Annotated in this window: 48 protein-coding genes (2 of these 48 only partly in view); 28 read left to right on the forward strand and 20 right to left on the reverse strand. The window is 46.2% G+C overall.

The window, feature by feature from the left end; genetic code table 11:
• A protein-coding gene (gene asnS / locus PQQ36_RS09335; protein ID WP_011080125.1) for an asparagine--tRNA ligase crosses the window boundary here: on the reverse strand, window positions 1-1238 show its 5' portion. 163 nt of this gene lie to the left of the window's left edge; 1238 of the gene's 1401 nt are visible here — the first part of the coding sequence; the start codon lies at window positions 1236-1238; the stop codon falls past the left edge of the window.
• Between the two features lie 175 nt (window positions 1239-1413).
• Window positions 1414-3039, reverse strand: coding sequence for a methyl-accepting chemotaxis protein (locus PQQ36_RS09340; protein ID WP_273660985.1), 1626 nt, complete (start codon window positions 3037-3039; stop codon window positions 1414-1416).
• A gap of 299 nt (window positions 3040-3338) precedes the next feature.
• Between PQQ36_RS09340 and queD the strand changes: the two genes are divergently transcribed.
• Window positions 3339-3701, forward strand: a complete 363-nt coding sequence (queD, locus tag PQQ36_RS09345; protein ID WP_026050647.1) for a 6-carboxytetrahydropterin synthase QueD — start codon at window positions 3339-3341, stop codon at window positions 3699-3701.
• A 72-nt stretch (window positions 3702-3773) separates the two neighbouring features.
• Here queD and PQQ36_RS09350 read toward each other — a convergent pair whose 3' ends face one another.
• The 5 genes from PQQ36_RS09350 to PQQ36_RS09370 form a co-directional block, all read right to left on the reverse strand.
• Window positions 3774-4241 carry a GNAT family N-acetyltransferase gene (locus PQQ36_RS09350; RefSeq protein WP_011080128.1) on the reverse strand — a complete coding sequence of 156 codons (468 nt, stop codon included), beginning with the start codon at window positions 4239-4241 and terminating at the stop codon, window positions 3774-3776.
• Window positions 4242-4421: 180 nt separating this feature from the next.
• Window positions 4422-6137, reverse strand: a complete 1716-nt coding sequence (gene tpdA, locus PQQ36_RS09355; protein WP_273660987.1) for a cyclic di-GMP phosphodiesterase TpdA — start codon at window positions 6135-6137, stop codon at window positions 4422-4424.
• Between the two features lie 273 nt (window positions 6138-6410).
• Complete coding sequence (locus PQQ36_RS09360; RefSeq protein WP_011080130.1) at window positions 6411-7772, reverse strand: L-serine ammonia-lyase; 1362 nt, start codon at window positions 7770-7772, stop codon at window positions 6411-6413.
• Between the two features lie 96 nt (window positions 7773-7868).
• The gene (locus tag PQQ36_RS09365; RefSeq protein WP_013571484.1) at window positions 7869-9122 is read right to left on the reverse strand and encodes an aromatic amino acid transport family protein; all 1254 of its coding nucleotides are present in this window, start codon (window positions 9120-9122) and stop codon (window positions 7869-7871) included.
• A 290-nt stretch (window positions 9123-9412) separates the two neighbouring features.
• Complete coding sequence (locus PQQ36_RS09370) at window positions 9413-10039, reverse strand: CoA pyrophosphatase (RefSeq protein ID WP_273660989.1); 627 nt, start codon at window positions 10037-10039, stop codon at window positions 9413-9415.
• A gap of 67 nt (window positions 10040-10106) precedes the next feature.
• Here PQQ36_RS09370 and PQQ36_RS09375 point away from each other — a divergent pair, with 67 nt between their 5' ends.
• Genes PQQ36_RS09375 through PQQ36_RS09385 form a run of 3 tightly spaced genes read left to right on the forward strand, consistent with a single transcriptional unit; the run spans window position 10107 to window position 12578 of the window.
• Complete coding sequence (locus PQQ36_RS09375; protein ID WP_039554073.1) at window positions 10107-10664, forward strand: heme NO-binding domain-containing protein; 558 nt, start codon at window positions 10107-10109, stop codon at window positions 10662-10664.
• Window positions 10657-12372, forward strand: a complete 1716-nt coding sequence (locus PQQ36_RS09380) for an ATP-binding protein (protein ID WP_273660992.1) — start codon at window positions 10657-10659, stop codon at window positions 12370-12372. Before PQQ36_RS09375 ends, PQQ36_RS09380 begins: the two co-directional genes overlap by 8 nt.
• Before the next feature lie 11 nt (window positions 12373-12383).
• Window positions 12384-12578 carry a hypothetical protein gene (locus PQQ36_RS09385; protein ID WP_061058729.1) on the forward strand — a complete coding sequence of 65 codons (195 nt, stop codon included), beginning with the start codon at window positions 12384-12386 and terminating at the stop codon, window positions 12576-12578.
• Window positions 12579-12602: 24 nt separating this feature from the next.
• Here PQQ36_RS09385 and pabB read toward each other — a convergent pair whose 3' ends face one another.
• Window positions 12603-13967, reverse strand: a complete 1365-nt coding sequence (gene pabB, locus PQQ36_RS09390; protein WP_373043150.1) for an aminodeoxychorismate synthase component 1 — start codon at window positions 13965-13967, stop codon at window positions 12603-12605.
• A gap of 196 nt (window positions 13968-14163) precedes the next feature.
• Between pabB and PQQ36_RS09395 the strand changes: the two genes are divergently transcribed.
• The 11 genes from PQQ36_RS09395 to PQQ36_RS09445 all read left to right on the forward strand — a co-directional run bounded on the left by PQQ36_RS09395 (window position 14164) and on the right by PQQ36_RS09445 (window position 25391).
• Complete coding sequence (locus PQQ36_RS09395; RefSeq protein ID WP_108694422.1) at window positions 14164-15687, forward strand: fumarate hydratase; 1524 nt, start codon at window positions 14164-14166, stop codon at window positions 15685-15687.
• A 146-nt stretch (window positions 15688-15833) separates the two neighbouring features.
• A complete protein-coding gene (locus PQQ36_RS09400; protein WP_011080137.1) occupies window positions 15834-16019 on the forward strand; it encodes a hypothetical protein in 186 nt (61 codons plus the stop codon).
• Between the two features lie 227 nt (window positions 16020-16246).
• On the forward strand, window positions 16247-17623 hold the full coding sequence (locus tag PQQ36_RS09405; RefSeq protein WP_013571488.1) for a YcjX family protein: 1377 nt from the start codon (window positions 16247-16249) through the stop codon (window positions 17621-17623).
• Window positions 17620-18645, forward strand: a complete 1026-nt coding sequence (locus PQQ36_RS09410) for a YcjF family protein (RefSeq protein WP_273660993.1) — start codon at window positions 17620-17622, stop codon at window positions 18643-18645. Before PQQ36_RS09405 ends, PQQ36_RS09410 begins: the two co-directional genes overlap by 4 nt.
• Window positions 18646-18731: 86 nt before the next feature.
• The gene (gene tyrR / locus PQQ36_RS09415; protein WP_011150608.1) at window positions 18732-20276 is read left to right on the forward strand and encodes a transcriptional regulator TyrR; all 1545 of its coding nucleotides are present in this window, start codon (window positions 18732-18734) and stop codon (window positions 20274-20276) included.
• Window position 20277: 1 nt separating this feature from the next.
• The gene (gene rimJ / locus PQQ36_RS09420; RefSeq protein WP_011080141.1) at window positions 20278-20853 is read left to right on the forward strand and encodes a ribosomal protein S5-alanine N-acetyltransferase; all 576 of its coding nucleotides are present in this window, start codon (window positions 20278-20280) and stop codon (window positions 20851-20853) included.
• Window positions 20853-21440, forward strand: a complete 588-nt coding sequence (locus PQQ36_RS09425) for an HD domain-containing protein (protein WP_080609012.1) — start codon at window positions 20853-20855, stop codon at window positions 21438-21440. The genes rimJ and PQQ36_RS09425 overlap by 1 nt, the downstream gene beginning before the upstream one ends.
• 9 nt (window positions 21441-21449) lie before the next feature.
• Complete coding sequence (locus PQQ36_RS09430; RefSeq protein ID WP_011150605.1) at window positions 21450-21923, forward strand: DUF2947 domain-containing protein; 474 nt, start codon at window positions 21450-21452, stop codon at window positions 21921-21923.
• A gap of 244 nt (window positions 21924-22167) precedes the next feature.
• A complete protein-coding gene (locus PQQ36_RS09435) occupies window positions 22168-23586 on the forward strand; it encodes an SLC13 family permease (RefSeq protein ID WP_080609011.1) in 1419 nt (472 codons plus the stop codon).
• A 4-nt stretch (window positions 23587-23590) separates the two neighbouring features.
• Window positions 23591-24946: an ATP-binding protein gene (locus PQQ36_RS09440; RefSeq protein ID WP_130246950.1), complete on the forward strand. Its 1356-nt coding sequence runs from the start codon at window positions 23591-23593 to the stop codon at window positions 24944-24946.
• Window positions 24915-25391 carry a response regulator gene (locus PQQ36_RS09445; protein WP_011080146.1) on the forward strand — a complete coding sequence of 159 codons (477 nt, stop codon included), beginning with the start codon at window positions 24915-24917 and terminating at the stop codon, window positions 25389-25391. The genes PQQ36_RS09440 and PQQ36_RS09445 overlap by 32 nt, the downstream gene beginning before the upstream one ends.
• Window positions 25392-25442: 51 nt before the next feature.
• On the opposite strand, the gene PQQ36_RS09450 is transcribed toward PQQ36_RS09445, so the two are convergent.
• The 3 genes from PQQ36_RS09450 to PQQ36_RS09460 form a co-directional block, all read right to left on the reverse strand.
• Window positions 25443-26762 carry a GGDEF domain-containing protein gene (locus PQQ36_RS09450; protein WP_273660997.1) on the reverse strand — a complete coding sequence of 440 codons (1320 nt, stop codon included), beginning with the start codon at window positions 26760-26762 and terminating at the stop codon, window positions 25443-25445.
• 253 nt (window positions 26763-27015) lie between these two features.
• Complete coding sequence (locus PQQ36_RS09455) at window positions 27016-28731, reverse strand: EAL domain-containing protein (protein WP_045618867.1); 1716 nt, start codon at window positions 28729-28731, stop codon at window positions 27016-27018.
• 376 nt (window positions 28732-29107) lie between these two features.
• Complete coding sequence (locus PQQ36_RS09460) at window positions 29108-29986, reverse strand: AEC family transporter (protein ID WP_263179388.1); 879 nt, start codon at window positions 29984-29986, stop codon at window positions 29108-29110.
• 309 nt (window positions 29987-30295) lie between these two features.
• Between PQQ36_RS09460 and PQQ36_RS09465 the strand changes: the two genes are divergently transcribed.
• The 4 genes from PQQ36_RS09465 to PQQ36_RS09480 all read left to right on the forward strand — a co-directional run bounded on the left by PQQ36_RS09465 (window position 30296) and on the right by PQQ36_RS09480 (window position 37047).
• Window positions 30296-31507, forward strand: coding sequence for an HD-GYP domain-containing protein (locus tag PQQ36_RS09465; protein WP_039548569.1), 1212 nt, complete (start codon window positions 30296-30298; stop codon window positions 31505-31507).
• A 184-nt stretch (window positions 31508-31691) separates the two neighbouring features.
• Entirely contained in the window at window positions 31692-34427 is a 2736-nt protein-coding gene (locus tag PQQ36_RS09470; RefSeq protein WP_273660999.1) for a bifunctional diguanylate cyclase/phosphodiesterase, read from the forward strand.
• A gap of 158 nt (window positions 34428-34585) precedes the next feature.
• Entirely contained in the window at window positions 34586-36145 is a 1560-nt protein-coding gene (locus PQQ36_RS09475) for a YjjI family glycine radical enzyme (protein ID WP_273661000.1), read from the forward strand.
• Between the two features lie 8 nt (window positions 36146-36153).
• Complete coding sequence (locus PQQ36_RS09480) at window positions 36154-37047, forward strand: YjjW family glycine radical enzyme activase (RefSeq protein ID WP_273661002.1); 894 nt, start codon at window positions 36154-36156, stop codon at window positions 37045-37047.
• A 12-nt stretch (window positions 37048-37059) separates the two neighbouring features.
• Here the strand turns inward: PQQ36_RS09480 and PQQ36_RS09485 are convergent, their stop codons facing one another.
• Window positions 37060-37977: a LysR family transcriptional regulator gene (locus PQQ36_RS09485; protein WP_011080154.1), complete on the reverse strand. Its 918-nt coding sequence runs from the start codon at window positions 37975-37977 to the stop codon at window positions 37060-37062.
• A gap of 143 nt (window positions 37978-38120) precedes the next feature.
• The gene (locus tag PQQ36_RS09490) at window positions 38121-39080 is read right to left on the reverse strand and encodes a DUF4382 domain-containing protein (RefSeq protein WP_047109686.1); all 960 of its coding nucleotides are present in this window, start codon (window positions 39078-39080) and stop codon (window positions 38121-38123) included.
• 225 nt (window positions 39081-39305) lie between these two features.
• Between PQQ36_RS09490 and PQQ36_RS09495 the strand changes: the two genes are divergently transcribed.
• Complete coding sequence (locus PQQ36_RS09495) at window positions 39306-39908, forward strand: 2OG-Fe(II) oxygenase (RefSeq protein ID WP_061058716.1); 603 nt, start codon at window positions 39306-39308, stop codon at window positions 39906-39908.
• A gap of 118 nt (window positions 39909-40026) precedes the next feature.
• Here PQQ36_RS09495 and PQQ36_RS09500 read toward each other — a convergent pair whose 3' ends face one another.
• The 3 genes from PQQ36_RS09500 to PQQ36_RS09510 all read right to left on the reverse strand — a co-directional run bounded on the left by PQQ36_RS09500 (window position 40027) and on the right by PQQ36_RS09510 (window position 43295).
• A complete protein-coding gene (locus PQQ36_RS09500) occupies window positions 40027-41295 on the reverse strand; it encodes an HD-GYP domain-containing protein (RefSeq protein WP_061058715.1) in 1269 nt (422 codons plus the stop codon).
• A gap of 274 nt (window positions 41296-41569) precedes the next feature.
• Window positions 41570-42436: a patatin-like phospholipase family protein gene (locus tag PQQ36_RS09505; RefSeq protein ID WP_039554046.1), complete on the reverse strand. Its 867-nt coding sequence runs from the start codon at window positions 42434-42436 to the stop codon at window positions 41570-41572.
• Window positions 42437-42587: 151 nt separating this feature from the next.
• Complete coding sequence (locus PQQ36_RS09510; RefSeq protein ID WP_336620555.1) at window positions 42588-43295, reverse strand: substrate-binding periplasmic protein; 708 nt, start codon at window positions 43293-43295, stop codon at window positions 42588-42590.
• A 312-nt stretch (window positions 43296-43607) separates the two neighbouring features.
• Here PQQ36_RS09510 and PQQ36_RS09515 point away from each other — a divergent pair, with 312 nt between their 5' ends.
• The 6 genes from PQQ36_RS09515 (at window position 43608) to PQQ36_RS09540 (ending at window position 48713) form a co-directional block, all read left to right on the forward strand.
• Window positions 43608-44522, forward strand: coding sequence for a diacylglycerol/lipid kinase family protein (locus PQQ36_RS09515; protein WP_043877227.1), 915 nt, complete (start codon window positions 43608-43610; stop codon window positions 44520-44522).
• A gap of 175 nt (window positions 44523-44697) precedes the next feature.
• On the forward strand, window positions 44698-45903 hold the full coding sequence (locus PQQ36_RS09520) for an aromatic amino acid transport family protein (protein ID WP_013571505.1): 1206 nt from the start codon (window positions 44698-44700) through the stop codon (window positions 45901-45903).
• A 68-nt stretch (window positions 45904-45971) separates the two neighbouring features.
• Window positions 45972-46355 carry a VOC family protein gene (locus tag PQQ36_RS09525; protein WP_039554041.1) on the forward strand — a complete coding sequence of 128 codons (384 nt, stop codon included), beginning with the start codon at window positions 45972-45974 and terminating at the stop codon, window positions 46353-46355.
• A gap of 249 nt (window positions 46356-46604) precedes the next feature.
• Window positions 46605-47747 carry an HD-GYP domain-containing protein gene (locus PQQ36_RS09530; RefSeq protein WP_045618859.1) on the forward strand — a complete coding sequence of 381 codons (1143 nt, stop codon included), beginning with the start codon at window positions 46605-46607 and terminating at the stop codon, window positions 47745-47747.
• 134 nt (window positions 47748-47881) lie between these two features.
• Entirely contained in the window at window positions 47882-48355 is a 474-nt protein-coding gene (locus tag PQQ36_RS09535; RefSeq protein ID WP_011080164.1) for a Dps family protein, read from the forward strand.
• Between the two features lie 139 nt (window positions 48356-48494).
• A complete protein-coding gene (locus PQQ36_RS09540) occupies window positions 48495-48713 on the forward strand; it encodes a hypothetical protein (RefSeq protein ID WP_011080165.1) in 219 nt (72 codons plus the stop codon).
• Between the two features lie 79 nt (window positions 48714-48792).
• Here PQQ36_RS09540 and PQQ36_RS09545 read toward each other — a convergent pair whose 3' ends face one another.
• From PQQ36_RS09545 to PQQ36_RS09560, 4 genes are all read right to left on the reverse strand, one after another.
• Window positions 48793-49341 (reverse strand): MSHA operon transcriptional regulator, encoded by a 549-nt coding sequence (locus tag PQQ36_RS09545; protein WP_013571506.1) that lies wholly within the window; start codon window positions 49339-49341, stop codon window positions 48793-48795.
• A 314-nt stretch (window positions 49342-49655) separates the two neighbouring features.
• A complete protein-coding gene (locus PQQ36_RS09550) occupies window positions 49656-51431 on the reverse strand; it encodes an ABC transporter transmembrane domain-containing protein (RefSeq protein WP_103194552.1) in 1776 nt (591 codons plus the stop codon).
• On the reverse strand, window positions 51431-53176 hold the full coding sequence (locus PQQ36_RS09555; protein WP_273661007.1) for an ABC transporter transmembrane domain-containing protein: 1746 nt from the start codon (window positions 53174-53176) through the stop codon (window positions 51431-51433). The genes PQQ36_RS09550 and PQQ36_RS09555 overlap by 1 nt, the downstream gene beginning before the upstream one ends.
• Window positions 53177-53710: 534 nt before the next feature.
• A complete protein-coding gene (locus PQQ36_RS09560; protein ID WP_011080169.1) occupies window positions 53711-55258 on the reverse strand; it encodes an alanine/glycine:cation symporter family protein in 1548 nt (515 codons plus the stop codon).
• A gap of 612 nt (window positions 55259-55870) precedes the next feature.
• On the opposite strand from PQQ36_RS09560, the gene PQQ36_RS09565 reads away from it, so the two are divergent.
• Window positions 55871-57286, forward strand: a complete 1416-nt coding sequence (locus PQQ36_RS09565) for an undecaprenyl-phosphate glucose phosphotransferase (RefSeq protein WP_273661008.1) — start codon at window positions 55871-55873, stop codon at window positions 57284-57286.
• A protein-coding gene (locus PQQ36_RS09570) for a capsular biosynthesis protein (RefSeq protein WP_045596512.1) crosses the window boundary here: on the forward strand, window positions 57264-57671 show its start. The gene runs 891 nt beyond the window's last position; only the first 408 of its 1299 coding nucleotides appear in the window; its start codon is at window positions 57264-57266; the stop codon falls past the right edge of the window. The genes PQQ36_RS09565 and PQQ36_RS09570 overlap by 23 nt, the downstream gene beginning before the upstream one ends.

The following is a 57671-nucleotide window of genomic DNA, read 5'->3' on the forward strand; positions in this document are numbered from 1 at the left end:
TCGATGCCCATTTCAACCATACGAGCATCCAGTACGTCTAAACGCTCTTCACGTTGTGAACCACCGATGATTTCGCCGATGCCCGGTGCGAGCACGTCCATCGCCGCAACCGTTTTGCCATCTTCATTCATACGCATGTAGAACGCTTTGATGTCTTTCGGGTAGTTTTTCACGATAACCGGAGCTTTAAAGTGCTCTTCTGCCAAGAAACGCTCGTGCTCAGAAGACATGTCGATACCCCATTCAACTGGGAACTCGAACTCACGGCCAGAATCCAACAGGATTTGAATCGCGTCTGTGTAATCCACTTGTGCGAAATCAGAACTCACAAACTGTTCTAAGCGATTGATGACATCTTTGTCGATGCGGCTAGCAAAGAACTCGAGATCATCACGACGCTCTTCAAGTACGGCGGCGAACACGTATTTCAGCATGTCTTCAGCCAACTTCGCGATGTCGTTCAGATCAGCAAACGCGACTTCTGGCTCAACCATCCAGAACTCCGCTAGGTGGCGGCTGGTGTTTGAGTTTTCTGCACGGAAAGTCGGGCCGAATGTGTAGATTTTGCTTAATGCACACGCGTACGCTTCGCCGTTTAGCTGACCAGAAACGGTTAGGAATGTCTCTTTACCGAAGAAATCTTCGTTGAAATCAACGTCACCGCTCTCAGTACGAGGTAGGTTCGCAAGATCCAGTGTTGACACACGGAACATCTCACCAGCGCCTTCACAGTCAGAAGCGGTGATAAGTGGAGCCGATAGCCAGTAGTAGCCTTGCTCGTGGTAGAAACGGTGGATAGCTTGAGACAACGAGTGACGAACACGTGCAACTGCACCGATCACGTTAGTACGTGGGCGTAGGTGAGCCACTTCGCGTAGGTACTCGATAGAATGACGTGTTTTCGCCATTGGGTAGGTATCTGCATCTTCAACCCAACCCACCACTTTCACGTCAGTCGCTGCAAGCTCAAACGCTTGACCAGCGGCAGGCGAAGCCACAATCTTACCCGTTACTTCAACAGAGCAGCCAGTCGTTAGCTTGAGTACTTCGTCGTTGTAATTATTAAGATTATTTGGGACCACGGCCTGAATCGGGTCGAAACAAGAGCCGTCGTAGATGGCAAGGAAAGAGATTCCAGCTTTGGAATCACGACGTGTACGGATCCAGCCGCGTACAGTGACTTCACTGTCCACTGCCAGCTTACCGCTTAATACGTCTTTTACAGGCGCGTAAGTCATGTTTTAAATAATCTCCATTGAGGTAAACATACAACCCAATGTTTGCCAAAAACGTAAGCGTTCAAAAATTAAGCGAAACATTGGGTTGGATAGAATTTTACAGATTCATCGGAACATATTACCTGTCAATTCGCCAGCTTCAACCTTTAATGTTCATTCCAGCCAAGAAATTCTTTCATTTCGACTGAAACGAACGGTTGTTGAGGGTGAATTGGTTGATTAATTGCTCTAGATGCTCTGAAAGCTGTTCTAACTCGACGGAGATATCACGTGTATGGCTCGCGGAATGCGAGGTGTCATCGGCGTGTTGGGTGATGGTGCCAATCTTGGCTTGTATCGCAAGGCTGGATTGGCTGGTTGCTTGCGTTTGCGATTGAATGTGCTTGGTGTGCGAGAGGACTTGATGCATCTCCTCAACCACTTTGCGCATGGTGTCAGACAAGGCTTCTACTTCAAGAGAGCGCTGGTGGGCATGCTCGGAGACTTGCGCTGCCGCGCGCAGAGAGTCGGAACTGCCTTGTTGGAATTGAGCGATGATCGAGCCGATATCACCTGTGGCGACGGCAGTGCGGGAGGCTAGACTGCGTACTTCATCGGCAACCACGGCAAAGCCTCGGCCTTGTTCTCCGGCGCGAGCGGCTTCAATGGCAGCATTCAATGCCAGCAGGTTCGTTTGATCGGCAATGGCGTGAATCACACTTAAAATTGACGAAACCTCGTCGGTTTGCGCATTCAACTGTGAAATCCGGTCTCGCACTTTATCAATATCGCCGACGAGATTTTTGATCTCTTCACTGGCATTGTGCGCTTGGTTGGAGCTGGTGGTTGCCACTTCCACGGTGTGATTCACCAACTCGGTTGCATTGACGGTGGCTTGTTCGACTTCAAGCTGCTGATGTTGCATCGCTTCGATGGCGTTTTGTACATCACTGGTTTCTTGTTGTTGGTTGTTTGCCGCAGAGTCGGTGCGTTGGGCCACATGTGTTAGGCGGGTCGCTGAGTTAGCGAGCGAGTGAGAGGTCGATTGCACTTGATTAAGGCTCTCTGTGACCGTGTCCATAAAGGAGTTAATTGATGTGGCAAGCACACCCACCTCGTCATTTTGAGCGATGGTAACGCGTTGGGCGAGATCCTTGCTTTTACTGACTTTGGTCATAAAGTGCGATGTGGCTTGAATAGGGCGTACAATGATCTTGCGGATCAGCGTCATGGTGATCAAAAAGCCCACAAAAGCAATCGAAGACATAATCGCAATGGCAAACATCGCTTGCTTATTAATCATCGAATTGACATGGCTTAAGTTGTATTCCAAACGAATTGCACCCAAGACTTCGCCTTCTGCAGCTATATGACAGGCTACACAGTTGGTGCCTCGGTAATTCTCGCTGGATTTCATTGGCAGAGCGACGACCAAACCTTTGCCCCAATCGGCTTCCACAGGTTCGATCACCAACTCACCATTCAACGCTCTCTGATCGATGTCATCTTGTGGGGCTTGATTCGCTTGGCCTGGACCATACAACTTACTCACCAACTCACTGCGTAATACACGGACTTGCTCAATACCATCTTGGGCGAGGGCTTTTTGTCGCAATGTCTCTTTCTGGGCCATAGTGCCCGTGAGCATCATCATATTTAGGCTGTCGAAATAGTTACTGGCCTTGTCGTGCAGTTGTTCACTTAAAACAGAGTTAATAAGCTGTTTTTGTTGATAATATTGATACGCTGTCGATACCGCTAGGACAAAGGTAAAGACGGTGATAAGGGCAACAAGTAATTTGAACGTAATGGTTGAGCGCATAGTTTTTATAATTGAGTTTTGGAATAGACCTCAATATTTTAAGCTGACGTTTAAAGTGTCGCGATCATGAGATTTCTGCAGTGTGACCATAGACAAAATAAGGTTTTTGTAAATGTGATGTGAGTACGTTGTGAACGTATTATTGACGTAATGGTCATTATTCCGACATGCGACTTAGGTCTAATCCACAGAGCGAAACGTTTGGCTGGAGATTATTGTTCGATATTCACAGCCAACGCTTGTCACTCCTATAATTAATCCTTAGTATTGCCACTCTTTGAAAAAGCCTGAGTATCGTGATGAGAACCGAATTGTATAAAGAGTTCATGTTTGAAGCTGCCCATCATCTTCCACATGTTCCTGAAGGTCATAAATGTGGTCGCCTACATGGCCATTCATTCTTAGTTCGTTTATATGTTGAAGGTGAAGTGGATCCGCATACGGGCTGGGTAGTGGACTTTGCTGAAATCAAAGCGGCGTTTAAACCGATTTATAACCGCTTAGATCACTATTACTTAAATGATATTGAAGGCCTAGAAAACCCAACCAGCGAAGTACTGGCAAAATGGATTTGGCAACAACTTAAGCCAAATTTGCCGCTACTGAGCAAAGTGGAAATCAAGGAAACCTGCACCGCAGGCTGCATCTACAAAGGTGAGTAATCTCCCTTAGCAAATTGAAACAAAGGCAAGCATCAATCTTGCCTTTGTTGTTTCTGAGCTGGGTTAAAACGTTTATCCCAGTGGGTGGCGTAAAATCCACTCTTTTTCTACTTCGCCATAGATGACTTTATCGGTATTGGTAAAGCCAGCAGAGAGGAAAAACTGATTGGCCGTTTTGTGGCTGTTTGGCACAGTCAGGCAAAGAGAATTACTCTCTGGATCAATGGTGTACGCATACACAAACAGCTTTTTCAGTGCCTCAGTCCCTATACCTTGACGTTGGTATTGACGATCAATCATCAGGTAGTTCAGCCCCAGTTCATGGCGTTTGGCAAATGGCGCGTGCTGAGAAAACCCTTTATCAATGACCAAATAACCAACCGTCGAACTGTCCGAATAAATCGTAAAAAACGCTTCGGACTTATGGCGTTTTTGATAAGCCTGCTCAAAAGGCTTAAAAAATCCTTTTTGTTCTTCATGCACATCCAATTGCATCAAGCTGGCGAAATCTCGTAGCTTAGTAGGCTTTATTGCAATCATGACAGTAAATAGCGAAACGATAAGTGCGAGGCTGCATTATAAATTCCAATCAATGCTATCGTCTAGGTATTTGATTGTATTCATAATTGGCTTCATTACTGCTGGCTTTCATTTCGTGCAAAGTTTGTTCACGGTGATTGTACTGTTGACTAAATGACACTCACCGTGACAAGCAAAGTACTAATAGTGAAGCGGATAGTAGTAACCCTGATGCACATAGGCTCCAAGGGTGGTGAGCAAATGGGCGCTGTCGGCCGTCTCAACACCTTCAACAATCACAGTGCAGTGGTAGGTTTTACCCATGGCAATTAATTGTCTTAGTGTTTCAATTTTCTTGTCATCACTTTTTACCCCAATCACAAACTCGCGGTCGATTTTGAGATAGTCAGGATTAATCTTGCTGATCAAGGCGACGTTATTGTTGCCAGTTCCAAAGTCATCAATGCTGATTTTGCAATCGAGCTGCTTTAACTTGGCCACATTTTGGTAAATTTCGGCAGTGTAATACATAGAGGCATTCTCGGTTATCTCAATGGTCAGCAAACGACAATCGAGGCTGGCGAGTTCACGATAGAGTGCGGAGAAATTATGCCCTTGCAGTAATGTGGGGCAGACATTGATGCTAATCGGTACTTTAAGTGATGGTTGGTTGGCATAAATGGCCCGAATAACCAGAATGGTATGAGTAAGCAACAAGCCATTACCAATCAGGGTTTCAATGAACTTTTGTGTGTTTTTGACCTTAAATCGGGATAAGGCTTCAAAATGGATGGTTTTCTGTGTCGAAGTGTTATAAATCGGCTCTAGGCGGATACTAAAATGTCGAATAGCGAGAAGATAGAACAGAAAAGCTTGGATCGACTTGTATCGAAGCACACACAAAAAGAACGTACTTAAAGCCAAGATGCTCTGAAACGGGCCAGAGACATAAAACACTTCCTTGTAGCCGTTGTTGTCGGTTTTAAAATGAAAAAAGCGCTCTTTGGTATTGCCGATCTCAAGGGACGTACCGGTATTGGTGGAGAGTTTCATTCCCGCGAGGAAAAAGCGTGAGATATGATTTTCGACACTGTTTGACAGATTGATGTTTTTGACTCGCACCAGCACTACAGCATCATTGAGTTTATAGGCTTGGGTGGTGTAGTTCTCATTTTTGCTCCATTCGTTGAAGGCTTTTTCACTGACTGGAGAAACCGTCTCTGGTGTGATCAAGCATCGTATGTTGAATCTATCGAGCATCATGCTCGACTCCACCAACTTAACATTGTCAAATTGCTCTCTTAGCGCCGCTTCGTTGGCAAAACAGCTCATTTCAGACAGGTTTTGCGCAATGTCGAGTGAGCTGTCTAGGTAGTTGTGTCGCACAATGCTGTTAATGGCGTAATAGCATACGGCGAAAAAAATCAATGCCGTCACCAACATGACCAGCGTGATGTCAGAGTAGATCTTGCGCTTCTTCAGCCCAATGGCCAGCGCTTTCCAGACACTGTTTTTGGTGTGTCGATTAATGCGCTCTTGCTGATAAAGGCCGTTGTCGTAGTGATGCTGCATAAGAAATGGAATGAAATATCCTGTCCGATGAATGTTTTCGATGATGTTTTTATGAGTGGTGAAGTGATCTTCCGTGAGCTTGCGAAACTTCTTTCTTAAAGCGGCCACCGCATTTTTAAACCCATTTTCGGGCAGTGCCACCTTGTATTGCTGAGTGATTTTTCTCTCGACAGAGCGCTGACTGACGGGAGCATTTAGGCTACCGTGTGCGGCGATAATCGACAGAATGGCATACTCATTTTGTGTGACGGGAATAGCGTCGTGGAGTGTGTTATTGAGCTCTAGTGAAATTTCGTTTTCGGACAAGCAAACGCAGATTTGGTTTCCTAGTTCAAACCTAATCATGTGTTGTGGGGCTCCAAATTAAACTTTTGGCTACGTTATCAATAAATTGCGGTTTGGGATGTGATTTTTTACGGGGATATCCTAAACAATTGGATATAGTGATGATTTTAGAATTTTTTATAGTTTTATAAATGAAACGATTCAGAGCGTAGCAATCAGGGTGAAATGAGCGGTCTAAAGGGCGAGCAACCGCTTGGAACGACGAACAGAGAACAGCACAAAAAAAGCCCAGGCAATAAATACCTGGGCTTAAATCTCATTACGCTGTGGATATTAGCAAATCACTTTAATGGCTAGGCCACCTTGTGATGTTTCACGGTATTTCGCGTTCATGTCTTTGCCTGTTTCCAGCATCGTCTCAATCACTTTATCCAAAGAGACGCGAGGCGCAGAAGAGCGACGAAGTGCCATGCGTGTTGAGTTAATCGCTTTCACCGCCGCAATACCATTACGCTCGATACATGGAACCTGTACCTGACCTGCAACTGGGTCACACGTTAGGCCAAGGTTGTGCTCCATAGCGATTTCTGCTGCCATACACACTTGCTCTGGGCTACCGCCCATAAGCTCAGCAAGGCCAGCTGCTGCCATAGAACAAGCCACGCCTACTTCGCCTTGGCAGCCAACTTCAGCGCCAGAGATAGAAGCGTTACGTTTGTACAGACCGCCAATCGCACCCGATGCAGCAAAGTAACGGATGTAATCTTTCTCTGTCACTGTTTGGATGAACTTGTCGTAGTACGCTAGAACGGCTGGGATGATGCCACATGCGCCGTTAGTTGGTGCAGTCACAACACGACCACCTGCAGCGTTCTCTTCGTTTACTGCAAAAGCGAACATGTTTACCCAGTCAACCACGGCCATAGGATCGTTCGAGGTTTTTTCTGAGGTTAGCAGTTGCTGGCGAAGTGCTGCCGCACGACGAGGAACACGCAGTGGACCAGGCAGAATGCCTTCTTCGTTCATACCACGCTCCATACACTCGCGCATGGTGCGCCAAATGTTTGCGAAGTAAGTACGAGTCTCTTCATCTGAGTGCAGAGCGTGCTCGTTTTTCATCACAAGTGCGCTGATAGACAAACCGTGCTCTTTACACTGGTTGACTAACTCTTCCGCTGAGATGTACTCATAAGGGACTTTGATAGAGCTGTTGTTGTCTTTACCAAAGTTCTCTTCATCCACGATGAAACCACCACCGATTGAGTAGTAGGTTTTTGAGTATACTTTTTCGTCATCAATCCAAGCGTGGATTTGCATGCCGTTTTCGTGCAACTCAAGGTTGGTCTTGTGGAAGTTCATTCCGCCTTCACGAGGGAAGGAAACGGTATGACAATGCATGCCAACTGGCAGGCGTTCAGTTTCTTCTACACGAGCAATAAAGCCCGGAATGGAATCGATATCCACCTTCTCTGGTGTATTACCAGCAAGGCCCATGATGATGGCGATATCCGTATGGTGACCTTTCCCTGTCAGTGATAATGAACCATAAACATCAACGGTGATTTTAGTGATGTCACGTAATTTTCCCATTGCGCGAAGATCATCAATAAACTCTTTACCCGCTTTCATTGGACCTACAGTGTGTGAGCTTGAAGGACCAACGCCGATCTTATAGATATCAAATACACTAATCATTTTGATTACCTCAAAAGTAAGCCTCCCAAGGAGGAGGGAGGCTTTATCTTATCGTTATGCTTTTGTCTTTATTCTCATCTTACAGGGGGAGTGAGATTAAAGAGCGCCGTAGATTACAGAAGTAATAGAAGCAAGACCACAGATAACTGTGAAAATCTGCACAGCTGCTGAAGTTTTGTACTTCGCCATCGCTGGCACTTTTTGCATTGCAAATACAGGCATTAGGAACAGGATTGCCGCAATCATTGGTGCGCCCATTGTTTCAATCATGCCTAGGATACTTGGGTTAACGATAGCCACGATCCAAGTAGTGATAACGATGAACAGTAGCGACGCTTTCTCGATCTTGCTGATAGGGCTGTTTGAGCGAGATTTGATCAGACCAACTAGACCTTCATGCGCACCAAGGAAGTGACCGAAGTAGCTAGAAGTGATCGCTGCAAACGCAACCAGTGGACCAAGGTAAGAGATCAGTGGAGACTCATGCACGTTCGCTAGGTAAGAAAGTACAGAGATGTTTTGCTCTTTCGCAGAAGCCAGTTGCTCTGGAGACATAGACAGTACAACAGAGAAAACGAAGAACATAACAAAGCCCATTAGCATCATCGCTGCACCGCCAGTGATCGCATCGGTTTTCTGAACCGCTTTGTCACCATGCTGTAGGCGCTGTTCTTTAGAGAATTGAGAGATGATTGGGCTGTGGTTGAATGAGAACACGATGATCGGGATAGCTAGCCATACGACAACAGGCATAGAAGACCAATCAGGTGCTACTTGCATCATTGACGTGTTCCAATCTGGGATCAGGTAGAAAGAAAGTGCAAGCAGTACAAATACAAGTGGGTAAACCATTGCAGACGTTGCTTTTAGCATCAGTTCTTTACCAAATACCACACCAGCGGTCATTGCAAGGATCAATGCGCCAGATAGCAGTGGACGTGGAATGGATTCCATACCCATTTGGTTAACAAGGAAAGAGTCTACTGTGTTTGTGATACCAACACCGTAAATCAGAACGATTGGGTAGATAGCGAAGAAATAGGCAAAAGTAATAAGGTTTGCGCCAGTCTTACCAAAGTGCTCTTCTACAGTGTCAGTGATGTCCGCTTCAGGGTTCTTAGCAGAAAGAACGAAACGAGCGAGAGATTTGTGAGCGAACCAAGTCATTGGTGCTGCAAGTAGCGCTAGCATAACTAATGGCCAGAAGCCGCCAGCACCCGCTTTAATTGGAAGGAAAAGTACACCAGCACCTACCGCTGTACCGAAAAGGGACAGACACCAAGTGAAATCTTTGTAAGTAAACTTACTAGAAGATTGTACGGCAGGAGCCGCAGTTGAAGTTGTTTTCATTTTTGATTACTCATTTTGGGAACAGGAAATAAGTCGGCCGCAATTCTGCACTTTTTTGTTGCAAGAAAATTAGATCTAAATCATGTATTGCTCGTGCTTATTGAATGATATGTCAAAAACCTGTTTATTATCACGAAAATGATGTGCTACACGTGATTATTGCTAATGCATGGCATTAGAAAAACTAATTTGAATGGGTGTTTGTACAAAATATTCTCATGCCAAACGTTTGCTTTGGCGGGGATTAAAATAACTAACCTGATGCTTGGTAACGAGGCCGTTAACAACTCTTAACCTCGTTTCATAATTTGTTGCTGCATGGCTTGGATTATCTGGGCAGTCATCCCCCAGATAAAATGATGCTGATAGGGAATGGCAAAGACTCGATGATGAGATTGATTCACGCGAAACTGGGCACTTTTCAGTTTCTGCGTATCAAGTAGGTGATTGGCGGGAACTTCGAACACCTCATCGACCTCATTTTTATCAATGACGATTTGATAATTTGGTTCGACAAACGCCAATATTGGCGTGACTTTGAACCGACTGACGGTAACCAATTCCGGCATTTGGCCAAAAATGGAGATCGCATCGGGTGCAATTCCTATCTCTTCGCGGGTCTCGCGCAACGCTGTTGCTTGTAAAGAACGATCACTCTCTTCGTACTTGCCACCCGGAAAGTTGATTTGTCCCGGATGATGTTTCAGATGAGAGGCGCGTTTAGTCAAAATCACATTCAAGCCTTGTTCTCGTTCAACAAAGCCAATTAACACGGCGGCATCGCGAAGCTTACTGCCTTTTAAGTGTGCAACACGTGCGGTGGACTCTGCGTGATAACCGCGAGGCAGATTGAACTGAAAAGATTGTAATAGTTGATTTTTATTAAGCTCAAACAAGGTATTACCTCTGCCCGTCATTTGATCAAACCTACTTTATACACCATGCTTATTTGGCATAGCGTCTAATTACAGGGTAGCGCAAAAAATGAAGGGAATCATTTTCACTGAATTTTTGGAATTGGTCGAAGAGAAATTTGGTTTGACCGTACTGGACGATATTTTGGACAGGGCAGGAGATGAGGGTGTCTACACCGCAGTAGGGAGCTACGACCACCGAAAACTGGTTAGTTTGATTGTGCATCTTAGCCAAGTGACGGGTCTGTCTGTTGAGCTGTTGCAAGAGGTCTTCGGTGAGGCCGTGTTCGACAACTTATTGGCGTCCATTTCTAATCGTTCAAGCCTGCATCAATGTCACTCAACCTTTCAGTTTATTCGCCATGTGGAAGAGTATATCCATGTTGAGGTGAAGAAACTCTACCCCGATGCCAAGCCACCGGAATTTATCTTCATCGAACAAGATCGAATGAAGATGGTGTTTGACTACAAAAGCGCGCGTTGCATGGGGCATGTTTGCCTTGGATTGATGAGAGGGTGTGCCAAGCATTTTGGCGAAGAACTGGCGATACAGATGGAGACACTCAACCCAACAGGCAGTCACGTTCGTTTCAATGTTGCTTTGGTAAAGGGTAAACAAGATGGATGATTCTTTGCATCTCAATCGCAAACTCCAACGCGCCATCGCCTCAAGAAAAGAAGCGGAAAGGCTGTTGGAAGAAAAAAGCTTGGAGCTTTACCAATCCAATCAACAACTCAAACTGGCGTTGAAGCAGTTAGAGTTAAAATCGGAACAACAGCTTTTCAAGTTTGAGTTTGAGCAGCAAATTGATGACACCTTAATCACGTTTGGTCGAGTCTTCATTGTCGATGGTATCGACGACTTACTAATGGCCAATCTATTGGAGCGTCTTTCTCGTGCGTCAGTGATTCGTCAAGCGTGGTTGAAGCTGGATAAGCCCATCCTAACTACGCTAAAAAGCCTTGAATATGGGCTGAAGCCGACGGGGTTTCTCTATCGAGCTGACGATACCCGAACGCGTGCTGAGTGGTTTGGCGACGCGCTTTGCATTCCCATCATTTTAGAAAGTGAACATGTTGGTAGCATGGTTTTCAGCATTGATCACTTCGATATCGATCTCGATTTTATTTCCAACCAGCTTTGCTTGATCGCTGATTTGGTCAGCAATGCACTCAATCGTCAGCTCTGGATGGAGCGAGAAACGGAGCTACGCAAGCGAGCAGAAGAGTCAGAGAAAGCGACCAAAGAGTTCGTCGCGATGATCAATCATGAGCTACGCACCCCGTTAAATGGTGTTTTAGGCAGCGCAGAACTGCTGGGTAACACCTACCTCAATGATGAGCAGCAACTCTATTTAAGAAACCTACGTCAGGGGGGAGAGCTGCTGCGAGTCATCATCAATGATCTGCTCGATTTCAGCAAAATGAATGCTGGCATGATGGAAATTGTGCCGAAAGTGTTTCGTTGGCGAGAGGTAGAGGAGTCCATCGTAGGGATATTTGCCGCCAAAGCGAGCGAGAAACAGATTGGCTTTCACATTGAGAAACAGTTTGGCATGCCTAGCTGCGTATGCGGAGATGTTGAGCGAATCAAACAAATTTTGGTGAACTTGATTGGCAACGCGATCAAGTTTACTCAACATGGGGCCGTTACGTTTCGTACTCATTGGCAAGACGATGTGTTGTCAGTGGAAATAGAAGATACTGGGATTGGCATCGCCGAGCAGGCTAAAAGCACCTTATTTGACCCTTTTGTCCAGGCAGACCGCAGTAGCAAGCGTAACTATGAAGGGTCAGGTTTGGGGTTGGCGATATGCCAAAACCTCTGCCATTTGATGGGAGGAGAGATTGGTTTTCGTAGCGAGTTAGGTCAAGGTTCCTGCTTCCATTTTGCCATTCCACTGCCAGCAAGTGATGAGCCGTTGCTTGAACCACACACTGAACAGGTTGAGCGTCATCAGTTGGATTGGGTTGCACTGAAAGTACTGGTAGTGGATGACATACGCATGAATCAGGTCATCATCAATCAAATGTTGAAAAAGCTACACGTCACACCGGACGTGAGAAACAACGGTGTGGAGGCGCTTCAGGCGGTTAGCCAGCAAGACTATGATCTGATATTCATGGATTGTCGCATGCCAGAAATGGATGGTTATGAGGCGACCCACTATTTACGAGAGCAGGGGCTGGCGATTCCCATTGTGGCACTGACTGCCGGCACGACATTGGAGGAGCGGGAAAAGTGCTTAGTGAGTGGCATGAACGACATTTTGACCAAGCCCTATACTGCAGACGATGTGGAACGGATCATGCTGAAGTGGCTAGTGAGCGGATAAGCAATAGCGGAATGCGCAATAAAGGAAAGGGCAGTAAAGGAAAGCGTGAGAAAGACGCAAAGAATTTAATAAAGAAGAGAGAAGGCGTACCGTTCTCTCTCTTTTTATTGGCTGAAATTGCAATGCTCAATTTTTCGAACAAAGCGACTCAACACAAAGCGGTTGTGAACAACACTATTCAGAATAAAAGGGCGACTTCGCGCTAATTATCCAATGTGATGTGACGGTGATTATTGCAATGTTGGTAGAATTTTCGACAGTTTATCTAACGTCTCTTGATATTCCGCATCGCATTGACTGTCAGCCACTACACCGCCCCCAGCCCAAGCGAACAACTTACCTTGCTCCGCCACTAAGGTACGAATTGTAATGCTGGTATCCATGCGACCATGGCGACTGATGTAACCGATACTACCGCAATAGGCTGAGCGTCGATGAGGCTCAAGCTCTTCAATGATTTCCATTGCGCGCACTTTCGGCGCGCCGGTAATCGAGCCTCCCGGGAAACACGCTCGCAGTAAGTCAGCGGCAGTATACTGCGCTGCCAACTCAGCTCGAATCGTGCTGACTAAGTGATGCACGGCGGGAAAGCTTTCGATGTCAAACAGTTTAGGAACATGCACACTGCCCGGTTTGGCGACACGGCCAATATCGTTGCGCAGCAGATCGACGATCATCAGATTTTCCGCTTGATCTTTTTCGGCATTGGCAAGCTCAAGTGCCGCTTGTTTGTCCTGTTGTTCATCATTATGACGAGGACGAGTTCCTTTGATCGGCTTGGTTTCAATGACACGTTTTTTGAGCTCGAGAAAACGCTCCGGCGACACACTTAAAATCGCCGCGTCCTCCAAACGAATGAAAGCAGAAAATGGTGCTTGGTTGCTCTGCTCTAGCTTCTGGTAAGCTTGCCATTCGCTGCCTTGGTAATTGGCATGAAAGCGCTGCGCTAAGTTAATTTGGTAGCAGTCACCACTCAGCAAGTACTCCTGTACGCAATCAAACTTACTTTGGTAATCACGACGATTCATGTTGGATTGCCAATCACTGGTCAGGGCAAACGTCGCATCATCCGCTTTTGTTTGCGTGCTCAGCCATTGATAAGCTTGTTCTACGTCTTGGCCAACCAGTTGCGCTGTCTGCGTCTGATGATCGACAATCAACGCCCATGTGTAGATGCCCACTGCCATGTCGGGCGCAGCGATATCTTGTGTTGCAATCTCAGGCAGTTTTTCAACGCGACGACCTAAATCGTAGCTAAAGTAACCCAGAGCGCCACCAATAAAAGGAATCTCTTCATCACAGGATAGAGCAGGGGTAAAACGCTGTTGATAACGCGCAAGAAGCGTGAAAGGATCATCTTTACTTTCAATGACTTCATCATTGGTGTTGATCTCAGTCACCGCACCACGTGTTTCTAATGTCGCAACGGGCTTTGCGACGAGAATGTCAAAACGGCTGTCAACATGTGTTGGTGATGCCGAACGCAACAGCATTGCCCAAGGTTGATGTTGGATGGCGTCAAACCACTGTTGGGCAAGGTCCGTTTGATAAGGCAGTGTTTTTGAAGAAATGGCCGTATTTATGCTGTTATTCATTTGTTTAATTTGTGACAAAGAGTTCGATTGCTGCATAGCGCGTGATGGAAAGCAAGAGTATCATAAAACGAAACAATTTCGCTTACTTAGTTCAGTCGGGAACTCATAAAAAATCGGATGGATTCTTTCGATCACTAGCTCAACAATCGATACAACTAAGTAAGTTTATGGAAGCATAACTATAACGAGGCATGCAATGACTGTAATTCGCACGCAAGATGTCATCAGCAGCGTAGCTGATGCACTTCAGTACATCTCTTACTACCACCCACTCGATTTTGTTCAAGCCCTAGAAAAAGCCTACCATCGTGAGCAGAGCCAAGCGGCCAAAGATGCCATTGCGCAGATTTTGATCAACTCGCGTATGTCGGCGGAAGGGCATCGCCCAATTTGCCAAGATACCGGAATCGTGACGTGTTTTGTCAATATCGGTATGGGCGTTCAGTGGGACTCAACGGATCTCACCGTACAACAGATGATTGACGAAGGCGTGCGTCAGGCTTATACCAATCCTGACAACCCATTGCGTGCGTCGGTATTGATGGACCCTGCAGGTAAACGTATTAACACCAAAGACAATACACCTGCGGTTGTTCACATCAATATGGTGCCGGGCAATACCGTAGAAATTCAGATCGCGGCAAAAGGCGGCGGCTCTGAAAACAAAACCAAGATGGTGATGCTCAACCCTTCAGACGATATTGCTGAGTGGGTAGAAAAAACATTGCCTTTGATGGGCGCGGGCTGGTGTCCTCCGGGCATGCTTGGTATTGGCATTGGTGGCACAGCAGAAAAAGCGGCGGTACTGGCTAAAGAGTCGTTGATGGAGCACATCGACATCCATGAACTGATTGAGCGTGGCCCGCAAAATGCGGAAGAAGAGCTGCGTTTGGACATCTTCAATCGTGTCAACCGTTTAGGTATTGGTGCTCAAGGGCTCGGTGGGGTGACAACGGTGGTGGATGTGAAAATCAAAACCGCCCCTACGCACGCAGCGTCCAAGCCAGTGTGTATGATCCCGAACTGTGCGGCAACTCGTCACGTTCATTTCACACTTGACGGCTCTGGCCCAGCAGAACTGACGCCACCGAAGCTAGAAGATTGGCCAAACATCACTTGGGATGCGGGTGCAAGCGCGCGCCGTGTTAACCTCGATGCCGTGACAAAAGAAGACGTTCAGCAATGGAAAACCGGTGAAACACTCTTGCTCTCAGGTAAGATTCTGACCGGTCGCGATGCCGCGCATAAACGCATTCAAACCATGTTGCAAAATGGCGAAGGCCTACCTGAAGGCGTTGACCTTAAAGGGAAGTTTATCTACTACGTTGGCCCTGTGGATGCAGTGGGTGACGAAGTGGTTGGTCCAGCAGGCCCAACCACATCAACACGTATGGATAAGTTCACCGACATGATGCTGGATGAAACGGGCATTATGGGCATGATCGGTAAAGCGGAGCGTGGTCCAGCCACTGTTGAGTCAATCAAGAACCATAAAGCGGTGTATCTGATGGCGGTCGGTGGTGCGGCGTACTTGGTAGCGAAAGCCATCAAGAAAGCGCGTGTTGTTGCTTTTGAAGATCTCGGTATGGAAGCGATTTACGAATTTGAAGTCGAAGATATGCCAGTGACGGTCGCGGTGGATTCTAGCGGTGCGAATGCTCACCAAATTGGTCCTGATACTTGGAAAGTTAAAATCCAAGAAATGGAATCACAAAAATAAGAATGTGACAAAGTGCTGATTTAGTTAGCAAACATTTGACATAAGTGCAGCGAAAGCTGCACTTTGTTTTTGTATAATACCAACCAGTTCCATATCATCTGGTCGTTTGCTCAACACTCACTACTCAAAGCAAAAAGGAGTGCTCAATGCCTCGCTTTATTCAAATATTACAAATTATTCTCGCTGTGGTTGTCGGTAGTTTTGTCGGTTATGACTTGATCCTGCACGGCATTAGCATTTTTGATGAGAAATACGTCACCATCACTTGCGTATTGTGGCTCATTCTGGAAATCGCTCTGTTTGTTATCTACAAACTGATTGAGGACGATTAATCTCGGCATCCCTCGCGTTCTTATACTAAGCCTCTGATTTATATCAGGGGCTTTTTGTTCATCTGCGATTTATATCAGGGGCTTTTTGTTCATCTGCGATTAATATTAGTAGGGTTATGGTTCGCCCCACGCTAAAGAAGAAAATGAGATGCGCCGAGAAATCCCTTTGATTGTTGGTGCACTTTGGCGCACAGTGAATGGTGTTGTTTGACAGTAAGAGAAGGGCTATGAAGAAGATTACCCGAGAAGTGAATGATTTTATCCACCGCAGTATGGATTCCCACGTTCGTGTGGCGGTAACGGGGCTCTCCCGAGCCGGGAAGACTGCGTTCATCACTTCACTTGTGAATCAACTTCTCCATACCTCAACGCACGACAATATGCCCCTACTGAGCAGTGCGCGAGATAAACGTCTCGTTGGAGCGAAGCGAGAGCCGCAAAGTAACATGATGGTGCCAAGATTCGCTTACGATGAAGCGATGGAGCAGCTTTGCAGTGTACCGCCAATGTGGCCTGAACCGACGCGAGATGTCAGTGAAATCCGCCTTGCCATTAAGTATCGACCGAAGAAAAGAACCAAGAAATTACTGGGTCAAACCGCGATCTTGCATCTGGATATCATCGATTATCCGGGGGAGTGGCTGTTGGACTTACCATTGTTGGAGCTCGATTTTGCCACTTGGAGTCAGACGCAGTTTGATGCACTAAAAGGCGAACGTTTGAATTTGGCAAGTGAATGGCTTAGTCAACTCGACAGTTTAGATCTCAATGCGGAACTAAATGAAAAACAGCTGCAAAGCATCTCTCAGGCGTATACTGACTATTTGCACCGCTGTAAAGAAAAGGGGTTGCATTGGGTGCAGCCGGGGCGGTTTGTTCTACCGGGTGAGCTTGCTGGTGCGCCAGTGCTGCAATTTTTCCCTTGCCGCTTTGATGACGCGGACAAAACCGGCAAACACAGCAATTTGGCGATGTTGAAAAAGCGCTATCAGGAATATCAACAAAAAGTGGTGAAAGCATTTTATAAGCATCACTTTTCAACCTTCGATCGCCAAATAGTGTTGGTCGACTGTTTGCAGCCGCTCAATGCTGGCCGTGAGTCGTTCTATGATATGCGTGATGCCTTAGAGCAAATCATGCACAGCTTTCGTTATGGCCGCTCAGGACTGCTTAAGCGTCTGTTTGCACCCAAAATAGACAAAGTACTGTTTGCCGCTACCAAAGCGGATCATGTGACGCCTGAGCAGCATCCTAATTTGGTTGCCTTGCTGCAACAGATGATCCACCCCGCATGGCAAACCGCAGCATACGAAAATATCGAAATGGGTTGTTTGTCGATGGCGTCGGTACAAGCGACTCAGGCCGGTTTTATTGCCAATGGTGATAAGAGCACACCGGCCATTCAGGGGATGACGTTAGAAGGGCAAGCGTTAACCCTCTTTCCTGGCGAAGTGCCTCGCAAAGTGCCTGATGAGCACTATTGGCAAGAGCGAGGGTTTGAATTTACCTCTTTTAGGCCAATGCAAGGCAAGCGTGAAGAGCCTTTACCGCATATTCGAGTTGATAAAGCCCTAGAGTTTTTATTGGGAGATAAGTTGCTATGAGCGATCTAAAACCAAAACAAGTGTTTGAAGAGACGATTTTCTCTCAGCAAGACAAACCAGAGCTCACTGCGCAGCAGCAATTTGATCAGCAGCAGACGTTCATTCCAACCACGATTGAAGAGAGTGAACCTGAACTTGAAGACGCTTTGGAGCAGGTGATACGTCCATCAGGTCGTCGCAAGTGGTTAGCGGGAGGGCTGTTTGCTGCCTTCGCAGGATTGGTGGGTTGGCAAGCCGTTGATAGCGTACTCAGTGCGATGCAAAATGGCGATTGGCTTACGCTCGGCTGGTCTGGGTTTATTTCCGTGCTTGCCGGCTTGGGGCTTGGGGCCATGGGCAAAGAACTGTGGAAACTGCGCCAATTGAGACACCTATTTTCCGTGCAGGAGCAAGGGAAAAAATTGTTGCAAAGTGACAGTGTTGGGCAAGGTAAAGCGTTTTGCCAGCAAGTGGCGAAACAAAGTGGCGTTGCAGAAGAGAATCCTGCTTATGACCGCTGGAAAAACAGCGTCAATACCGCACACAGTGATGCAGAAATCTTGCAGATGTACGATGCGATGGTCGTGACTCAACAAGACAAACAAGCAACCAAAGTGATCTCACGCTTTGCGACAGAGTCTGCGGCTTTGGTCGCCATTAGCCCACTCGCCATCGCAGACATGCTGCTGGTGGCTTGGCGTAACTTCAAGATGATTGACTCGCTCTCAACGAACTATGGCATCGAGCTTGGCTACGCCTCTCGCATTCGTTTGCTGCGTCTGGTGTTGGCAAACATGGCGGTGGCGGGCGCCAGCGAGCTGGTGATTGATGCGGGTATGGATTTGATGTCGATGGATCTCGCTGGCAAGCTTTCTGCCAGAGCAGGGCAAGGGGTTGGTGTGGGGATTTTGACTGCGAGACTGGGTTTGAAAGCGATGGCATTGCTAAGGCCGATTCCTTGGCAAACCGAAACACAGGTTAAGTTATCAGCAATTCGCAAAGAAATTGTGTCGAAAGTCGCTTCTATCACGCTAAAACCATAGAGTTTCAGCGGGCGTATCTTGACGCTAACGCGGGCATAGTAGAAACTACTGTCAACTTTTCGTGACAGTGTGAATTAGGATTTTCCGTGCGCCTAGAAGTCTTTTGCGAAGACAGACTCGGCTTAACCCGAGAGCTGCTCGATATATTAGCCTCCAAAAATATCGATTTACGAGGTATCGAAATTGATATCAGTGGCATCATTTATCTCAATTGCCCTGATATAGACTTTGATACCTTCAGTCTACTGATGGCAGAAATTCGTCGAATCTCTGGCGTGAAAGACGTGCGTAAAATCCAATTTATGCCGATGGAACGCCATAACACCGAGTTGATTTCACTCGTCAACAACTTGCCCGATCCCGTCTTAGCAATAGACCTAAAGGGCGCGGTGGACATGGCGAACCGAGCAGCGTTGGCGCTGATTGGTAAAACTGAAAAAGAGGTGATTGGCGCGCCGATAGCCGCGCTCCTACCCAGTTTGAAGTTTAGCCGTTGGTCAGAAGGCGAACAGCACCGCCAGCGAGAAAGCATGGTGATCGATGGCCTCGATTATCTGCTTGAGTTCATGCCCGTCTATATCCAAGATGAATCCAAACAATCCACCTTTGCAAGTACGGTTGTGATGGTGCGCGGTGCCAAAGCGAATTCGGTGGATAGTCATCAACTCTCCCCGCACAGTGAGCTGGGTTTTGAGCATTTTGTTGGCGTTTCCAATCGTCATAAAGCCCTCATTGGTCAAGCTAAAAAACTGGCTTTACTCGATCAGCCTTTGCTTATTGAAGGGGAAACAGGAACGGGTAAGGAGATGCTGGCGAAAGCGTGTCACAACCGTTCTCATCGTGCGGGTAAGCCGTTTTTGGTGTTGAGTTGTGCATCCATGCCCGATGATGTGGCAGAAACCGAGTTGTTTGGTCATGCTCCGGGTTCTTTCAATCATCAGCAAGGCCACAAAGGCATTTTCGAGCAGGCTAATGGTGGCACTGTTTTCCTCGATGAGATCGGTGAAATGAGTCCCCATTTGCAGATTAAGCTGCTGCGTTTCTTGCAGGATGGCAATTTCCGCCGCGTTGGCGCAGAAGAAGAGATGCACGTCGATGTGAGAATCATCGCATCCACCAAACACAATCTGGCTGCGTTGGCAGAAGCGGGATCGTTTCGAGAAGATCTTTTCTACCGACTCAATGTGTTGACCTTGTCGATCCCATCTTTGCGTTCTCGCTCCAGTGATATTGGCCCTTTGCTCGATCTTTTTGTTGCCAAGCATTGCCAAAAATTGGCAATTAGAAAGCCAGAATACGAAGCGAAACTGATGGACGAGCTCACTGCCTATCAATGGCCGGGTAACATGCGCCAACTGGACAACATGGTGTTGCGTGCGCTTACCGAGATGGATGACGATGTATTGAAAGCAGAGCATTTCCATTTGCCACAACCGGCTGCGGTAGCCGCATCTAATGCCCAAGTGAAGCTGGACGGTTCACTCGATGAGATCATGCGAGATTACGAATCGCAAGTATTGGAACGTTTGTATCAATCTTTCCCATCCAGCCGTAAGTTAGCGAAGCGCTTGAATGTCTCACACACCTCGATAGCCAATAAGCTAAGAGACTACGGAATTAAGAAACACTGATATGGGTGCTGATCAACATTTCATTTATCAAGTTGACGAAGGATTGGTACTAAGAACCGTTAATGTGAGCGATGCCGCGATGGTTTCTCAGTACTTTCAACGCAATCAAACCTTTTTGAAACCGTGGGAGCCGACACGTGAAGCGTCGTTTTTCACCGAAGCGGGGTGGGCGCAAAAGCTGATCAAACTCCATGAGCTACATCGAATGAAATTGGGCTTTTACTGCGTTTTGATTGAAGAGCAAACGAATGAGATGGTTGGGACCATCTCATTTAGCAATTTGTCGAAGTTTCCTTTTTACGCCTGCAATGTGGGGTATTCGTTAGCTGAAGAGGCTCAAGGAAAAGGGTACATGCGCCGCGGATTAAAAATGGCGTGTGACTATATGTTTGAGCAGCTAAACTTGCACCGTATTCAAGCCGCGTATATGCCGCATAATCACCGCAGTGCTGGTGTGCTAGAGCATCTCGGTTTTTGCAAAGAGGGCTTTGCGCATTCCTATCTTTTGATTGATGGGCAGTGGCAAGACCACGTCTTGACCTCCTTAATCAACCCTAACTGGCGAGTTGAAAAGTAATGGAACGATTGAACAAGCAACTGGCATTGCTGATGGAGCTGGACAAGCTGAAATCGGTACTGCGTCGCACGCGAGTGAAAAGCGCAGATAAACGTTTGGAAAACAGTGCAGAGCACAGTTGGCATGTCGCTTTGATGGCGTTATTGATGGAAGAGCATGCCAATGAGCCTGTCGACATCGGCCGTGTAGTGAAAATGTTGCTGCTGCATGACGTAGTAGAAATTGATGCTGGCGATACCTTTGTGTACGATGCGGTCGCGTCAGAACAGCAAGCGGAAAAAGAGCTAGCAGCCGCTCGCCGTTTATTTGGCATGTTGCCGGCTGACCAAGGAGAAGAATTACTTCAACTTTGGTTAGAGTTTGAAGCCGCGCAAACGGCAGATGCCAAGTTTGGCAAGGCGTTAGATCGAATCATTCCTATGCTGCTTAACTACCACAACCAAGGACAAAGTTGGCAAGAGCATGGCGTGACTCGCCAGCAAGCGTTGACGGTGAATCAGAAAATCGACCTTGGTTCCCATGTGTTATGGGATAAGGCGCAAGAAATTATTGAACAGGCAACCCAAAATGGGTGGCTGAAAGCTTAAGGAACCTGAATGTCTTATTTAACTTTGGACCAATACCAAAGAAAATGGATTTTTACGCATCCGTCGATGCCAGTGCCACAAGAAGATCTCGCGCACATTCGCCCGATGGATCAGGCACGCTCTGCGCAGTTTTGGAAAGAGAACATCAGCGCTCATAGCCCAGATGCAGAACGTCTTGGTAGCGATGATTGGCCAACGAAACAGAGTAATTGGTTAGCTGAAATTGACTGGATGGCGTCTTGGGAAGCCGATGAACCAGACATGCCAGAGGAAATTCTTCAGCATATTGATTGGCAAGATGATGTGACGGTCTATTTTTGTTACGAAAAATACAACGTGATTGAAACCAAGTGGGTCATTTTTCGCAAACATTGGAAAAACTTCTTGTTCTACGATGATGGCCCGATTTTGCTGGGTAGACGTCGCCAGCAGGCTCTGTGGTTTGCTACCGATGGAACAGTGAAACTGGGGCAAAGAAGCTGATCAACCCAAAGTCGGTCAATAATTAGCTTAATCATTAGCTTAGTCACTAGAAGCAGCGTGTTTACGCTGCTTTTTTTTATGAGCGTTTAGTGAGGTAAGGCACAGTTCAGTAAGTTTTTTCGTGTGACTTCAGTTTCATTGATCTAACGCCAAATTTTGTTTTGAAACACGCGCGCATAATTTCTTGTCTATCCCCGTAGAGCCAAAGCTCTAAGGTGTCCATCTCAGGAAGAGAAGTTGTATTATGCGCCCGTATCTGAAGTTTATTATCCCTATTATCATTCCGTTGATTGTGCTGTTGTTGCCATTGTCAGTCTTTCCGTTTGAAGCCATGACCATCGTGCAGCAGCGTGTGATTGCCATTTTCTTATTGGCGGCGTTGTGTTGGGTATTTGAGCCGATTCCCATCTATGCCACGTCCGTCGTCATTATTGTTTTAGAGCTTTTATTGGTTTCCGACAAAGGGCTGTACCTCTTCCGGCTAAACGAAGGCAGTGAAACCTTTGGGCAATTGCTGTCTTACAGTGAAATCATGGCAACCTTTGCCAGCCCAATCATCATGCTTTTCTTAGGTGGATTCTTTCTAGCGATGGCGGCCACCAAATACCGCCTAGATGTGAACTTGGCACGCGTGCTGCTCAAGCCATTTGGCCAAGACCCTAAATTCGTTATGTTGGGGCTGATGCTGATCACCGCGATTTTCTCGATGTTTATGTCCAATACCGCGACGACGGCCATGATGCTTTCCATCTTAACGCCAGTGATTGCGGTGTTTGGCCCCAAAGACCCAGGACGAATTGCTTTTGCACTTTGTATTCCAGTCGCGGCTAACATTGGTGGTATTGGCACCCCGATCGGCACGCCTCCCAACGCCATCGCTCTAAAATATCTGGTGGGTGACAACCTGATTACATTCGGCGAATGGATGATGTTCGGCGTGCCTTTTGTTGTGGTGATGATGGCGTTAGCTTGGTTTTTGATCACGGCGATGTACCGAGCGGAAATTCCCAAAATTGAGCTTTCCATCAAAGGCAAGTTTCTCAAAACGCCGAAAGCAATCGTGGTTTACATCACCTTTGGTTTAACCATTCTTCTATGGTTGATGGGCTCAGCGCACGGCATGAACTCGTACACCGTCGCCCTGATTCCTGTCGCGGTCTTTTCCATCACTGGCATCATTAACAAAGAAGATCTAAAGAAAATCTCCTGGGATGTGCTTTGGCTGGTTTCGGGCGGTATCGCTCTTGGTTTGGCTCTGGATAAAACAGGCCTTGCCAAGTTGGTGGTGCACAGTATCCCATTTGATGAGTTCTCGCCTTATATCGTCTTGTTTGGCGCGGCATTCCTCTGCTTAGTGATGGCGAACTTTATGTCGCATACCGCCACGGCTAACTTGCTGATGCCAATCATGGCCGCATTGGGGATTTCTATGACTTCATTAACGCCATTGGGCGGAGAAGTGACACTGATTTTAGTGGTGACGATGGCCGCTTCCTTAGGCATGTCGCTGCCTATCAGTACGCCTCCTAATGCATTGGCACATGCCACTGGGCATGTCCAAAGTAATCAAATGGCGCGTGTGGGCGTGATTTTGGGCGTTGTTGGCGTATTGCTCAGCTTTGTTATGGTCTGGATCCTTCATATGGTTGGACACATCGGGTAGCCCCATGTATTTGAGCAAATTAGAAGCACTGATTGAGCGTTACTTCTGTAATCCAGAGCGTCAAATTACGTTGGAAGCGGGATCGGTCGTCATTGTGCAGCAAGGCTACAACGACCGTCTGTTTTTCGTTCTTCAAGGTGAGCTGGAAGGTTACTTTTCTGAACATGAGGAGAAACAAGTACGCGTTTTTTCTGCCTCGCAAGGGGCATTTATTGGCGTGCACAGTTTCTTTTCTGGTACTTGGACAGCATCGTCGACGGTGATGGCCAAGAGCGAAGTAACACTGGCTTGGATTGATCGCAGCACGCCTGCCGTTGAAGTCGAAGAGTTCGGCCCGCTTACCACACAATTTATGCCGGTGATAGTGAATGAGCTTTCGCGTCGTCAAAGGCGAGCAACGCAAGAGGCGGTGGCCAAAGAGAAGGTGTTACAGAGGTTACATAACGCCGAGCAAATGACCACATTAGGCCAACTTGCGGCGGGGTTGGCGCACGAGCTTAATAACGCCATTGGGGTGGTCAGTAGCAAAGCCGAAAGACTCGAAACCATTATTCTGGAACTGCTTGAAGAACTGCACCCAGAAGCGAACCAATTCTTCGATATTGGCCTGCTTGCGGGACAAAATGTGCCAACAAGCACGGCAAGACAAAATGCCAAGTTGTTGGAGCAGAAATATGGCTTGGAGAAAAAACAGGCCAAAGCGTTAGCGAAAGCGATACCTGATGGTTTGGTTAACCCACACTGGTTGAACAACCCAGATCAAGCCATTCGTTATTGGGGAATGGGGTGTGATTTACACGATCTGCGTTTGGCGGCCAAACACACGGTTGGTATTGTGAAATCGGTCAAACAGCTCGGTAGGGCGGATTCGGATCGCATTAGCAAAGTTAATATTGGCGACACCATTAATCAAGCCATCGCGCTTTTGCAAAGTGAGCTGCGCCGTGTCGAAGTGCGTCTTCGTCCATCTCCTGTCGAGTCGATTTGGGCTTCGGAGACCGAATTGGTGCAAGTTTGGGTCAATATCATCAAGAACGCCTGTGACGCGATGCAAAACACGCTATCGCCGCAGTTGGAGATACGTGTTCATCAAGAAGGCAAGCGCATTTTGGTCACGATCGCCAACAATGGCCCTGCCTTAGATGAGGCAACAAGACGCAAAATTTTTCAGCCTAACTTCACCACCAAAAAAGGCGGGCTGTCATTTGGACTGGGTTTAGGGTTATCGATTGTGAAGCGAATCGTCACCGGGCTAGGAGGCTCGATTGTGGTGAAAAGCGATGACCAAGCCACTATTTTTAGAATCAAATTGCCAACAGAGGGAAATCATGGAGAAACTGAACCTAATATGCGTGGATGATCAGCGCGAAGTGCTTAATGCGGTGGTGCAGGATCTAGACGGTTTAGCTGACTGGCTAAATATTGAAGAGTGTGAATCTGGCCATGAAGCGTTGGAGCTGATCGATGAGCTTGATGCGGATGGCGAGTTTATCGCTGTGGTGATTTCAGACCACGTGATGCCGGGAATGACTGGTGTCGAGCTTTTGCGAACGCTGCACACGGATGCTCGATTCTTCAAAACACGCAAGGTATTGCTCACAGGGCAAGCCACGCATAGCGATACCATCGAAGCGATCAATTCCGCTGGTATTGTGCGCTATTTCGAAAAACCTTGGAAAAAACAAGAACTCGTACAGTGCATTCGCGAATTGGTGACCGATTTTATTTTCGATCAGGGACTGGATTACCAGATTTGGCATGATGAACTGGATCAAGCGGGCGTGCTGAAACATCTGCATCCTTGAGTCAAAGATGGCGGTGTGGAAGGCATGAGTGACTGAGAGTTGAGCTGGGCGCTAAGCGTTAGGGCAAACACGATTTCGCCCGTTGCGCTTAGCGTCATACAGATGTGAATCGGCGATGCGAATGGTCTCGTCGAGCTGTGTCTGTAAAGCAGTAAAGCCAATGGATACCGTGACGTGCGGCGCTTGAGTCATGTTCTCAACATCTTGGCGAATGCGTTCACAAACCTGCCGTGCTTCATTGGACGAAGGGGTTTTGACCAGCAACAGAAATTCTTCACCACCAATACGAAAGGCGTAATCACTGACGCGGATACGACTTTTCACCACCTTTGCCACACGGCGAATGACCTGATCGCCGATGTCATGCCCATATCGGTCGTTGACACTCTTAAAGTGGTCAATATCAAGCATAACGGCATAATAATGTTCAAGCGGAAGCTGTTGTTTTTCGACTTCAGCAAGAAAGTGTCGATTGTTTAACCCGGACAGTGGGTCTAAATAGCTGATTTCTTTTAGCTTCTTTTGTGCCTTATTCAGCTTGTACAGGTAATAACAAGCGCCTACCGTGATGGCAAGCAGCAGTGGAATTAAGTAGAAATATTTAGGGATGAGTTCTTCGTTGGCAATGACTTTGACCAAATAACTCGTTTTGCCATTGAGTTGCCCTACGTTTTGATAAACGAAGGTTTTTCCTTGAAAGTCCAATACGCCGGATGTTTTGTGAGTACGATTCAGCTCTTGAAGTAAGGTTTGCTCGCGATGTTTGAGGTAAGTAAAGGCGGTGATATCAGCATACGAACTGGAATAGACAAAACCATCAAGATCAACATGGAGCATGTTGTCGCGAAACAAAGGGGTAAAGTGAATCAGGTCGACTTCAACAGTCAAATAGCCCATTAAACGGTTATGTTGATAAATGGGTGAGAACTCGACAAATAGAGCATTTTCGATATCCAAAATAGTCTGTCTCTGGCGGCGGTTTAAGTCATTTTGGTAAAAGCGATTGAAACTGATAATACGCTTAGAATAGGTCTCTTGCTCAGTTGGGTTTTTATCGATAATCCGAATTCGGCGAATGATTTTTTGATGCTGAATTAAGTTTTGGACCAGATCAATAAAGTCGGCGGAGTCAGAAAAATAACGCTGTGCAATTTGACTGTCTGCTAAAGATAGATAGCTTTGTATTAACTCCTTTCGTGTATTTAAAGATTCTAATGATGCACTCAGTTGTAATCGTACGGTCTCTATTTTTTCTCTTTTAATCAGGTTTTGTGGCGTATTAAAAACAAAAATAACCACAATCATAATCAGTAAGCTGCGTAATTCTATGGTTGCTGTTGATGGCGACAATTTTGATTGATAGAGGACCATGCTGACTATTTCTCAAACACCGACAAACCCATCCTCGGTTGTGCAAATTGATTCCAGATATATTTATCAGTTACTTTCTGTCTACCTGTTGCACTCGCTAGTTTGAGTATCGCGCTGGCGTGGGGCCAAACTTGATGAATCACCAATATGCCGCACAACCCGTGCTATTAGGTGAAGAAAAGGTGAAGCTTTTATGACAAAGAAGTAGGTTGCGATCTAGACAGGCATTTTTCTCAATGCTCTGTGGTGCGAGTTATGATTTATCAATGGTTGATAAGGTAAAGCGACTCGCGGAGGCGAGACTCAATGGCTTGGAAAACCAGTAGCCTTGAAGGTAACTCACGCCCATATTCCTGAACGTTTGATACATTTCGGCATCTTCGATCCCTTCGATGACAACATCGATCCGATTGTTGCGGCAAAGTTGGATCAGAAAAGAGAGATAGGCAGTCAAATCAGGGTTTTTTAGGCTGCGCCAAGCCATCGATTTATCGATTTTGATCTGCTTCATGGGCAAATCAAAGAAGGAGTTGAGTGAGCTATAACCCGCACCAAAATCGTCCAATGAAAGATGAAAACCCAATTTAGACAGCTGATTCAATTGTTCAATCGCCGCGGCGTTATTGTCTAATATAATGGTTTCCGTAAGCTCCAAAACGATAGAGTTGGGGGAGATGCCATATTCACTGGCCATTTCATGAATACGTTGAGGAAAATTGCTATTGAGCAATTGTAATACCGAGACATTTACATTGACTCGAATATTTTTATTATTGGTCTGGTTGTATTTTTGAATAAATTCGCATGCCTTACGGAAAACAAAATAGCCAAGATCAATAATAAGCCCCTTATTTTCTGCGACAGTAATAAATTCATCGGGATAGATTTCACCAAACTCTTTGCTGCGCCAACGTACTAGTGTTTCAAAGCTTTTTACTTCTAGGTGTTTGGCACAAACAATCGGTTGGAACTTAACATTCAGCGATTGGGATTCAATTGCACTTTGTAATCCTTGCTCAATAAAGAAATAACGGTCTACGATTTGCTGCGTGCGAGCACTGTAGAGCGCAATTTTGTTTGCTTTTTTCTTGCTGGCATATTGCCCAGTACGAGCTGCTTTTCTTAGTAGCTCTTCGCCTTCGTGGGTATTTTCGATGCGAGGAATCAGACCCATGCTGATCCCCGTGCCCAGCAATTGCCCTTGCTCCACAACCGTATCGTGATAGCGTTGTTTGATGGTCGAACAGATGTTCAGCAGCTGTTGTTCAGTGAAGTTACCTTCTAACAACACGGCGAAATCATCATCTCGGACTCGATAAAGTCTTGCAACTTGGCCAGGCAGATGGCTGACGGCAGTAAGCATGCTTTGCACGACATGGTTGAGGATTTCGCTGCCGTAATGGCTCAAATACGATTTGATGTCTTCAATCTGTATGTAAATCAAGGCATAGGGCAGGGAAGAGGCTTGAAAAGATTCCTCTATGTCGAGCAAAAGGCGACTGCGATTGGCCATACCAGATGCATTGTCATGGAAAGCCACTTGATGGATGTAACTCTCCATCAGCTTACGCTCAGAAATATCTTTGTGGCTGCCGATCAAATAAATACCGGAGTCAGTCTTACGTGTGACCGCCGTTCCTTCAATCCAGACGTAGTGACCATTAGGTTTACGTACGCGGTACTCGCTAGTAACACGTAAATCTTCACACATTAAATGGTCATCAACTCGGGCAGAGAGTTTGGAGCGATCTAGCGGGTGCACCAATTCGAACCAAGTATCTAACGCGATGATGCCGCTCTCAATGCCAAACTGCTGGTAAAACTGTTTGTTATAGAACGACATCACGCCTTGTTCATCCATATGAAATAGCCCCTCGCTGAACACATCAAATATGTGCATAAAGCGACTTTCCATAAGGTGCTCAAAGTCTGGCAGGATTGATTCTGCAATAGATACGTCGTCTGTCATCTGAATGGTGGTTACTTCTTTTTACTTGATCGCTGTACGATGTCGGTTAAATGTTTCAGAATGTTTCAAATCTTTATATCACCAAAGTCGCCAATAGTACTAGGGGGATATTTATAAAATGAGTGAATAAATGTTATTTTTATCACAATTACTATGGATAATTATAGTTAGAGTATTTGCTCTAATCAATCAATAACAGATAAATATGCGATAAATAAGCGATTCCTAGATTTTATTTTGTGCAATATAACGTTTTCTTATTTCAATCTTCATTTTTTGTGATGATGAATCCGCTTTCTATCATATTAATAAATATATCCATAGAATATTTAAGGAATATTTCAAATCTAAAACGAATGATGAAATAAATTCATCATCACGTTAAAGAGAGGGTAAATCCAAGCAATACAGGTAGGGTTAAGATGCTGAAAAAATTGCCGAATAATACAATTGAGGCCACTTTCTCGGGTTCGATATGAAAACGTTCGGCAAAAAGATAATTCATCACCGCCGCTGGCAACATGGTGAACAGGACCATCATTTTCATTTGCAGCGGGGGAAGGGGGATAAAGAAGTAAATCACCGCAAATGCTATCGCTCCTGTTGCGATAGATTGGAGCGTTGAGTAGAGCCCAACGCTGAGGCCGGACCATTTCAAATGGGTCATTTGTGCCCCAAGAGAAAGGAGCATGACTGGCACTGCGGCTTGACCTAGCAAGGAGGTTGCTTCAATCAGCGGTGACCAAACGGCAACATGGTTGAGATTAAAAAACACAGCCACAGACGCGGCAATAAACACAGGCATTTTGACCATTTGTAAGAGTGATCCGCCTCGGCTCAACAACGCAATGCCTAAGCTAATGTGAATGCAAGATGACATAACGAAAAGCAGTACAGCGCTTGACTGTGCCGCGTCGCCAAATGCGTAGGCAAAGAGAGGAATGGCAAGATTGCCACTGTTGCGAAACATATGCGGCGGTGCCCAGGTCTTAAAAGAGAGCCCAGCCAGTTTGCAAATGGGTATCATCAGTAGCCCCGGCAGCAATACCGCCACAAGCGATGCCCATATCAAAGGGAGCTGCTGGGTGTCTAGCGGCATGGTGGTGAGAGATGAAAACACCAAAGCAGGTAGGAAAACGTCAATATTGATGCGGTTAATCGGCTTAAAGTCAGGTTTCAAATAATGCCCAACCAAAAAGCCGACGCCAGCTAAGGCAAAAACGGGGAATAAAATGTTAATAACTTTGATGAGCATGTTGACGTTCCTGAAGAGGATTTGTTTTTACGCTATCAGGTGATGTGTTTTTCGTCACCTAAACTGGTTGAAAAACATGAGCTCACCACCGAGCTATGAGCGTTATTGCCTAGTCAATCCATTGATTATCGCCGCTTCAAGATGTTGTAAATTAGAGTTTGCAAATATATTTTAAATTTGTATTCTCTGGGCAAATGGAACGCTTGTAAAAAAATGTGAATTATTCGATGTCCTCGGCAGGTCGTATTAGCGAGATTGCCATATACTTGAGGTAGTCGAGAAAAGTTTGTGTTGGAAATTGTCTTGAATATGCAGTATGACCCTGAAAAATCAATAAAAGTAGATATTTCAAACTTAACGATTGGCATGTTTGTCACCGCGATTGAAAATAGTGAGCGGGTTAATTTGGCGAATGCAGGGCGTGTTCAGTCAGAAAAAGCGATTACCCGCTTATTTGAAAGTGGGGTGAAGTTTGTGTGGGTAGACGCAGGCTTATCGGCTAAAAATTGTGTGATTAAACCAGCGCCAAAGGTTGATAACACTGAATCGCAAGTCGTGACAGAATCCCATTCACCAACGCCACGTAAGCAGCCAAAGAGTCGCGCCTCAAATCAAAAGAAAGCCAAAAAGCTGATTGCAGAAGCCAAAGGCCTCGCTCAAAAGCTTCTTAACCAAACCTTTGAAGGCAAAGTGATTCTGGTTGATGAGATTGAGGACTGGGCTGAGGATATGATTGAAGCCGCATTGGTGGATTCAGACGCCTTGCAGTGTGTTTCTGCCTTGCGCCAAAAGGACACCTATTTGCTGGAACACTCGGTGAATGTCGCCTGTTTGTTAGTGACCTTTGGCAAACATTTGGGCTTGGAGCGTGAAACGCTCAAGCAGATGGCGATAGGTGGGATCATTCACGATATCGGCAAAATCAAAGTAAATGATGAAGTGTTGCATAAACCCGCGCGATTAACGCCTGAAGAGTTTGAACACATGAAGCTCCATCAGGTGTTTGCCGAAGAGATCATTGTGCATGTTGAAGGGCTAAGCGATGTGAGCCGTGATGTCTGTTTAATGCACCATGAAAAGCTTGATGGAAACGGTTACCCCAAAGGGTTAAAAGGAGAGGAAATACCACTTCATGGCCGCATGAGTTGTATCGTTGATATCTATGATGCGCTCACGGCAGACCGATGCTACAAGCAAGGCATGAGCTCTGCCGAAGCGTTTAAAATCATACTCGGCTTAACCCCATTTCACTTAGATCCTGATCTGGTTTACAAATTCATCAACTGCATTGGCGTCTATCCAGTGGGCTCTATTGTCGAATTGAACGATGGTCGAGTCGGAATCGTCTGGACCTCTAACCCGACTCAGCCTTTGAAGCCGGAAGTAAAGTGTTTCTACTCACGTAAATACAAACGTTTTGTCGATGTGGCGATGGTAGATTTAAAACACAGTTCGCTAAAAATTGAAAAAGCGGTGGCGCCCTCAAGCTTGGAAGTGGACGCCAAACCTTTCTACGATTAAACAACGCAAAGAGATTTCGAGTCAAAGCGCATCACAGGTGGATGCGCTTTTAAATTTGTGAGCCATAATGCGAAGTAATCTGTATGTTTGAAACAGTTACGCAACAGAATTGAATCTATCTCAAACCATTCACCGCTATTTTGCCTTACACTCTAAGTCATTAATCTAATAATCATTAAAATCAATGTCTCGATTTCGTCTGTTGCACTTAACATTACGCAGCCGCACTGCGCTCTATTTTGGCTTAGGATTGACTGGCGTCATCTTGAGCACGCTTTTTATTACCCGAACGTTTTTCCTTTACAGTCTCGATGAGCTGGAAAATCTTGAAGTCAGCCGCGCCAATAAACAAGCTCAGGCCGTCATCGAAATGATGATCAGCCTGCAAGAAGATCGCTCCTACGATTGGGCGTATTGGGATGAAACGTATCAACTGTTCACGGAAGGGGATATTGCTGGTTACCGTGATCGCAACTTATATCAAGAAAGTTTAGACACGCTTAGCCTCGATATGATGGCGTTTGTTTCCTTAAAAGGTGAGGTGGTTGAATCGCTCGTGCGCGCCCAAGGTGACAGTGCTTATAACCCGCTGGTGAGCCAAATAGTGGCGAATGACAGCGTTAAGTCACACTTTACGAAAATGAACAGCATGCTTGATCTTTATCGTGAAAGTGAAGCGGGTTTGCTGTTGATTGATGAGCAATTGTGGGTGATTAGTTTAACGCCAGTACGCGACAGTGAAGGAGTGTCTGCCTCCAGTGGGTGGTTGATTTGGGGGCAAAATCTGAGCGAACGTTTTCCTGGTAACTTCGATGCAATCCTAACTGCAGACAACAAATTGTTGGGCTTGAGTCAGTTACAACTGCCGAGCGAGAGCGTGCAGCTGTCTGAAAATACATGGGTCCATCGTGATAAAGAGACGGTGGTTGAGTGGTCTTTGGTCTATGGCATGTCAGGTGAACAGGTGGCTTATTTGCAAACCACGGAGCTGCGTGTTCACTATTTGAAAGGGCATCGGCTCTTTTTGTACCTTATTGGCATTGTGGTGTTGGTGGCAGGCTTGATCGCCTTAGCGACATTCATGCTGTTTAAAAAACGCGTCTCCACTCGATTTGCCGATTTTGAACAAAGTGTCATGCAGTTGTTCTCGAAATATCAGTTGGATGATCTCTCTAATCGACGCACGGATGAACTTGAACGCATTACTCAATTAGTCGAAGTGCTGGCCGAGAATACCTCTTTAACGCAAGATAAGTTGCAGGACACACTGCAAAAATTTGACGCACTCTATCAACATCGCTCAATGGGCATGTTGTTAGTGGTGGACAAAGAAATCATCGACATCAATCAGGCGGCCTTAGAATTACTCGGTTATCAGAAAGGTGATTTGGTACACCAAGAGCTCAACGTGCTGTGTAAAGTGGATGAGAGTCAACCTGAGTGCAAAGTCGATCAAATGTACCAAGCGTTGGCAAATGGGGTCACACAGTTTGAAGCCACGATGCTCACTCGAGAAGGGCAAGAAATTGAATGTTTGATTGATGTGAATCTCATTCATCATGAAAACCAACAAGCACTCATGCTTTCTGTTAGTGACATGAGTGAACAGAAGAAACAAGCGCGAATGATTAAAGATTTGGTTGGTCGAGACCCAGTGTCAGGTTTGTATAATCGCCCGGCTATCCTTGCGCGTTTAGATGACCTTATCCAACATCAGCCTAACCAATTCTCCTTCCTTTATATTTCCATCGACAGATTGAAACAGGTGTCAGAAGTGTATGGTCATCTCATTTTTGATGACACGATTAACTATATTGCTGCGGTGTTTGGGGCGGAGTTAAGGCCGTTTGAAGTGGGCCGGATTAGTGAATTTGAATTTATTGCCATAATTGAAGACGTTGAACAGTGTGATGATGCGATCCAGTGTGCAACGCATTTTATGGATGTACTTTCGCGTAAAACACACACCTTAGGTATCGAGTTGGACTTGAGCTGTCAGATTGCCATCGCCGATCCTGAAATCACCCACCATTCGCTCGGCTATTTGTTGCAATCGGGCTCTTTTGCGGTGCAGAGATTCCAGCACAAAGCGGTGACAGAGGTGATACAAATTGGTGCGGATGTAGCGAAGCGGGCGCAAAGTGCTCTGGTGATCAGCCGAGATATTTCTCAGGCAATTCGAGACAAAGCGATCATTGCTCATTATCAACCGATAGTGGATACAGAAAGTGGCAAGGTCAATGGCTTTGAAGCCTTGGCACGCTGGATTCACCCTGAGTTGGGGTTTGTTCCGCCAGATGTGTTTATTGATCTCGCAGAGCAGCACCAATTGATCGTAGAGCTTGGCGAGTCCATTCTTCGTCAGGCGTGCCAATTTATATCCACGCTTAATCGCACTCGAGCGGACAACGGACTGAACCCTTTAACGGTGCATGTCAATTTGAGTGCGATGCACTTTTACCACGCGCGCTTGCCAGACGCACTACGTCATGTCATGGACGAGTTTGACATTGCTCCGGGTCAGTTGGTGATTGAGATTACAGAAAGCACGTTACTTGGCATTGAGTCAGAGACGTTGGAGCGAACCAAAGAGATCAAGTCACTTGGAATTCAACTGGCATTGGATGATTTCGGCACGGGCTATTCCTCATTTAGTACGCTTTGTTCCTTCCCGCTCGACATCGTGAAACTGGATAAATCGTACATCGATCAGTTGGAGAACAACGATAGAGCGAGAACACTCATTCGCAGTATCGCGTCCATGGCAAAAGAGCTCGGTTTAACCACCGTAGCCGAAGGCGTGGAAACCGCCAGCCAATTACGTAAACTCAAAATTTGGCACGTAGACGAAATCCAAGGCTACTATTTTTATAGGCCCATGCCGGAATCGGAGGCGCTGAAGGCGTTTGATCGACAGTAAGCGTTCTGCTTTGGGGTTTATGCAATGGGTGTCTATGCAATGAGCATCTAACTGAGGCAGAGGGTTTCCAAAACGGAAAAGACTCTTTCTTGGTTTTTCAATAGTGGAAATTATCAATTAGGGCTAGACTGCTGAAAACTCTTCAGGATTTCTCTTTTATGAGCAACAGTTTAGCCCTCAATACCGACCGTTTTCGCCAAATTATCAATGATCCGAAACTGACGGTTAAGCAGAAAAACCAATTTCTCGCATTAGAAGCGGAAGCTTTACTTGATTACATGCCTGTTTCCGATGGCGTGCAGTCTGCGATGAAGCAGGGAGTTATCTGCGACATGTTTGAGGGCAACGCGCCATTTAAACCGCGCTACGTGTTGCCAGACTACGCTCGTTACCTCTCTCAAGGCAGTGCTTTTCTCGAATTAGACGCCGCGAACGATTTTGATGACGCCCTCAATATGTTGACAGTGCTTTACCATCACGTTCCTTCCGTCACCAATATTCCGGTGTATCTTGGTCAACTCGATGAGTTGCTCATGCCTTATGTTGGTCAACTGAGCGATGCGCAGATTTATCAGAAGCTCAGACGCTTTTGGATCATGTTGGATCGCACGCTGCCTGATGCATTTATGCACGCCAATATTGGACCGAGTGATAACCTCATCTGCCGCACAATTTTGCGTATTGATGCTGAACTCAAGCAAATTGCACCGAATTTAACCTTTATGTACGACCCTAAGGTCACGCCGAATGATCTGCTCAGAGTGGCCTGTGCCAACATTTGTGAGTGCAGTAAACCGCATATCGCCAATTACCCTATGCATGCGCAAACTTACGGCGATAAGCAGTTTGGTATCGTCAGTTGTTACAACTCGTTGCCATTGGCCGGTGGTGCGAACACCTTAGTGCGTTTAAACCTTAAAGAAGTGGCCCAGCGCGCTGAGTCGGTAAGCGATTTTATGCTGGCCGTGTTGCCACGTTATGTGGATCTCGCCATTGAACTTATTGACGCGCGAACTACATATTTGCATGAACAGTCAGGATTTTTTACCAGCTTCTTGGTTGAAGAAAAACTGATTGATGAACAGCGTTTTGCGCCTATGTTTGGCATCTATGGTATGGCGGAAGCGGTTGACACGTTACAAACGAAATCGTCGTTATCAGGTCAATATGGGCTCGATTCACAAGCCAATCAGCTGGGTGTACAGATTTCACAGAGACTGGCTCAATTGCTCGAAGAGCGGCCAGTCAAATATGGTTGGCAACAACGCGCACTGCTGCATGCTCAGGGAGGCATTAGCTTAGATATTGATGTGACGCCGGGAGTGAGAATCGCCTATGGGCATGAGCCCGATCCAGTGAGCTATGTGTTGGCAAACGCGCCGCATCATGCCTTCTATCCATCGGGTATCAGCGATATTTTGACCATCGATGAAACGGTCAAAGATAACCCGGAGGCGATGTATAACCTTTGTAAAGGCGCCTTAGCCGCCGGTTACCGAGAGTTTACCGCCAATGTTGCAAGCAACGATTTGGTGCGAGTAACGGGTTACATGGTCAAGCTGTCAGACATTGAGAAGTTTGCTCAATTGGGCTCGCGCAGCAACACCACCTTCTTAGGTGCTGAAGCAGCAAAAAAAACCGCAATACTCGCGCGACGTCCGCGTATCGTGAGTATGGAAACAACGCCTGTGTATCAAGAGCAGGCAGAATGTAACTGAACATCAAAATGTCAGCTGTTCAGTTCAACAAGAAAGGGAAAGTGAGTCGAGTACTGCCTTTCTCTTGCGTTGATGGGCCGGGGAATCGCCTGGTGATTTTTTTGCAGGGATGTAATTTCAACTGCTTAAACTGTCACAATCCTCACACAATTAACCACTGCAACCATTGTGGTGACTGTGTGACAACGTGTCCTTCAGGCGCCCTAATAAAGAAAAACAACAACGTTGTTTGGCTAGAAGAGGTTTGCACCCACTGCGATCGTTGTCTTGAAACTTGTTCGTATCACTCGAATCCAAAAATAAAAGGGTGGACGGTTTTAGGCATGATCGATTTGATCCGTAAACACCACCTGTTTATCGATGGTGTCACCGTGTCCGGTGGGGAAGCAACCCTACAACTTGGCTTTATTGTCGAGTTATTCAAAGCGATAAAACAAGACGTTGAATTGGCACATTTAAGCTGTTTCATCGACAGTAATGGTTCACTAACAACTCATGGCTGGGTAAAAATTGCCCCCTATCTCGACGGTGCCATGATTGACCTGAAAGCATGGCAATCCGAAACGCATCGTTGGTTAGTGGGTCGAGATAATCATAGAGTCATATTGTCGATAAAATATCTTGTTGAACTGGGCAAGCTGCATGAAGTTCGCCTGCTGTACATCCCCGAAAAAAGCGATCTCGCGTGTGAAGTGGAGGCGTTAGCTCAGTTTCTCAATACGTTGCCTGAGCGGGTCACGATTCGCCTCAATGGCTTTGCTCACCACGGTGTGATAGGCGAGGCATTGAACTGGCCTGCTTGTGATAGAGAGTCGATGAACGGCTTCTATCAGGCGTTGAAACGAAAAATCCGACATCGGATCGCCTTACCGAAAACGCCGCTCTATCGAGACATTGCTTAGTCGTTGAAACGGCTACTTCTCATTGAGTTGATGAAGCTGGCTTTTTAACCAAGTCAGCGCCGGATCATTCAAACTCTGTTTGTTATACACCAAGCTATACGCCACTTGGCCATAGTCAAACGGCAAGCTCTTCTGAATAAGCCCTTTGGCTTGTAAAGCCGTCTCTGCCCAAAGTTTTGAGCAAGTAAAAAGCAATGGGGTACGATGGCACATCACTGCCGCTGCGCCAAAATCTGCGACCGAAAGGGCGATCTCACGTGCTTTATGGCTCTGAATCAAGGTTTGCTCGAAGTAGGGTGTCGCCAACTCTTTGTCGTGAATGCCAATGTGTTGGAATGACAGGTAATCCTCGATGGTAAAGTCGGTTTGCTGCGCCGGATGTGCCTTATTCATTAAGCAGATCATCTCGTCGCGTTTGATCGTATGCCAAATCAACTCACGGTTCATGGTTGGAGGTTGGCTAATGTCGTGGGGCAACAGAATAAAATCAACCTGGCCGCGTAGCAGAGCCTCAAAGCCATGCTGCTCCTTAGCGTATATATGAAGATGCGCTTTGGGGGTTTGTTGGAGGATCTGGCTGAACGTGTCAGCAAACACTTCAAAGGTACTTTCACGCATGGAGAGTGAGAAGGTCCCAGTGTATGAGTTTGCGTCAAATGTGCCTTGGTGAATCACCCCGTTCATACTAGAAAGAATGCCGTGAATGGCTGGACCGATGCTCAGTGCATAAGAGGTGGGGATCAGTTGGGTTCCATCGCGATAAAAGAGTTCATCGTTTAGCACACTGCGTAACTGAGACAAAATCTTGCTTACACAAGAGGGGGTGACGCAAAGTTGCTCCGCCGCGCTTGTCACGCTGTGAGTGGTTAACAAAACGTGCAAAACGGTTAAATGCTTAAGGCTAATTCGAGAAAGAGAAATGTAATCCATAAAATGTGTTTCAACTCAGCGTTTCATGGATTACACCACATTTTCATGGGGAAACAAGCGTTGTTGGTGGGAGATGTTGCCAATAAAAAGAAAAACCGTGACTTATTCGCACTAAGTCACGGTTAATTCAGCAATGATCCGGTTTATGGGGCTGGTACAAAGTCAATTGTGCCATTTTCTCCTGCTGCTAACGTGGTGGTGCCGACTTGCCCTGTGGGTAATGGAATAGCGGTACCATCATATTGAATGGGGTTGTCATCCCCAGCGTTACAACTGAATGCAACGGTATAAGTCCCTGCATTTAGGAAACCAAATGCGTAGTTATTGTTTTCATCCAAACCTGCCGATGCAATGGGTTTTACCGCGTTTTCTGGGACAGGATTCTGACTGTCGAACTCCGGGTCATCTTCATCCACCAAATCGATGAGATTGGCGCTATCGTGTCCCTCACCTTCATAGAGATAGATAAACGCTTGGCTGTCAGCCGTGCAACTTTCGTCCCCTGTCAGAAGGTTATCGTCGACATTCCCTGAGATACTCACTGCGGAAGCATTAGAAACAATAGAGACACCATGAGGCTTAAGAATGTAGCCATTGTTGCTGCCTAAATTGCCGCGCATCACTAAAGACTGGCGAAGGTCAAACTCAATAGTGTAGAGCTGGACGGCCTCAGAAGTGACATCGAAACTGCCTAACTTCAACTTGTTGCTCGGTTGTTTCAAAGGTTGTTGGCCATTTTCATCAATCACGTAATTGACCCCATTTTCATTCGTCACATGCAGTATCAGCTCTTTATAGCTGCCTACAGGGACCGGTTGCGTGCTGACCATCAATACGGAGTCGGTACCTTGGTAGTCAAGCAAGTCAATTTTTTGGTAGTCCACGCCAGTAGAAGGTACGACGTCAAGGAAAACAGAGTTGCCTTCGTTATCCACTAACTCAACCTGAGTGAAGCCCACGGAGACGGACTGAGCACTGTCAACGGGTGCATCAGACACATAAAAAGAGACATTGGCGGTTTTGCCTCCGTCACTACCACCGCAGCCAGCTAAGAGTAGCGCTGCCGCGACAGAAGAAATTGCAGATTTAGTTAGTCCATTCATTACACATATCTCATTACAACTGATGATACTATCAATTATAGTCGTTATTTTTGAACGCGAATGTTCACTGCGTTAGGCGTGTGCAAGCATTTTGTCAATTTGTATCTTCGAAAATTATTAATTCATTTAATCAATACGATAAAGATATTTGTCTGTCTTCTTCCGCGGTTCACCGTTATAAAGCCGAGCGCAAAAATGCGTATTGAATTGTGCGGAATGAGCTGAATGGAAAAGTTGATAGATGCGCTAATTACCCATGGTTATTACATTTGGGATGATTTTTTAGAGTCGCAGTCCGTCGCGGATTTACGAGAAGCGATACCAGAAAACTGGAAGCAGGCGAGAATTGGCCGCAACGACGACTTGCTGAAAGCGACGAAGATTCGCAGCGACAAAATTCAATGGTTGCAAAGTCATCAGGGTGAGGCGGTTAATCATTATCTGGCACTCATGGATCACATACGGTTGCAGGTGAATCGCCATCTGTATTTAGGTTTATTTGAGTATGAAGCTCACTTTGCCAAATATGAGCCCGGAGATTTCTATCAAAAGCACTTAGACAGCTTTCAAGGACAAGAAAACCGAAAACTTACGACCGTGTTTTATATGAATGAGCATTGGCAGCCGGGAGATGGCGGTGAATTACATCTGTACGATCTTCAGGACAATTTGTTGGAAATCATCGCGCCGAAGAGTGGGAGACTGGTTGTTTTTCTCTCGGAGTTGTTCCCCCACGAAGTGCTCACCAGCCATATAAATCGTTACAGTATTGCAGGGTGGTTTCGCATCAATGGCGTGCGAGACAATCTATTGGATATCTCCAAATAGGGCATCGGTTACGCTCTGCACTATGATGTGACCCAGTGTGCAACCCTGCCTATTTAAAATGAAAACCGCCTTTTGGCGGTTTTTTGTCAAACGATTTTGCTGAAGAGAGCCGAGAAAGCTACTCACTGTCTTGAATGGACATTTGATAGCAGCCATCTAAGTGACGCTTTAACGTACCAAAAACGGTTGGACAAAGTTTGCCTTCATCCACCATTGCCGTCATCAAGGCTTCAATGTCATGTTGGGGCATTCTTGGACGATAGGGGCGATCTTGTGACAGTGCTTGAAAGACGTCGGCGACGGCAATAATTCTCGACGGCAGATCCAGATCGGTAGCCGTTTTGTGGTATGGATAACCAGAGCCGTCCAACCTTTCGTGGTGGTTGGATGCCCACTCAGCAATTTTTGAGTTGGGGAAGACTTTATGCAGAGCAAGCTCGGTATCGATAGTATGCCGTTTGATTCTTGTGTACTCCTGATCATTGAGTTTTCCTTGCTTATGAAGAATGTCATCAGGGGTTTTTAACTTGCCAATGTCGTGCACTAAGCCGGCAATAAAAATCATCTCTTGGTCGTGTTCGCAAAGCGACATTTTTCCAGCGAGGAAGCGTGAGATTTCGGCGACTTTCTGTGAATGCTGATAAGTAAAGGGGCTTTTGGCATCGACAATGCGAGCGAGAAAAAGCCCCAAGCTCATTAAGTCACCGATAGTGAGCTGTTTTTGCAGCCAATCGATATGTGAGAAGCCGAGTCCAATGGTTTCGATGTTTTCCGATTCCATTGCAAACCAGAAGCCGTCAGTCATGATGAGTTTTACCATCACGTCGCACATTCCAGGATGGAAGAGGCTACCCGCATTGGCCATGATGGTGTCGGCGATGGCTTGTTCATGCAGCGTCACCATATCGCTATGACATTCATCAGTGAATTGAGCCCTTAGAAAATCTAGGCGATCAGAAAGATACAAAAGTGCCGCGATGTCTTTGTTAAATGGGGAGACTTCTAAGGTTTCAAGCTCATCCCAACGAGTGTGGTGATACAAAATTGACTCAGCAAACTGGGCCAGAATATTACACTGTTGCAAAGATTGATAACCACGAATGCAGTGGGCTTGCGCGTCTTGTGGCATCAGCGTTTCTAGCAGCATTAAATGCTCTTTCGTTTCTGAGACGCCACAATCGTGCACCATTCCAGCAAAATAGCTGAACTCCGCTTTTTTTAAATCCCAACCCAGAGCAAGCGCGCATTGGTAAGCGATGTAGGCGACACGGTGGTTATGGTGAGTGTCATCGACTCCGACATAATCCAACGCACGTGCCACCCAAATCAGAGCCTGTTTGAGGTCCACTTCAAAATGAAGCGAGTCTGACTCACATGTATTGTTCATTGATGTTCCGACATTACGTTATCCCCTTCCTACTTGAAGCGGCGGCAGTGTTGGCTACGTTCATGGGGATTCATTCACTTGCTGACTACCTTAAACTCCAAGTGGTTTGGGTATATTGTTATTAAGTGTTGTTGACTTATTTGTAATAGTTTTCATTTATGATACTTGCTTTATATGTAAATTATCATCTTTGAAACAAGCTATTGTTGAGTAATTTGAAGTCGGTGACACTTTTGTTACGTGGTCGGATCTCGTTGCGCGGAAAATGTCCGTTTTAAACGCAAAAAGGGCAGTTTTCGCGTGTCAGTCCATCAGTGCCGGCCAACCTTGCTAAATGCTGTTTTCCCTGCGTAATACCCATTTGATAGCCTTGATGAAGTTTGCTTTGATTCATCGTTAACCGTTTCACCTTAAAACCTTCTTCTGGCGCAATCACTCGAATAGTGGCATCGGCCGGTGGGAAGCGAATAAACGCCAATGCCGCATTGTAATTTTGGGCTCGTTGACGCAGCGCTTTAGCGATAGCGGGTTGACGTGACAACAAGGTGTTGGTGAGCCAAGTGTGGCGACTTTCTGGCATCTCGTAGCTCAATGGGTGCGACAACACCACCGTTATGTCACGAGCGCCTTGGCGATACGCTTCTTTCACGGGAATGGAATCCGAGACCCCGCCATCGGTAAAACAACTGCCTGCAAAGCAAGGTGGTTGGCGATAAGCAATAGGCAAGGCGCAGCTCGCTTCCAATAATTGATTCACATTCTGCTTAGTTAGCTGTTGATAGCGTGGTAACCCTGTTGCAATGTCAGTGGTGGTTGCCAACAAACGCGTGTTTGTAAAGAGACGTTCTGCCTCAATGGGGTAGCGACGCATGGATTCGTCAACCAACCATTTTACGTCCACCAAATCGCCCCCTTTGATAAAGCGTTTTGGGTTATAAAAACGCTGAGATGTGGCCAATTTAGTGATGACATTAAAACTACGCCCTTGAGCGTTCGCCAAATAGCCAACCAAATTGGATGCGCCTGCCGACACCCCAATAGCCAGATCAAAAGGTTGATAATTTTGCTGTAAAAATGCGTCCAATACGCCGCTGGCAAATACGCCGCGCATTGCGCCCCCTTCCACGACCAGTGCTTTCATCTTTCTATACCGTTTAGATTCACTCTAGTCTGCAAGGCTAAAACAACCGGGAGGGATGTCGTAGTCGGTTGTGTTTATCGTTGAAATAGGAGGCGTCTATTAATGGCTGAGTGAATGGTGGGGCTTGGGCTTAGAGGCTTCGATTTGAGCGCTACGGACAATCTTGGTCATCGAGCATTTTCTCATAGCAACCATTGGCAATGAGCTTTTTCATACCGTCTTCATAGGCATCGAGCAGCGCTTTGCCTCGCGGTGTTTTTTGAAACAACAGGAACATAGGCTCACTGAGAAGCGGCTTGGGATCCGTCATGATCACGCGTTCGTCATACCCCGTCACTTGGTTGATGAGTAAGCGTCCGACGCGTTTTTCAGCGGGCACGGCGTCAATTCTCCCCCGATGAAGTTTGTGGAAATTCTCTTTTTGATTGGAACTGATGAGAGGAAATACTTTGTGCTGTCTCAACAGCAACGTCGAGGAAAAACCTTCTACACCGCCAATACGGTAGTTAGCCAAATCAGAAATAGCACCCCAGCGAATGGGCATCGACTCACGGTAAAAAATCACCGTTTCTGCAAAGACGATTGGCGTAGGAGATTGGTAAAAAATCTGTCGGCGTGCTTCATTGCTATACCAAGGGAAAGTGGCGTCTGCTTTTTCATGCTCGACAAGTTTAGTGCTACGAACCCAAGGATGGTATGAGTAGCGCACTTCGTAACCTTGACTGGTGTAGATCTGGCTGATGATTTTCTCCAGTGTACCTTGATGCTCACTGGTATAAGGTGCCCATTCGCCAATCGCAAAATGGACGACGTCCGGCTGGTTAGGCGGCGCTGCGGCGACAACACCGTTAACGGTCATAACGAACAGACAAAGTGACAAGATCGGTTTATGTATCAATGTGCTCTACTCGGTTTTATGTCGAACGAGGTGACCGTCGTTAAGCGTCGCTTTGACGAACGGGTTATTAGAGTGTAGCAAAGCGAACTGACTTGTCGTGACATTCGCCCTAGGTTGAAAGGCTAGGTTCTCACTTTGCTAAGTGGGTTGAACTCGCAGAAATGACATTGCTTGGTGCAAAACGCCGTGGTTGATCACAACAAATTAACAATTGATTTTTTCCCTACGAGCGACAAGTTAAAATAGCGCCATAAATCATTGAAGTTAATCGGTATGATCTGGAATTTTATTCTCAACCCGCAAGCTGGCGGAGGAAAAGCACTTCGCTTTTGGCAGCAACTCAAGCCTTTACTTTCTCAACACAATATCAAGCATCATTTTCATCAAACTCAATACCAAGGGCATGCCAAAGTTCTCAGCAAAGAGTTGGCAGAGCAAGGCGAACGCGCGTTTGTAGCGATCGGGGGAGATGGAAGCGTTAATGAACTGCTTCAAGGGATCTTTGAATCTGATTGCGATTTACAAGAATTTGTTCTTACCGTCGCGCCGCAAGGGACGGGCAATGATTGGGCGCGCTATCACCACATTCCCAAAAGTCCAAATGCGTGGCTTGAATTTCTTCAAGCAGCCAATGTGGTCGAACATGATGTGGGTGTGGTGGAGTATGGTGACGATTTTTTACAGCAGCATGCGTTCATCAATATGGCAGGCAGTGGGCTTGATTGCCACATATTGCAGCAAATGGGATGCGCGGGTGGTAAGTCACTGCGTTACTACTCTACGCTGCTGAGTTCTCTTTATGGTTATCAAGGTCGCACGTTGCACTTCAAACGTTTGGATGACTCTTCTTCGCAAGATGTTGCCAGAACGGTCCTACTCAGCATGTTTTGCATCGGCCGTTATGGTGGTGCCGGGATGGATTTTTCCCCGAAAGCGCACCATCAATCGGGTGTATTACACGCCGTTTGTGTGGAAGATATGCCGTTTTTGAAGCGTCTTTTCAGTTTGCCGTATTTACTCAATGGAAAAATCGAACAGCACAGCCGAGTGCAAGCGGAAACAATGCGCGCACTGTTAGTGGCAGGTGAAGATACTGCCTTGTTCCAATGCGATGGTGAATTGATTGGAGAGTTGCCAGCTCGGCTGACGCTTCGCCCTTGCGCTATACGAGTACTAACAAGGCGTTAGAATTGGGTGTATTATTAAGTTTACACTTTTGGATAAAATGCATTACATTTTGCTTGATCTAAAAATGAAGATGCTACAAAATCGCCATCAACCTAGTTAATTTGGTGGTGATGATTCTCTTTTCTACCATTTGTCTCTAGGCCTATACTCTGTTCCGTAAATATAAGAATACACTATGAGCCGTTCAAAGATTTTTGGTAGTACTTTGATTATTGCAGGCACCACTATTGGTGCTGGAATGCTTGCATTGCCCCTTGCTTCAGCAGGGATTGGTTTTTCCACCTCCGTCATGATTATGATCGGCTTTTGGGTTTTGATGTCGTATACCGCGTTGTTGATGGTGGAGCTCCATCAAGAGGCAGATAGAAGTGCGACGCTGCACACGCTGGCAAAACAAATTCTAGGCACGAAAGGAAAATGGGTTGCCAGTTTCGCTATGCTGTTTCTGTTTTACGCGCTTTGCGCGGCTTACATTGCTGGTGGTGGTGCACAGTTTGGTGAGCGTCTTGCTGCTTGGTTTTCCATCGAAATGGATGCCTCTGTGGCAACGGTCATTTTTACCGTGATTGTGGCCGCGGTGGTGACCAGTGGTACAGCAACCGTCGATAAAGTAAACCGCGTTTTATTTGGTTTGAAAATGGTTGCCATGGTCGCGGTGCTTTTCTTTCTTGCTCCTAACGTGACCGAGTCTTACTTGCTCAGCATGCCGATTCAACAAGGGTTGATTGTCGCGGCTCTGCCAGTCATTTTTACGTCGTTTGGTTTCCACAGCAGCATTCCTGCTATTGTGAATTACCTTGATGGGGACACCAAAGCGCTGCGCAAAGCGATTGTCATTGGCTCGTCCATCCCTCTAGTTATTTATGTGTTCTGGCAACTGGTCACGCTCGGCGTGGTGAATCAAGAGGTACTGCTTAATAACTCAGGGTTGACGGCGTTGATTGCCCAGTTGGCCGCGAAAGTTCAGCAATCTTACTTAAGCCAATTGGTAGGCGTGTTCGCGGACTTGGCACTGTTAACCTCATTTTTAGGGGTGAGCCTAGGTTTGTTTGAGTTTCTTGGCGATGTCATCAAGAAGAGTGGTCAGAAACAAAATCGCGTCATTCCTGCTGTGGTGACATTTACACCGCCGCTGATGTTTGCGCTTTTCTACCCACAGGGCTTCATTATGGCGCTTGGTTACGCCGCAATTGCATTAGCTGTTTTGGCGATTTTCTTGCCGGTGGTGATGGTAAACAAAGTACGTAAATCACCAGAGAAGCAGGGGAGTTACCAAGTGGCTGGTGGACAATTAGCGCTAACGCTCACAGGTGTGACCGGGGTTGTGATTGTTGCTGCCCAGATCCTGATAACCGTTGGGGTTCTGCCTGCGTTAGGGTAATAATGGTGATGATGTTGGGCTGGTTAACACAACCAGCCCTTTTTGTATCAACTGTTCAGAGGTGCAACATGATAGCGATGACTCAGCTCGATCACCTAGTCTTGACCGTTAAAGACATACCGACCTCTGTGGCGTTTTACACCCACTGTTTGGGGATGGAGAAGCAGGAATTTGCTGGTGGACGTATTGCACTCAACTTTGGGCAACAGAAGATCAACCTTCATCAGTGGCAGCACGAATTTGAACCTAAGGCGGGTCATGTGCAACCTGGCAGTGCCGATCTCTGTTTTCTCACCAATACGCCTATCCAAGAGGTCGCTACGTGGTTTATACAATGTGGTATTGAGATTGAAGAGGGGCCGGTTCAAAGAACGGGCGCTACCGGGCCGATTCTCTCGGTTTACATTCGCGATCCGGACATGAACTTGATTGAAGTTGCCAACCGCTTCTAGTTTTATAACAGTGATAAGACCAGTCAGAAAAATGTCGTCCGTTTTGATTACTTCATCAAAATAAATGGCTTATTTTTAGTCAAAAAAATGGATGTTAATGTAGATCAAACAATCTGCATTTTGCTGCTCTTCCGTCAGGCGAGTGCTCTTTTTTGTTTCTACAATTAGGAGTGTTGGGAGACAAAATAGACGGAGCAATAGGCAAGCGTGAAGGCTGGCCCTCTTTTGCTGCGTGTAAAGGAGCTGGGAATGGAACTGCTAAGTGAAGTCAACAATTGTGCTTATTTTCATCACGCTAATTCATTGAATGAGCAACTGGAAAGCATTCGTGATCGCATGCGTATCCATGAGCCTAGTATCGATCGGATTTCGTTTGCACTGTTTGATGAAGATGACAACCAATTGAAAACCTATGCTGACAGCAGTGGTTTGTATCCTGAACTGGCTCACTTTAGTGCCTATTTGGATGAACTGCCGATGTTGCAGCGTTGTGTCGAAGAGCAGAGCCACCGTATTGTTGCGGATTTAAACAGCTTGGCATGCAGCAAGCACGTGGTGTCGCTACTTCATGCAGGCTATCGTTCATCGGCTGCCATTCCATGCTTTGAAAAAGACAAGTTTGTGGGTTTTCTCTTCCTGAACTCGCGAGAAGTGGACGCGTTTGATGAAGGGCTGATCGACAAACTTCAGCCTTACATTGATATGGTGAAATTCACCATTGTCTCTGAATATCAGATCGTGCACGCCATTGCGGATTGTGCAGAACGAACTCAAGCGCTGTTTCCTGTTTACCATAAAGATTCGTGTGCCCACAAAGAGCGCATGAGTCATTACACCCGTATTATTGCCCATGACATGGCGGCGGAGTGGTCGCTAGACGACGAAACCATAGAGCACCTCTCTCTTTTCGCCCGCTTCCACGATTTGGGTAAAGTGAGACTCGACATCGAACTGGTGTGCAAAACCGATACGCTGGATGCGCAAGAACGCAATACGATGCGTAATCACGTGGAAAATGGCATTGAAATCATGGACCGTATTCTTGAATCTCTGGGCAATCCTCATCACCCAAGTATCACGCTGTTGCAGCAAATCATGGCCTATCACCATGAGTTTTTAGATGGCTCAGGTTATCCATTTGGTTTGAAAGGGGAGGAAATCCCTCCTGCTGCAAGAATTGTCTCGGTGGCGAATGTGTTTGATGCACTCACCACACACAGACCTTATCGCCAAGCTTGGTCGGTGACGCATGCCTTGCTAGAGCTTGAAAAAATGGTGATTGCAGGAAAACTGGATCGCTGCTGTGTGAATGCGCTGCGTGAACACCAAGAAGAGCTGCGTGATGTTGTGGCGCGTTTTCCAGAGCACGACCCCAAAGATGGTTTCTACTAAAGACCTTACTTTTAATAGGTAAAGACAATTAAATCTATAGATTCAATCGTTTTTACCTCTAATCTTCGTTCGCATAGACTACACCCATTGAGAGAAGAAAGGCTTCTCTAGCAAAAATAAATAAGGGTGATGCTATGTCTAATACAAATTATATCGGTCTCGATCAGCAGCTAGCTCAAGCGTTGGCAGAACAACTCAATCAACTTCTTGCAAACTATCAAGTGCTTTACATGAACACTCGTGGTTACCACTGGAATATCAAAGGTCAGCAGTTTTTCGAATTGCACGTAAAATTTGAAGAAATCTATACCGATCTGCAGGTGAAGGTGGATGAATTGGCAGAGCGTATTTTAACGCTTGGTTTTACACCAAAACACAGCTTTAGCACCTACTTACTAAACAGTGAGATTGCTGAACATCAAGATGTGTTCAGTGGCGAGGAGTCTGTTTCTGGTTTGGTGGATGGCTTTAGTAAGTTGTTGGTTAAGCAACGTGCCATTCTTAAGCAAGCAGGCGAAGCAGAAGATGAAGGTACCGCTGCGCTGATGGGAGATTACATCCGCGAGCAAGAAAAACTGTTGTGGATGCTTAACGCTTACCTCCAATAAAGCGCCATTAGCAAACAGTCAATGATAAGTCGCGCTACGCGACTTGTTATTGTCTGTATAAATAAACAGTATTTTATTGACCAGTGGAGTAAATTGACTATACTGAATATACATACAGTTTCTTTGCGGAGGTGCAGTTATGTTTTGGGATACTCTAGAACGTGTTAACCGACTCAGGCAGGAAGCCATGGCGAATCCTGAGTTTATTCAGTCAGCCAAAGAACACGAAAAAGCGCTTAGTGAGCAGGAAGTTGTCTATTGTCCACGGACAAAGCGCAGAGTGAAAAAGCCAAAATCTTTGGCCGACATTTATCAGCAATCAGAATTTGGGACAAGACCCGATGTCCACCAACATTAAAAATCAATAAAGCCGCTATCGAAAGATAGCGGCTTCTTTGTATGGGGTCGATTGGGGGCACAAATCACATCGTATCGAGTTAAAAATCGGCTTTTTTAACAAAGTAAGGATTTTTGTATTTCTTCTCTGGACCAAATTCCTTGAACACCAATCGATTCCACAATTGCTTGTCGAAATTTTCTTTGGGAATCGCAGGATAAAGCGTTTCTAACTCTTCCCAAGCGTAGTTCATAAACTCTTTTTTCTTAATTTGGTTGTATTGACGCGCAATTTTGTTGTGTTTAGTGATCCATTCTTTCTTAAATAAAGCGAGCGCTTTCTCGGCTTCTTCCTGTGGCATACGAGAGAGGAAGACTCGCTTATAGGAGACTTTTCGGTCCACCATGGTACGCATGGCGGTTTGAATATATTTCCCATGATGTGTGATGGAACTTTCGCTCTCATCGACCAATGGAATACACCAACCTTTCGGAAAAAAGTCGTGCTTTTGGTACTGTTTATTACGTACCGTGAGGGCTTGATGCAAAACAAGATCAGACGTGCCGCGAAAGGTTTGTTGCCATTTGGCAATACGAATCTGCAGTGATCCTGGTAAACGATATATATTCGTAAATTTGTCTTCGTTCATGGACATATTACACAGTAGTTAAAGGTGATAGATATGACGAATAACAACCAGTCTTTCTGTTGGAGTAGTTATTTAAAGATGAAAGACACTGACAGTCTCACTCAAGTATAGGTATTTAACGGCTTCACAAGCAGTCAAAATCGTGAGACGACAAAATTGTACAATAAATATCTCATGAAATGCGAGTGGTTTATCGCTTCTAACCTAGGGGTAAATTGTAAATTTATTAAGAAATCACGTGGAATTAACGCAAGGATAAGCCGTGCCTTAGATTCTGGCACGGCTTGTGTGTGCATCAAGTGCAAAAAGCGGGGTTAGCTGGCTTGTTCCAGTTCTTGCTCCTCCTGCTGTTCAATTTCCTTGATATGCTGGCCTGCTTGTTGCAACTGGTACATCTGTGCGTAGCGCCCTTGCTGGGCAAGCAGTTGTTTGTGACTGCCCATTTCAACCAAATCTCCGTGGTGTAAAACCACGATTTTGTCGGCCTCCATGATGGTGGAAAGGCGGTGTGCAATCACCACTAGCGTCATATCATGGCGTAGTGCATTCAAACTGCGCTGTATCAGCGCCTCGGTGCCTGAATCGATGTTTGCCGTCGCTTCGTCGAGGATTAAAATTTTCGGCTTAGCGATAAGCACTCGGGCCATGGCCAACAACTGTTTTTGTCCAGCAGAGAGGTTGGTTTCTCCTTGGCCCAGTTGGGTGTCCAGCAATTGAGGGTAGCGTTTGATCTGCTCAGCCAAACCTACTTGTTCTAAAGATTGCCAAATGATGTCGTCTGAGACTTCTCTTCCCAAGGCAATATTTTCTCTGACCGAGGTTGGCAGAATATGTGGATCTTGTTGAACCATCGCCACGTCTTTTCGCAGCACCGATTTTGCCAATGAAGCAATAGGGCGTCCATCCAGTTTCAGTTTGCCTTGGCTTACTGGGTAAAAGCCCATCAATAGCGAAGCGAGGGTACTTTTTCCGCTACCCGTGTGGCCGACCAAAGCAACGAATTGCTGGTGTTCCACATTAATGTCGATCTGTTTCAATACCTGCTGCTTACCATCGTAGCTAAAGCTCAGCTTCTCTATGGAGATGGAACCACTTTTAAGTGGCTGCTGATCATGACCATAGCTTTGCTCCGGTGCATCCATCATTTCAAAAATACGCTCGCTGGCCACTAAAGCTTGTTGCAGTAGCGCTAGCTGTTGCGTCATTTCAATTAATGGTTCGGTAATACGGCCAAGGTAGCTGATAAATGCATACAGTACGCCAACACCAATGAGCTCGGTACCACTGAAACCGAAAATGGCAACCAGGGTGAGCAAAGCGATGCCCGCCAATAAATCCATCAAGGGTCGAAGTAAAATACCATTCAGCTTGATGACTTTACGACCCGCATTGAAATGCTGCTCGGTCAGTTGATTAAACTGCTGGTTGAAGCGTTTTTCTTGGCGCATCAGTTGGATCACGCTCATCCCTTGGATCGATTCGCTCATATTGCCATTGATGTCGGTAAGCAAGTCACGCATCACTCGGTATGCATGGGTGCTGAGCTTTTGAAATAGCACCATAAAACCAACCACAACGGGCAGCAAAACCAAGACTACCAACGTTAGCTGCCAGCTCAAAATCAGCATCACTCCCAGCATGACTAAAATCATCACAAGATTCTTAACCACGGAGGCGATCAACAACTCGTAGAACTGCTGCAGAGATTCCGTGTCGTTGGTGAGTCTTGAGACCAGCTTGCCAGTAGGGGTGTAATCGAAAGCCGACAAAGGTTGCTTGATCACACGATTAAAAGCCTGCTTGCGAATGGTTTTAATGATGCCTGTCGCGACAATGTTAAATTGCAAACCTTGGAGATATTGAAACAAAGCTGAGCAAAGCAGCAGGCCAATATAGCCACTAGCAAGTAAGATAAGTGTCTGTTGAGTGTAATCGTCTTTGGTAATGTGCTCGTCAATAAAGTGTTGGATGAGCCAAGGGCCACCCGCATTGCTGACAGCCGCAATCAACAAAAAGACTAAACCCGTCATCATGGGTTTTGGTTGCGCCAATGGATAAGCAAATAAACGTTTCAACGTGGTCTTTTTCATTAGTTTGCCTCCTCCATTGCTTGTTCGAGTTGTTGATATTGATACGTTTCTGCATACCAACCTTGTGCGCCAATTAAACTGGCATGATTTCCGCGCTCGGCAATGTGCCCGTGATTAAACACCACAATTTCATTGGCTTGCTCTAACGCTGTCAGTCGGTGGGCAATCACAATCAATGATTGGTGGCGATAGTACTGCTCAAGGTTACGCAAAATTTCGTGCTCGGTTCGTCCATCTACCGCTGAAAGTGCATCATCGAGAATAAGAATTTCTGCGTTGAGCAACATCGCTCGGGCAATGGCAATTCGCTGTTTTTGCCCGCCGGATAACGTAATCCCTTTCTCACCAACTTCAGTGTCGTAGCCGTCTGGGAATTTCAAAATGTCATCGTGAATACAGGCCAATTTGGCCGCTTGATATACCTCTTGTTGGCTTGCGTCCGGCCTTCCTAACGCGATGTTGTCATAGATAGAGCATGAAAACAGAAAGGGTGTTTGACTCACAACGGCAAATTTCTCGCGCCACTGCTCAAGGTTTGCTTGTTTGAGCGAGATGTCACCGTAGCGAATGTCACCCTGTTTCAGCTCTTGTTGACGAAGCAGCAAGGCAATCAAGGTTGATTTACCGCTGCCAACGGGCCCCGCGATACCAAGCATTGCGCCAGGCTGCAAGGTAATGTGGCACTGAGAAAGTGCGGCGGGTAAGTCAGCATTCCAGTGATAGTGGTCAATCTCGATCGCAAGTGGCTGAGCATTTTGTGTTAATGGCAAATCCCCACTTTTAATTTCTGGCTCTTGTTGGAAAATTTCCTCGAGACGATTCCACGCAGCGGATCCACGTTCAAGAATGTTGAATAGGAAAGCAAACGCCAGCATTGGCCAAATCATCAAGCCTAAATACATCGTAAAGGCAGTGAGATCGCCCAATGTGATCGCTTTCTGATGAACGAGATAGGCTCCAACGCTGATGCTTAAGAAAAAGGAAAGCCCGATAGAGAGTTGAATGGCTGGGTCAAATCGTGCGTCCACACGCGCGACCGCAATGTTCTTGTCACCCGTTTCATCGACCATTTTCTCAAAGCGTGCTTGTTCTTGCTCTTCCAAGCCAAAGGCGCGCAACATTCTTACACCATTGAGAGACTCTTGAGTCAGATCGGAAAGCTCAGAGAATGCCTCTTGAGCGATGCGAAAACGCTGATGCAAAATACGCACAATGTAAAAGATGGTGATCGCCAAAAACGGCATTGGCAGCAACGCCATCACCGTCAACTTCCAACTGATTTGTGTCACCATGATGATCAACACCGCAATGCCAGTGATCAGCGAATCCGCCGCGGTTAACACGCCTTCACCCGCGGTAACGACGACATTTTTTACGTCGTTGGTGCCACGAGCCATGAGATCGCCAGTTTTGTAGCGTTCAAAGAAGCGGGGTGGCTGTTTTGATAAATGTTGGTAGAGACGATTTCGCAAAATGCTGCCAAGCTCAATGCTGGCGCCAAATAGCCACACTCGCCACAACACTCGGCAGCCATAAATGGCGAACATAATCAGAGTTAAACCGGCAAACCACTGCAGCATTTCAGTGGTGGACATGGTATTGGCAACGATACCGTCAACGATGTGACCCACTGCTTTGGGCGTTACCAGTTGCATCGCAGAGATGAGCATAAAAAGCAGAATAGAACCACAATAGTGCTTCCACCTGAGTTTGAAAAACCACCTTAAATTCCAGAATATTTTCACTTAAGCCTCCTGCACTGATTGTGACGTCTCTTGAACTAAACGAAGGAGAAACACGTTGCGAAGAGAGCGCTTCACGTTATGTCGAGGCGTGAGCCTCATGTTACCTCAAACGTTGTAAAGAGAGTTTGTTGCTCGTTGGATGAGAGTGATACTGCTTTCTCATCGCGGAGTTTTGTTATGTTGAATAGTAAAGACCCGACGAGATGCGATTTGAGATCGTGTGTGGTATTGACACCTAGGTGACAAATACGAGTTACCGGACGACATAAGCACGCAAGTGAGCGCTCAACGTCTGGTATGAGAGAGAAAAAGCCTATCGGGAATGTTCAATTATTCGTCGTCTGAATAGAATTACAAGATGATTTTTTGAACTCTTGAAAAAACGGCACAAAGTAGTGCCGCGAGCGTTATCCAGCGACGAAGTTCATCATTTTTAACCATTGGAGGAGAAGATGTTGGTGGATCGTCATATTTTGATTAATCGACAAAAAACAGCAACCGAAGTTGCTGTTTTTTAACGAGAGTATCCGACAGTTACGCTTGTGTCGGTTCTTCGATATTTTGCTGCTGTACTTTGTAGACTTTGCCTGCTTGTAGGCGAGCTAGATAATCTTTCATATCGCGTTTAACTTCAGGAACAAGAATGTACAGGCCAACAATGTTCACCAATGCCATGGCGAAGATCATCGCATCAGAGAAGTCGATGACTGGGCCTAGGTTCATGGCAGAGCCAATCACCACAAACATGCAGAATTTAATTTTGAAAATCAGTTCTGCAGTCTTGCTTTCACCGAATAGGTAAGTCCAGGCTTTCAAGCCGTAGTATGACCATGAAATCATCGTTGAAAACGCGAACAGCACCACTGCGATCGCTAGGATGTATGGGAACCAGCTAATGGCACTGCCGAAAGCGGCAGACGTCAGTTCAACACCCGCGAGACCAGAGCCGTTATCCAAGTAACCAGTAATGATGATCACCAAGGCGGTCATAGTACAAATCACGACGGTATCGATGAAGGGTTCAAGGAGCGAAACAAAACCTTCAGACATCGGCTCTTTGGTTTTTACCGCCGCGTGTGCGATGGCCGCTGAGCCTACACCTGCTTCATTCGAGAATGCCGCACGTTTAAAGCCCTGAATCAATACACCAATCACACCGCCAGTGATGCCTTCGCCAGTAAAGGCGCCATTGAAAATCGCCGCGAATGCGTCGTCAATGCGGTCAAAGTTCATCGCGATAATGATCAATGCGGTACCAACGTAGATACCCGCCATAAATGGCACCACTTTCTCGGTCACTTTTGCGATCGATTTAATACCACCGATGATCACGACGCCGACGATGGCGGCGAGGATCAAACCAAATAGCCAACCTTTGTCAGCAAGGAATGAAGATGCTCCGCCCGTCACTTCTACCACTTGCTTAAACGCTTGGTTGGCTTGGAACATGTTACCGCCCCCCAAAGCACCACCAATGGCGAATACGGAGAAGAGTACTGCAAGAGTTCGACCAAACGCTGCGTTACCGCGATCGGCGAGACCTTTGCTGAGGTAGTACATAGGACCACCCGACACTGAGCCGTCTGGGTTGGTATTGCGGTATTTCACGCCCAGTGCACATTCAACAAACTTACTCGACATGCCCAGTAGGCCTGCCAGGATCATCCAGAATGTGGCACCTGCACCCCCGATAGAGACCGCGACGGCAACACCGGCAATGTTACCAAGGCCAACCGTACCGGAAAGGGCGGTGGTTAAGGCTTGAAAGTGAGAAACTTCACCTTGGTCTTTGGCTTTAGGATCAGAGTATTTGCCCGAAACCAGATCAATCGCGTGTTTAAAACCGCGTACGTTAATGAAGCCGAGATAAAAAGTGAAAAACGTCGCAGCAACGACGAGCCACAATACAATCCAAGGAACCTGTACGTCAGAAAAAGGGAATGGAATGGTCGAGAAGATCATTCCAACAAAGGGGTTGACGATAGGTGCCACGACCTCGTTGATTTTTTCATCCAAGCCGGCTGCTGAAGCGTTGAACGCCACAGTACTGCCTAACATGGCCAGCATTACATTTTTTACCATTGTGTATCCTGTCTGTTCTTTAATAGAAACGAATAATTATTATCTGATGTTGTGTTGTTACCTTTTTGTAACATTGTGCATTATTCTGAGTGGTAACAATTTTGCAACACATATTGATAGTTTTATGATCTACCCGTCACTACGTGATGTTCGTCGAAAAATTACTTGATCCAAAGTGATTAGTTTGTATTTAGACAGGCAATCAAAGTCAAAGATGCGATTGCCCAACGCCTTGTTATTGTGGGTCGGCGTGCTGGCAATTCTGTGTGTCGACTTTTTCTTTGGTGTTTTTGTTACCAACGATAAGATCTAAAAATCGGATGTATTCAACGATTTACGCCATATCTCCTCGCATTATTCGCTCGTGCTCGGTAATATGCTTCTGAATTCGCAACGTCTCATTGGTGCGACGAATGCTTTAGTGTTGTTACTTATTTGAGTGATCAATGTCGATTATTTGAAATATTAATTTGACAACTTCTTGACAGTGCTTGTGTCAAATTTATGTACATTGCGACCGTTTTTTCTCATCCAAACAATCATTCGTATCAATATCGACTTGTGTTTTTTAACAAGGTCTATGTGTTTCAAGGTTGTAGATAGGTTCTCGTAATGACTTCAAATAAAGCACTAAAGTTTGCCGATGATGGATACGCTACTTTATTGAAAATAGCCGACTTCCTTCTCATCAACTTTTCACTCTTCATCTTCATTGCTTTGCTCGGGGAAGAGGAAACCGCCATTGATGTCACTGCAGGATTTATCTTTTCGATTATCTTTCTGCTTGGCGGTGAATATCTGGGCCTCTATTCGCAATCTCGCATACGCAGAGTGCGTGCATCACTGGCCAGACTGTGCGCTGTAATATTCCTGTCTGCTTTTATGATGGTGTTTGTGCGATTTGGTTTTTTGGGACTAAAAGGCATTTCCATCACAAACCTTAATCCAACACTGTTGAACTACTGGTATGTACTGGTGTTGGCTTTCTTGAGCCTTTTCCGAGTTTCTATCATTTCCGTTGTGCGAGCGGTTATTAAGCTGGCTAATCGTAAAAAACGCATTGCGATCATTGGCCTTACGCCAGCGGGATTGGCGATTTCCCAATCATTAGTGCGAGACTACAACGAAAATGATATTGAGCTGGCGTTTTATGATGACAGACAGGAAGAGCGTTTTGGGTATTTAACGCAGGCGCCGTACAAGGGCAAAGTTGACGTTGCGTTAGAGCTTGCTCGAGAACGCAAACTGGATGAAGTGTACATAGCGTTGCCCATGGTGGCCAAAGATCGCATCCGCAACTATCTCGATGCATTGTCTGACAGCACCGTGGATACGTATCTGGTGCCAGATCTTTATACCTATAACTTGTCGGTTTCTAAGGTGAAATCGGTAGGTGGTGTGCAAACCTTCAGCGTCTTTGCCTCGCCTTTTGATGGGGTGGGGGCGTTTTTCAAACGCGTCGAAGACCTCATCATTGGTTCGCTGATCACCTTTTTGATCTTGCCTGTACTGGTTGCGGTTGCCGTTGGTGTGAAGCTTAGCTCTCCTGGCCCGGTACTGTTTAAGCAAGACCGCTATGGCCTTGGTGGCAAGAAAATCAAAGTGTGGAAGTTTCGTTCAATGCGCGTGATGGAAAACGATGCGGTCGTGACGCAAGCCACCAAGAATGACCCGCGCGTGACCAAATTTGGCGCTTTTATCCGCCGAACCTCACTAGACGAACTGCCGCAGTTTATCAACGTACTGCAAGGCTCGATGTCGATTGTTGGGCCTCGACCACACGCGGTTGCTCACAATGAAGAATATCGAGTGTTGGTCGATAACTACATGATCAGACACAAAATTAAGCCTGGTATTACGGGGTGGGCGCAAATCAATGGATACCGTGGCGAAACCGAAACGGTCGATAAAATGGAAAAGAGAATCCAATACGATATTCAGTACATGCAAAACTGGAGTTTGTGGTTGGATATCAAAATTATTTTCATGACGGTATTCAAAGGCTTTGTTAGTGAGACAGCTTACTAGTGCCATCTTCGGGTTGCTCGTTTGTTTGCCAGTTAATGCAGAGCTAACCCCGAAGTCGCATATTGGCATTGCAGGCATCGATTTTCAGTCGCAGCTTGCTGCGAGCTACGGCTCAAATGACAATGTGACGTATCAGAAAGATGCTCAGCAGGCACCGCAATCTGACTATGTTCAATTAGCGCCTTACCTTCAGGCGATTGGTGTTCGAGGGGAAGATCGTTATCTGTTGGCTTACAGCGGAGAATACCGCCAATACGCCGATTCGCCGGCTGATGATTATGCACGGCATTTTCTGCAGTTCGAAGGAGCATGGCGTTTTGGCCAAAAACACGGGCTAACATGGAACATCTCGCAAACCTATGATCAAGAAGAGCGGGGTGATGAA

Source organism: Vibrio sp. CCUG 15886 (assembly GCF_028570825.1).
Classification (GTDB): Bacteria; Pseudomonadota; Gammaproteobacteria; order Enterobacterales; family Vibrionaceae; genus Vibrio; species Vibrio vulnificus_B.

Bases quoted from the DNA above. Each gene is read 5' to 3' on its own strand.
- PQQ36_RS09340 (WP_273660985.1), bottom strand. From the start codon at position 3,039: ATGCGCTCAACCATTACGTTCAAATTACTTGTTGCCCTTATCACCGTC.
- queD (WP_026050647.1), top strand. From the start codon at position 3,339: ATGAGAACCGAATTGTATAAAGAGTTCATGTTTGAAGCTGCCCATCAT.
- PQQ36_RS09350 (WP_011080128.1), bottom strand. From the start codon at position 4,241: ATGATTGCAATAAAGCCTACTAAGCTACGAGATTTCGCCAGCTTGATG.
- tpdA (WP_273660987.1), bottom strand. From the start codon at position 6,137: ATGATTAGGTTTGAACTAGGAAACCAAATCTGCGTTTGCTTGTCCGAA.
- PQQ36_RS09360 (WP_011080130.1), bottom strand. From the start codon at position 7,772: ATGATTAGTGTATTTGATATCTATAAGATCGGCGTTGGTCCTTCAAGC.
- PQQ36_RS09365 (WP_013571484.1), bottom strand. From the start codon at position 9,122: ATGAAAACAACTTCAACTGCGGCTCCTGCCGTACAATCTTCTAGTAAG.
- PQQ36_RS09370 (WP_273660989.1), bottom strand. From the start codon at position 10,039: ATGACGGGCAGAGGTAATACCTTGTTTGAGCTTAATAAAAATCAACTA.
- PQQ36_RS09375 (WP_039554073.1), top strand. From the start codon at position 10,107: ATGAAGGGAATCATTTTCACTGAATTTTTGGAATTGGTCGAAGAGAAA.
- PQQ36_RS09380 (WP_273660992.1), top strand. From the start codon at position 10,657: ATGGATGATTCTTTGCATCTCAATCGCAAACTCCAACGCGCCATCGCC.
- PQQ36_RS09385 (WP_061058729.1), top strand. From the start codon at position 12,384: ATGCGCAATAAAGGAAAGGGCAGTAAAGGAAAGCGTGAGAAAGACGCA.
- pabB (WP_373043150.1), bottom strand. From the start codon at position 13,967: ATGAATAACAGCATAAATACGGCCATTTCTTCAAAAACACTGCCTTAT.
- PQQ36_RS09395 (WP_108694422.1), top strand. From the start codon at position 14,164: ATGACTGTAATTCGCACGCAAGATGTCATCAGCAGCGTAGCTGATGCA.
- PQQ36_RS09400 (WP_011080137.1), top strand. From the start codon at position 15,834: ATGCCTCGCTTTATTCAAATATTACAAATTATTCTCGCTGTGGTTGTC.
- PQQ36_RS09405 (WP_013571488.1), top strand. From the start codon at position 16,247: ATGAAGAAGATTACCCGAGAAGTGAATGATTTTATCCACCGCAGTATG.
- PQQ36_RS09410 (WP_273660993.1), top strand. From the start codon at position 17,620: ATGAGCGATCTAAAACCAAAACAAGTGTTTGAAGAGACGATTTTCTCT.
- rimJ (WP_011080141.1), top strand. From the start codon at position 20,278: ATGGGTGCTGATCAACATTTCATTTATCAAGTTGACGAAGGATTGGTA.
- PQQ36_RS09425 (WP_080609012.1), top strand. From the start codon at position 20,853: ATGGAACGATTGAACAAGCAACTGGCATTGCTGATGGAGCTGGACAAG.
- PQQ36_RS09430 (WP_011150605.1), top strand. From the start codon at position 21,450: ATGTCTTATTTAACTTTGGACCAATACCAAAGAAAATGGATTTTTACG.
- PQQ36_RS09435 (WP_080609011.1), top strand. From the start codon at position 22,168: ATGCGCCCGTATCTGAAGTTTATTATCCCTATTATCATTCCGTTGATT.
- PQQ36_RS09440 (WP_130246950.1), top strand. From the start codon at position 23,591: ATGTATTTGAGCAAATTAGAAGCACTGATTGAGCGTTACTTCTGTAAT.
- PQQ36_RS09445 (WP_011080146.1), top strand. From the start codon at position 24,915: ATGGAGAAACTGAACCTAATATGCGTGGATGATCAGCGCGAAGTGCTT.
- PQQ36_RS09450 (WP_273660997.1), bottom strand. From the start codon at position 26,762: ATGGTCCTCTATCAATCAAAATTGTCGCCATCAACAGCAACCATAGAA.
- PQQ36_RS09455 (WP_045618867.1), bottom strand. From the start codon at position 28,731: ATGACAGACGACGTATCTATTGCAGAATCAATCCTGCCAGACTTTGAG.
- PQQ36_RS09460 (WP_263179388.1), bottom strand. From the start codon at position 29,986: ATGCTCATCAAAGTTATTAACATTTTATTCCCCGTTTTTGCCTTAGCT.
- PQQ36_RS09465 (WP_039548569.1), top strand. From the start codon at position 30,296: ATGCAGTATGACCCTGAAAAATCAATAAAAGTAGATATTTCAAACTTA.
- PQQ36_RS09470 (WP_273660999.1), top strand. From the start codon at position 31,692: ATGTCTCGATTTCGTCTGTTGCACTTAACATTACGCAGCCGCACTGCG.
- PQQ36_RS09475 (WP_273661000.1), top strand. From the start codon at position 34,586: ATGAGCAACAGTTTAGCCCTCAATACCGACCGTTTTCGCCAAATTATC.
- PQQ36_RS09480 (WP_273661002.1), top strand. From the start codon at position 36,154: ATGTCAGCTGTTCAGTTCAACAAGAAAGGGAAAGTGAGTCGAGTACTG.
- PQQ36_RS09485 (WP_011080154.1), bottom strand. From the start codon at position 37,977: ATGGATTACATTTCTCTTTCTCGAATTAGCCTTAAGCATTTAACCGTT.
- PQQ36_RS09490 (WP_047109686.1), bottom strand. From the start codon at position 39,080: ATGAATGGACTAACTAAATCTGCAATTTCTTCTGTCGCGGCAGCGCTA.
- PQQ36_RS09495 (WP_061058716.1), top strand. From the start codon at position 39,306: ATGGAAAAGTTGATAGATGCGCTAATTACCCATGGTTATTACATTTGG.
- PQQ36_RS09500 (WP_061058715.1), bottom strand. From the start codon at position 41,295: ATGAACAATACATGTGAGTCAGACTCGCTTCATTTTGAAGTGGACCTC.
- PQQ36_RS09505 (WP_039554046.1), bottom strand. From the start codon at position 42,436: ATGAAAGCACTGGTCGTGGAAGGGGGCGCAATGCGCGGCGTATTTGCC.
- PQQ36_RS09510 (WP_336620555.1), bottom strand. From the start codon at position 43,295: ATGACCGTTAACGGTGTTGTCGCCGCAGCGCCGCCTAACCAGCCGGAC.
- PQQ36_RS09515 (WP_043877227.1), top strand. From the start codon at position 43,608: ATGATCTGGAATTTTATTCTCAACCCGCAAGCTGGCGGAGGAAAAGCA.
- PQQ36_RS09520 (WP_013571505.1), top strand. From the start codon at position 44,698: ATGAGCCGTTCAAAGATTTTTGGTAGTACTTTGATTATTGCAGGCACC.
- PQQ36_RS09525 (WP_039554041.1), top strand. From the start codon at position 45,972: ATGATAGCGATGACTCAGCTCGATCACCTAGTCTTGACCGTTAAAGAC.
- PQQ36_RS09530 (WP_045618859.1), top strand. From the start codon at position 46,605: ATGGAACTGCTAAGTGAAGTCAACAATTGTGCTTATTTTCATCACGCT.
- PQQ36_RS09535 (WP_011080164.1), top strand. From the start codon at position 47,882: ATGTCTAATACAAATTATATCGGTCTCGATCAGCAGCTAGCTCAAGCG.
- PQQ36_RS09540 (WP_011080165.1), top strand. From the start codon at position 48,495: ATGTTTTGGGATACTCTAGAACGTGTTAACCGACTCAGGCAGGAAGCC.
- PQQ36_RS09545 (WP_013571506.1), bottom strand. From the start codon at position 49,341: ATGAACGAAGACAAATTTACGAATATATATCGTTTACCAGGATCACTG.
- PQQ36_RS09550 (WP_103194552.1), bottom strand. From the start codon at position 51,431: ATGAAAAAGACCACGTTGAAACGTTTATTTGCTTATCCATTGGCGCAA.
- PQQ36_RS09560 (WP_011080169.1), bottom strand. From the start codon at position 55,258: ATGGTAAAAAATGTAATGCTGGCCATGTTAGGCAGTACTGTGGCGTTC.
- PQQ36_RS09565 (WP_273661008.1), top strand. From the start codon at position 55,871: ATGACTTCAAATAAAGCACTAAAGTTTGCCGATGATGGATACGCTACT.